The sequence below is a fragment of the Rhodococcus sp. JVH1 genome, assembly GCF_000280725.2.
GTDB classification, from domain to species: Bacteria; Actinomycetota; Actinomycetes; order Mycobacteriales; family Mycobacteriaceae; genus Rhodococcus_F; species Rhodococcus_F jostii_A.
This window is the reverse complement of record NZ_CP166290.1, coordinates 1-57,671: the sequence shown is the minus strand read 5'-3', so window position 1 is coordinate 57,671 and position 57,671 is coordinate 1. Positions and strand designations below refer to the sequence as shown.

The 57,671-nt window shown below is 64.9% G+C and carries 43 protein-coding genes and 6 pseudogenes; 27 read left to right on the top strand and 22 right to left on the bottom strand.

The genetic code is table 11. The annotated features are described in order from the left end of the window. Positions 1-13 precede the first annotated feature (13 nt). From JVH1_RS37875 to JVH1_RS37865, 3 genes are all read left to right on the top strand, one after another. The gene (locus JVH1_RS37875) at positions 14-652 is read left to right on the top strand and encodes an HD domain-containing protein (RefSeq protein ID WP_009473018.1); all 639 of its coding nucleotides are present in this window, start codon (positions 14-16) and stop codon (positions 650-652) included. 72 nt (positions 653-724) lie between these two features. Continuing rightward, the gene (locus tag JVH1_RS37870; RefSeq protein WP_009473017.1) at positions 725-1,405 is read left to right on the top strand and encodes a glycosyltransferase family 4 protein; all 681 of its coding nucleotides are present in this window, start codon (positions 725-727) and stop codon (positions 1,403-1,405) included. Continuing rightward, positions 1,392-2,345, top strand: coding sequence for an FHA domain-containing protein (locus JVH1_RS37865; RefSeq protein ID WP_009473016.1), 954 nt, complete (start codon positions 1,392-1,394; stop codon positions 2,343-2,345). Before JVH1_RS37870 ends, JVH1_RS37865 begins: the two co-directional genes overlap by 14 nt. Before the next feature lie 441 nt (positions 2,346-2,786). Here JVH1_RS37865 and JVH1_RS37860 read toward each other — a convergent pair whose 3' ends face one another. Continuing rightward, a complete protein-coding gene (locus JVH1_RS37860; protein ID WP_043777631.1) occupies positions 2,787-5,528 on the bottom strand; it encodes a helix-turn-helix transcriptional regulator in 2,742 nt (913 codons plus the stop codon). A 330-nt stretch (positions 5,529-5,858) separates the two neighbouring features. On the opposite strand from JVH1_RS37860, the gene JVH1_RS37855 reads away from it, so the two are divergent. Next, positions 5,859-6,032 carry a hypothetical protein gene (locus JVH1_RS37855; protein WP_157173917.1) on the top strand — a complete coding sequence of 58 codons (174 nt, stop codon included), beginning with the start codon at positions 5,859-5,861 and terminating at the stop codon, positions 6,030-6,032. 726 nt (positions 6,033-6,758) lie between these two features. Beyond that, entirely contained in the window at positions 6,759-7,298 is a 540-nt protein-coding gene (locus tag JVH1_RS37850; protein WP_043777661.1) for a TIGR00730 family Rossman fold protein, read from the top strand. Positions 7,299-7,475: 177 nt separating this feature from the next. Here JVH1_RS37850 and JVH1_RS37845 read toward each other — a convergent pair whose 3' ends face one another. After that, a complete protein-coding gene (locus JVH1_RS37845) occupies positions 7,476-8,915 on the bottom strand; it encodes a PLP-dependent aminotransferase family protein (protein WP_043777627.1) in 1,440 nt (479 codons plus the stop codon). A 47-nt stretch (positions 8,916-8,962) separates the two neighbouring features. Between JVH1_RS37845 and JVH1_RS37840 the strand changes: the two are divergent. The 4 genes and pseudogenes from JVH1_RS37840 (at position 8,963) to JVH1_RS37825 (ending at position 13,064) form a co-directional block, all read left to right on the top strand. Continuing rightward, positions 8,963-9,464 (top strand): annotated as a pseudogene (locus JVH1_RS37840) (carboxymuconolactone decarboxylase family protein). A 129-nt stretch (positions 9,465-9,593) separates the two neighbouring features. Beyond that, positions 9,594-10,355 (top strand): SDR family NAD(P)-dependent oxidoreductase, encoded by a 762-nt coding sequence (locus JVH1_RS37835; RefSeq protein WP_009473008.1) that lies wholly within the window; start codon positions 9,594-9,596, stop codon positions 10,353-10,355. 173 nt (positions 10,356-10,528) lie between these two features. Beyond that, positions 10,529-11,110, top strand: a complete 582-nt coding sequence (locus JVH1_RS37830) for an NAD(P)-dependent oxidoreductase (protein ID WP_043777624.1) — start codon at positions 10,529-10,531, stop codon at positions 11,108-11,110. A gap of 616 nt (positions 11,111-11,726) precedes the next feature. Continuing rightward, entirely contained in the window at positions 11,727-13,064 is a 1,338-nt protein-coding gene (locus tag JVH1_RS37825) for an MFS transporter (RefSeq protein ID WP_237735082.1), read from the top strand. A gap of 675 nt (positions 13,065-13,739) precedes the next feature. Here JVH1_RS37825 and JVH1_RS37820 read toward each other — a convergent pair. The 6 genes and pseudogenes from JVH1_RS37820 to JVH1_RS37795 all read right to left on the bottom strand — a co-directional run. Continuing rightward, positions 13,740-14,107, bottom strand: a pseudogene (locus tag JVH1_RS37820) (alpha/beta hydrolase); the annotation flags it as partial. Continuing rightward, positions 14,085-14,968 (bottom strand): annotated as a pseudogene (locus JVH1_RS37815) (AAA family ATPase); the annotation flags it as partial. The pseudogenes JVH1_RS37820 and JVH1_RS37815, both read right to left, overlap by 23 nt. 20 nt (positions 14,969-14,988) lie before the next feature. Continuing rightward, positions 14,989-15,477 (bottom strand): MFS transporter, encoded by a 489-nt coding sequence (locus tag JVH1_RS37810; protein WP_009473000.1) that lies wholly within the window; start codon positions 15,475-15,477, stop codon positions 14,989-14,991. Continuing rightward, positions 15,432-15,620 (bottom strand): hypothetical protein, encoded by a 189-nt coding sequence (locus JVH1_RS37805; protein ID WP_009472999.1) that lies wholly within the window; start codon positions 15,618-15,620, stop codon positions 15,432-15,434. The genes JVH1_RS37810 and JVH1_RS37805 overlap by 46 nt, the downstream gene beginning before the upstream one ends. A 193-nt stretch (positions 15,621-15,813) precedes the next feature. After that, positions 15,814-16,512, bottom strand: coding sequence for an MgtC/SapB family protein (locus JVH1_RS37800; protein WP_009472998.1), 699 nt, complete (start codon positions 16,510-16,512; stop codon positions 15,814-15,816). A gap of 241 nt (positions 16,513-16,753) precedes the next feature. Further along, positions 16,754-17,275 carry a hypothetical protein gene (locus JVH1_RS37795; protein WP_009472997.1) on the bottom strand — a complete coding sequence of 174 codons (522 nt, stop codon included), beginning with the start codon at positions 17,273-17,275 and terminating at the stop codon, positions 16,754-16,756. Between the two features lie 323 nt (positions 17,276-17,598). Here JVH1_RS37795 and JVH1_RS37790 point away from each other — a divergent pair. From JVH1_RS37790 to JVH1_RS37750, 9 genes and pseudogenes are all read left to right on the top strand, one after another. Then, positions 17,599-17,773 (top strand): annotated as a pseudogene (locus JVH1_RS37790) (winged helix-turn-helix domain-containing protein); the annotation flags it as partial. Positions 17,774-18,004: 231 nt separating this feature from the next. Next, positions 18,005-18,497, top strand: a pseudogene (locus JVH1_RS37785) (WS/DGAT domain-containing protein); the annotation flags it as partial. Between the two features lie 116 nt (positions 18,498-18,613). Further along, entirely contained in the window at positions 18,614-18,751 is a 138-nt protein-coding gene (locus JVH1_RS37780; protein ID WP_157173916.1) for a hypothetical protein, read from the top strand. Positions 18,752-19,046: 295 nt separating this feature from the next. Continuing rightward, positions 19,047-19,136, top strand: coding sequence for a potassium-transporting ATPase subunit F (locus JVH1_RS37775; protein WP_157173915.1), 90 nt, complete (start codon positions 19,047-19,049; stop codon positions 19,134-19,136). Then, positions 19,136-20,806, top strand: coding sequence for a potassium-transporting ATPase subunit KdpA (gene kdpA / locus JVH1_RS37770; protein ID WP_009472993.1), 1,671 nt, complete (start codon positions 19,136-19,138; stop codon positions 20,804-20,806). The genes JVH1_RS37775 and kdpA overlap by 1 nt, the downstream gene beginning before the upstream one ends. Continuing rightward, positions 20,806-22,956 carry a potassium-transporting ATPase subunit KdpB gene (kdpB, locus tag JVH1_RS37765; protein WP_009472992.1) on the top strand — a complete coding sequence of 717 codons (2,151 nt, stop codon included), beginning with the start codon at positions 20,806-20,808 and terminating at the stop codon, positions 22,954-22,956. The genes kdpA and kdpB overlap by 1 nt, the downstream gene beginning before the upstream one ends. Before the next feature lies 1 nt (position 22,957). Beyond that, on the top strand, positions 22,958-23,896 hold the full coding sequence (locus JVH1_RS37760; RefSeq protein ID WP_009472991.1) for a potassium-transporting ATPase subunit C: 939 nt from the start codon (positions 22,958-22,960) through the stop codon (positions 23,894-23,896). A gap of 35 nt (positions 23,897-23,931) precedes the next feature. Then, positions 23,932-26,463 carry a DUF4118 domain-containing protein gene (locus JVH1_RS37755; protein WP_009472990.1) on the top strand — a complete coding sequence of 844 codons (2,532 nt, stop codon included), beginning with the start codon at positions 23,932-23,934 and terminating at the stop codon, positions 26,461-26,463. A gap of 19 nt (positions 26,464-26,482) precedes the next feature. Next, entirely contained in the window at positions 26,483-27,160 is a 678-nt protein-coding gene (locus JVH1_RS37750) for a response regulator (RefSeq protein WP_009472989.1), read from the top strand. Positions 27,161-27,213: 53 nt separating this feature from the next. Here JVH1_RS37750 and JVH1_RS37745 read toward each other — a convergent pair whose 3' ends face one another. Then, positions 27,214-28,104, bottom strand: a complete 891-nt coding sequence (locus JVH1_RS37745) for a diaminopimelate decarboxylase (RefSeq protein ID WP_371113111.1) — start codon at positions 28,102-28,104, stop codon at positions 27,214-27,216. Positions 28,105-28,874: 770 nt separating this feature from the next. On the opposite strand from JVH1_RS37745, the gene JVH1_RS37740 reads away from it, so the two are divergent. Then, on the top strand, positions 28,875-31,211 hold the full coding sequence (locus tag JVH1_RS37740; RefSeq protein WP_051033635.1) for a LuxR C-terminal-related transcriptional regulator: 2,337 nt from the start codon (positions 28,875-28,877) through the stop codon (positions 31,209-31,211). A 49-nt stretch (positions 31,212-31,260) separates the two neighbouring features. On the opposite strand, the gene JVH1_RS37735 is transcribed toward JVH1_RS37740, so the two are convergent. The 4 genes from JVH1_RS37735 to JVH1_RS37720 form a co-directional block, all read right to left on the bottom strand. Then, positions 31,261-31,800 carry a hypothetical protein gene (locus JVH1_RS37735; protein ID WP_371113110.1) on the bottom strand — a complete coding sequence of 180 codons (540 nt, stop codon included), beginning with the start codon at positions 31,798-31,800 and terminating at the stop codon, positions 31,261-31,263. A 423-nt stretch (positions 31,801-32,223) separates the two neighbouring features. Next, complete coding sequence (locus JVH1_RS37730) at positions 32,224-32,733, bottom strand: DUF302 domain-containing protein (protein ID WP_009472985.1); 510 nt, start codon at positions 32,731-32,733, stop codon at positions 32,224-32,226. Continuing rightward, a complete protein-coding gene (locus JVH1_RS37725; protein WP_043777653.1) occupies positions 32,720-33,697 on the bottom strand; it encodes a nitrilase-related carbon-nitrogen hydrolase in 978 nt (325 codons plus the stop codon). Before JVH1_RS37725 ends, JVH1_RS37730 begins: the two co-directional genes overlap by 14 nt. A gap of 953 nt (positions 33,698-34,650) precedes the next feature. Then, positions 34,651-34,944 carry a DUF4193 domain-containing protein gene (locus JVH1_RS37720; RefSeq protein WP_009472982.1) on the bottom strand — a complete coding sequence of 98 codons (294 nt, stop codon included), beginning with the start codon at positions 34,942-34,944 and terminating at the stop codon, positions 34,651-34,653. Positions 34,945-36,221: 1,277 nt separating this feature from the next. Between JVH1_RS37720 and JVH1_RS37715 the strand changes: the two genes are divergently transcribed. The 3 genes from JVH1_RS37715 to JVH1_RS37705 all read left to right on the top strand — a co-directional run bounded on the left by JVH1_RS37715 (position 36,222) and on the right by JVH1_RS37705 (position 38,961). Continuing rightward, entirely contained in the window at positions 36,222-37,121 is a 900-nt protein-coding gene (locus JVH1_RS37715) for an alpha/beta fold hydrolase (RefSeq protein WP_043777616.1), read from the top strand. A gap of 416 nt (positions 37,122-37,537) precedes the next feature. Continuing rightward, positions 37,538-38,572, top strand: coding sequence for a helix-turn-helix domain-containing protein (locus JVH1_RS37710; protein ID WP_009472977.1), 1,035 nt, complete (start codon positions 37,538-37,540; stop codon positions 38,570-38,572). Positions 38,573-38,586: 14 nt separating this feature from the next. Then, the gene (locus JVH1_RS37705; protein ID WP_157173914.1) at positions 38,587-38,961 is read left to right on the top strand and encodes a hypothetical protein; all 375 of its coding nucleotides are present in this window, start codon (positions 38,587-38,589) and stop codon (positions 38,959-38,961) included. A gap of 855 nt (positions 38,962-39,816) precedes the next feature. On the opposite strand, the gene JVH1_RS37700 is transcribed toward JVH1_RS37705, so the two are convergent. Then, positions 39,817-40,625, bottom strand: a protein-coding gene (locus tag JVH1_RS37700; protein ID WP_237735080.1) for an IS5 family transposase whose coding sequence is annotated in 2 segments (ribosomal slippage) — positions 39,817-40,292 and positions 40,292-40,625 — 810 coding nt in all. Because the reading frame shifts where the segments join, the coding sequence is not laid out codon by codon here. A gap of 192 nt (positions 40,626-40,817) precedes the next feature. Here JVH1_RS37700 and JVH1_RS37695 point away from each other — a divergent pair. From JVH1_RS37695 to JVH1_RS37685, 3 genes are all read left to right on the top strand, one after another. Next, complete coding sequence (locus tag JVH1_RS37695) at positions 40,818-42,287, top strand: histone-like nucleoid-structuring protein Lsr2 (protein WP_051033634.1); 1,470 nt, start codon at positions 40,818-40,820, stop codon at positions 42,285-42,287. 365 nt (positions 42,288-42,652) lie between these two features. Then, the gene (locus tag JVH1_RS37690) at positions 42,653-42,892 is read left to right on the top strand and encodes a hypothetical protein (protein ID WP_157173913.1); all 240 of its coding nucleotides are present in this window, start codon (positions 42,653-42,655) and stop codon (positions 42,890-42,892) included. After that, entirely contained in the window at positions 42,873-43,349 is a 477-nt protein-coding gene (locus JVH1_RS37685) for a hypothetical protein (RefSeq protein WP_051033632.1), read from the top strand. Before JVH1_RS37690 ends, JVH1_RS37685 begins: the two co-directional genes overlap by 20 nt. A gap of 258 nt (positions 43,350-43,607) precedes the next feature. On the opposite strand, the gene JVH1_RS37680 is transcribed toward JVH1_RS37685, so the two are convergent. Both JVH1_RS37680 and JVH1_RS37675 read right to left on the bottom strand, forming a co-directional pair. Continuing rightward, positions 43,608-44,456, bottom strand: a complete 849-nt coding sequence (locus tag JVH1_RS37680; protein WP_009472970.1) for an IS5 family transposase — start codon at positions 44,454-44,456, stop codon at positions 43,608-43,610. Positions 44,457-45,093: 637 nt separating this feature from the next. Continuing rightward, positions 45,094-45,291: pseudogene (locus JVH1_RS37675) on the bottom strand (citrate synthase); the annotation flags it as partial. A gap of 262 nt (positions 45,292-45,553) precedes the next feature. Here JVH1_RS37675 and JVH1_RS37670 point away from each other — a divergent pair. Both JVH1_RS37670 and JVH1_RS37665 read left to right on the top strand, forming a co-directional pair. Next, on the top strand, positions 45,554-46,558 hold the full coding sequence (locus tag JVH1_RS37670) for an AAA family ATPase (protein WP_043777642.1): 1,005 nt from the start codon (positions 45,554-45,556) through the stop codon (positions 46,556-46,558). Next, positions 46,558-49,116, top strand: a complete 2,559-nt coding sequence (locus JVH1_RS37665; RefSeq protein ID WP_009472967.1) for a S8 family peptidase — start codon at positions 46,558-46,560, stop codon at positions 49,114-49,116. The genes JVH1_RS37670 and JVH1_RS37665 overlap by 1 nt, the downstream gene beginning before the upstream one ends. 1,105 nt (positions 49,117-50,221) lie before the next feature. Here the strand turns inward: JVH1_RS37665 and JVH1_RS37660 are convergent. The 6 genes from JVH1_RS37660 to JVH1_RS37635 all read right to left on the bottom strand — a co-directional run bounded on the left by JVH1_RS37660 (position 50,222) and on the right by JVH1_RS37635 (position 56,903). Further along, positions 50,222-51,511 carry an MFS transporter gene (locus tag JVH1_RS37660; protein ID WP_009472965.1) on the bottom strand — a complete coding sequence of 430 codons (1,290 nt, stop codon included), beginning with the start codon at positions 51,509-51,511 and terminating at the stop codon, positions 50,222-50,224. 169 nt (positions 51,512-51,680) lie between these two features. Beyond that, positions 51,681-52,742: an LLM class flavin-dependent oxidoreductase gene (locus tag JVH1_RS37655; RefSeq protein ID WP_009472964.1), complete on the bottom strand. Its 1,062-nt coding sequence runs from the start codon at positions 52,740-52,742 to the stop codon at positions 51,681-51,683. Continuing rightward, positions 52,739-53,851 (bottom strand): carbon-nitrogen hydrolase family protein, encoded by a 1,113-nt coding sequence (locus tag JVH1_RS37650; protein ID WP_009472963.1) that lies wholly within the window; start codon positions 53,849-53,851, stop codon positions 52,739-52,741. Before JVH1_RS37650 ends, JVH1_RS37655 begins: the two co-directional genes overlap by 4 nt. 59 nt (positions 53,852-53,910) lie before the next feature. Next, positions 53,911-54,558, bottom strand: coding sequence for an MmgE/PrpD family protein (locus JVH1_RS37645; protein ID WP_051033631.1), 648 nt, complete (start codon positions 54,556-54,558; stop codon positions 53,911-53,913). Continuing rightward, positions 54,551-55,912: an MmgE/PrpD family protein gene (locus JVH1_RS37640; protein WP_043777602.1), complete on the bottom strand. Its 1,362-nt coding sequence runs from the start codon at positions 55,910-55,912 to the stop codon at positions 54,551-54,553. The genes JVH1_RS37645 and JVH1_RS37640 overlap by 8 nt, the downstream gene beginning before the upstream one ends. 76 nt (positions 55,913-55,988) lie before the next feature. Beyond that, positions 55,989-56,903: a LysR family transcriptional regulator gene (locus JVH1_RS37635; RefSeq protein WP_009472960.1), complete on the bottom strand. Its 915-nt coding sequence runs from the start codon at positions 56,901-56,903 to the stop codon at positions 55,989-55,991. Positions 56,904-57,671: the final 768 nt, after the last annotated feature.

The window sequence follows — 57,671 nt, the reverse complement described above, 5'->3', positions numbered from 1 at the left end:
TTAGGAGGTCATCATGACCGAGGTGATAGCCGGTATCGCACTTCCCGATTCTTCCCTGGCGAACGATGCGACCGAACTCGTACGCGAAGCGGCGCCGCCGCTGCTGTTTCACCATTCGCGTCGCGTCTTCCTGTTCGGATCGCTCCATGGTCGGCGACTGGGGCGAACAGCCGATCCGGAACTGCTGTATGTCGGCGCGATGTTCCATGATCTCGGCCTGACGGAGACCTTCCGCGGCGACACCCAGCGATTCGAGCTCGATGGAGCTGACGAAGCGGAGCGGTTTCTCACGAGCCGCGGGATCCTCGCCGCCGACGTACGAACCGTCTGGGAGGCAATCGCGCTGCACACCACACCGGAAGTGCCGTACCGGCTGGCGCCGGAGATTGCACTGGTCACCGCCGGAGTGGAGACCGATGTCCTCGGGATAGGCCGAGGCGATCTTCCCGAAGCGCTCCTCGCGGAGATCACTCAGGCGCACCCGCGGCCCAACTTCAAGAAGGAGATTTTGCACGCCTTCACCGACGGCTTCAGACATCGCCCAGACAGCACCTTCGGCACCGTCAATGCGGACGTGCTCGAGCACTTCGTTCCCGGCTTCCACCACATCGATTTCGTCGACATCATCCAGAACTCCAGCTGGCCCGAATAGGTCGGTCACGACAAGACAAACGCATTGCCCACAGGTGCGAATTGTTCACCGTTCACGAAGAGGAAACTGAGAATGCCCGACACACAGTCCCATTCCAGAACCACCGACGCCGGTCCGCCGACGCACAACCAGCACCGCCCACGCGACTATCCGATGCTCGACCAGTTGCCGGCCGGACACGTGGGCCTCCCGACCATCGTGGCGGTAGGCCCGTTCGACGACCCCGAGCATGCCGAGCAACTGGCCGCGGCGTTCACCGTGGTGCGGCAGGTTCGGGAAGCGCAGCTCGTACTCGTCGGGACCGGTGCGCAGCGCGAGACCGTCGTGCGGCGGGCCGCCGCAAATAGTGTCGCGACCGACGTTCACCTGGTCGAGGATCCCTCCGGGCAGCAGTGGACCGACCTAATGGCCGCCGCAGACTTCGTGATGCCGAACAGCACCTCGGGCGCGACAACGCTCCTGGAGGTCTTAGCCGCCGGCCGGGCTGTGGTTGTCCCCGAACACCCCGCCACCGTGGGGCTGGTTCTACCCACCAGCGCGGGACTGGTCTACCGGCCCGGGGACGTGTACGGGATGGCCCAGGCGATGCTGCGGCTCCTCACCACACCCGAACTCCGGGACGGTATGGCCGCACGCGCCCGTGACGCCGCGACGCGATCACGGGGCGAAACAGAAACACGATATCGGCGAATGAGCGGCGCTCAGGATCGTCGGCGATTCAGGATTCCGAGGGATAGTCGTGAACCGAATTGAGAAATCCCGCCTGTCCTACACCGATGAACAGGGACGCAACCGAGACTGGATGCTGTCCGCGGCCGCCGGGCGGGTGACAGTGGGACGCTCTCACCGATCCGACATCGTATTGAGTTGGGACCCTATGGTGTCGCGGTTGCACGCGGTCATCGAATGGACGGGCACGCACTGGGCTGTCATAGATGACGGATTGTCCCGCAACGGCACCTTCGTCAACGGCAAACGGCTGACCGGCCTGAGACACCTTCGATCGGGTGACATCATCTCGATCGGTGTGACAGAGGTGATCTTCCACGGCCAAGACCACCCCGGCTGCGGGGAGACGCAGGAGCGGGTATTCATCGCGGCTCTCGCGGAGCACCGCATCATCTTCGACGTAGAGGCGGCACATGCATACCTTTTCGTCCTGGCCGGCGCCCCGCCCGAGCAGAACACCATGAGCGTGGTCGAGGGTCAGCGGTGGTGTACCGACGAGCGACTGAAGGAGGAGGCGCACGACCTTGCCGATCGCGTTCGCAGATCGATGCCCGGAGGCGCTGGGGAACGTGACTACTACGCGTTCACGCTGACCTCGACGGGTGATCTGCTCGAGAATCTGGCCCGGTCGATGATGATCATCCAGGAGGCCGACGCGGCCGGCGCCCTGCCCCCCTCCCTCCCATTCAGTCGCCTTGCGCACAAGTACACGAGCACCGTGCGGGAGCTGAGCAAGGCACCCACAGTCGAACCGCTATCGTCCGCGGAAGCGGGATCCAGCAGCGGGTACCTGATCATCGGCAGCGACGTGATCGACGACATATCAGCACTATTCGAGGCGGTCGGGTCCCTGCTGCTCGACCACAGCTATCGGCCGGAGCGCGCACTACGGGGTTCGGACCCCCTATTAGTGGCCACGAAAGCCATCGCCCGGGCCTCCGCTCTACGGTCGTCTCGACCCTAGACGGGCCCGGCTCGTGTTTGTCCGAGCTCGTTAACTTCGACAGCAATTCAACTCGGTGACCGTGACGGATCTAGTCGTAGCGGACCATCTCGTATCCGACCATTGCGAGCAGAACCGTGGTTCAGCACCCCGAGGGCGGCGAGACCGGGTTGTGCAACGGAGAGGAGCGATCAGCACGACCGCCGGCACGACACGCGGCACGGTGACCCCCCTTTCGGCGAAGGGCCGCCACTACAGCGTGGCCAACACATTGATCATTCAGTTCAGGAGGCCGACGCGACCGGCACTCTGCCCCGCCGCACTCCCCTTCAGCCGCCTCGCGCACAAATTCATCAGGCTACGTGTTGCTCATCGGAGGCGACGGGATCGACGACGTAGCAGCGTTCTTCGAGGCTACCGGGTCCCTACTCCTCTCCGGATCAGTAGAGGCGTCGGCCTTCGTTACGTCGGCAGCGTCGCGTTTCCGGTGCCGGCCAGCACGTTACCGAGCTGACTGCGGGACCCGATGCCCAGTTTCGTGTACACCTTGCGCAGGTGCCACTCGACAGTGCGGGAACTGATGAATAGTTGGCAGCCGATCTCCGGATTGGTATACCCCTCGCAAGCCAGTCGGGCGATTTGACCCTCCTGCGCCGTAAGCGTGGCGACGGTCTCGACCGTGCGCTTGCGTGCGGTCTCCCCGGTGGCCAGAAGCTCGCGACGCGCACGCTCGGCGAAGCCGCCCACCCCAATGTGGCTGAACATTTCGTGGGCGACACGAAGCTGTTCGCGCGAGGCCGAGCGATGGTTCTCACGACGTAACCACTCGCCGTACAGGAGGCGTGCGCGGAAGAGATGAACAACGATTCGGCTGCGGGTGAGCCGCTCGATCGCCTCGCGGTAGAGGGCATCGGCGGCGTCGGCGTCGCTCAGCAGGGCGCGCGAGCGTGCCTCTATTCCCAGTGCCCAGTCGGTGCCGCTGACCTGTGTCCGCTCCTCGAGCCTCTCCAACGCTGCAGCGGCGGCCTGCGGCCTGCCACTGCGGGCGGCCGCCTCGACCAGCTCGATCAACGCCCAGCCACACAGCCCTAGATCGTCATGTTCGCACGCTTTTTGTGCAGCCTCAAATGCGGCCTGGTATCGGCCGAGACCGTTGTATAACACTGCGGTCGCGTACTCAGCGAGCGTGATCGCCCTTCCCTCGCCTCTGCGGGTCGCATCGTCGAGGCTGGCCTGGGTCAGCTTCAGTACCTCGGGCTCCTGCCCACGCCAGGCAGCGAGCACCAGCGATGTATACCTGAGGGGCGCGTTGCCAGTTGCCTGTGTGATCGTCTCCGCTTCATCGATCAGAGTCGACGCGGCGACGAACTCGCCGGCGTGTACGCACACGCCGGCGCGGTAGGTGAGCGCGATGGGGAGAACATTGAGCGCGCCGGCACCACGAGCGAGCCGGACCTGAAGTGAGGCAAGCTCGTGCCAGCTCTCGTCGTCCCACAGATCCGTTGCGACTCGGCACGCTAGCCAAAGCCATCGGGCGTCGTCCTCGCCGGGGCCGCCGTCGCGACACAGCGCGCGCAGCGCTGCCTTGAGCGTGGGTACTGCCGCTGCGTAGCCCTCAGTGAACCTGGTCGCGAGACCGTCGAGCAGCAGGTCGATCGCCCGGGGCGGCTGCGGTCCTGGAGGCGCGGCCCGGGCCGCCTCGGCCGCTTCACGCAGCCCGCGGTCTCCGCCGAGCCGGCCGGCGAACATCGCCGCGCCGAGCATTTCCAGGTAGGTCTCACGGGCCAGCCCGGCATCGAGCAGGCTCAGCCGCCTGGCAGCGTCGAGCAGCAGCGCTGGAGCGTCGCTGCCGCGTTTGCGAGCGAACGTGATCTGGGCACGCAGCCGCTCCGCCCGCGCCCGCTGCATATCGTCAAGCGGACTCATCTCCGCGGTCGCGAGGAGCTCGGTCGCTCTGTCAGGCGCGCCAGCGTCGAACTTGGCCTGGGCTGCGGCCAGCGCCCGTGTTCCGAGCCGAGTCGGCTCTGGAGTCAGCTCGGCCGCGCGCTCCAGGAACGCCGCTGCCGCCGCGATGCCGCCGCGTCCCTGGGCCCGGTCGGCCGATTGCTCCAGTTCCCCGGCTACCGTCTCATCAGGCCCGGGTGCCGCACGGGCGCGATGCCAGGCCCGGCGATCGGGGTCGGCCTGTTGGTCGGTCGCCTCGGCCAGGGCACGATGTACCTCCCGGCGATCGCTCAAGGTCGCGGCCCGGTAGGCCGCTGAACGCACGAGCGGATGCCTGAACTGTACCCGGGCACCCAGCTCGAGTAACCCGGCGTCCTCGGCCGGCGCGGCAGCACTGGGGTCGATCCCGAGTAATCCAGCCGCGCGCCACAGCACGCTCGCGTCGCCGACCGGCTCAGCCGACGCCGTCAGCAGGAGCCGCTGCGTCTCGCGCGGCAGCGCCTCAAGGCGCATCCGGAAGCTCTGCTCAATGCGGCTCGCCAGCGGCCGGGTGGGAAGGCCGAAGCCGCCGGCCAACTCAGCAGGTGTGAGCCCCCTGGGCAACTCTAGGAGGGCTAGCGGGTTGCCGTGTGTTTCAGCCACAATTCGGTCCAGTACCTGCGCATCCAGCCGCCCCCGGACCGTGGAGGCCAGCAGCTCGCGCGCATCGCGATCGCCGATACCCTCAACCTCGAGGTCAGGAATGCCCAGCAGCTCCTGCTGCCTGATCTCACGGACCGCGAACACCAGGAGAACCGGCTCGGCCAGCAGCCGCCTGCCGGCGAACGCCAGCGCCTGGACGCTGGCCCGATCGAGCCATTGCACGTCATCGACCAGGCAGACGAGAGGCTGCTCCTCTGCGACCTCCGACAGCAGGCTCAGGACCGCCAGGCCGACCAGAAAGCGATCTGGCGAGTCTGCTGCGCGCAACCCGAACGCGATCCCTAGCGCATCTCGCTGCGGGGTTGGTAGGCGCTCGAGCTTGTGAAGCATCGGAGCACAAAGCTGATGCAAGCCAGCAAACGCCAGCTCCATCTCCGCCTCGACACCCCAAGCGCGCGCAACCTGGCAACCTGACGCTCGCTCCGCGAGGTAATCCAACAAGGCTGACTTACCGATCCCAGGGTCCCCACGCAACACCAACGTGCCGCTGCGCCCCGATCGCGTCTCGCAAAGCAGCCGGTCGAGGGTCCGGCACGCAGTCGCCCTGCCCAACAACATCAGTTCGCCGAATCCTCACCTCTCGAACGACGCTCGCCGCTGCACTCGACTGCTTCGGTCGTGTACCAGGTCGCTGCCGTACGCCCAGCTTCTCCACACTGTGTGGCTAAGGGCGACGTTCCCCTGCGCGACGGCAGGACGACATCGCCTGCCTCGCGAGCGGCCCGATGCAGTCACCAGGATCCGTTACGTAACCGCGCTCGCCACGGTTCAACACTAACCACAGGCGACCCGGACTGCCAGGGCAGAAGCACGACGATCTCCAATGCGGTCCTGGCTCTTCGGCACGAGGAACTCCTCGTTGATCCCGCAGTCCCTCCGGTCCCAGAAGTGGACGATTGTGCGCTGACCGCGGCGGCCACCGTCGAGGGTGTGGTGACACGACTGCCGAGGGGTAGGCACCAATCGGAGTACCACCGGGCGCCCATCGTGGCCACGAAAGTACTGGTGCAGCACCGCACCGAACGCACTTTGCTGGTGATCTGCCGTGCCGCCGCGGCCTGACCATTCGAGTATTGGTCGCAACACTTCTGACAGACGCGGACTGCGCTGATGGCCAGAAGAACAGGACGGAAGATAGGTTTGATGTCGAGTCTCAACATTGCGAGACGCGGCCTACTAATTTTGGCACTGTCGAGACTTACCAGCGACGCGTAGCCTCCTCAACCCTCCACTGCCGTTCCGGACCAAACCGCACGAAGAAGGCGCTCAAGGTCCTCGATGAGTACCCGCGAACGAGGCGAAATCGCTTGACAGTCAAGGGCAGGCTCTAAAGCCCTCGATGTCTGCATACCCTGGCGGCCGTGGAGCGTGCGATCATCGTGACGATGTCAGCTGGGTCACTCAACGCCGCAGGCACCGACGGTACGTGCGTTCTACACTTGAGGTTCCCCCGAGGATCGTCAGCACCTGATGGTTGAACTTCCGCCCCCTTTTGCATCAGGGTACTTAACCTCCAGGGGTCGCTGGTGGTGCACCTCATCACTCGCGGGTGCAAGAGCGATTGGACGGCGCGCAAGTCACCTGCGCCAAATGTGGGCGCCGCAAGCACCTCAGGCTCGGTCGTTTCCGTCAGGTCATTCGCCCCAACAGTTCTGCAGTGATGCGGTCGCGATCCTCACCCCAAACGATACCGCCAATTATTGCCTCGGTCGCGGCTCCGATCGTTTCCTCCGCTATTGCCGCGCTTACGACTTCGGCATCAAGCTCTTGTCTGAATATAGTTCGATCATGAACATTTGTGTTTTCCTTTCCTCCGCTGACCTCGACGAGCGCTACACCCGACCGGCTCGCGAGTTCGCAGAACTTATCGGCAAGGGCGGCCACACCCTGGTATGGGGAGGATCCGATACCGGGCTGATGAAGGTTGTCGCCGACGGAGTGCGCGCGACAGGAGGACGGCTCGTCGGGATCTCGGTCGACTTTCTCCGGCACTTTGCCCGGCAGGACGCCGACGAGATGGTGATCGCCATGGATCTCGCCGAACGCAAGGCGCTGCTGCTCGACAGAGCGGATGCGGTGGTGGTAATGGTCGGCGGCCTGGGCACGCTCGACGAGGCGACTGAGATCCTGGAGTTGAGGAAGCACGGACTGCTCGACAAACCGGTGGCGCTATTAAACACGGCGGGCTTCTACGACGGGTTGATACTCCAGCTTGAGCGGATGGAGGAAGAGGGGTTCTTGCCGGTGCCCCTAGTGGAACTGGTCTTCCTCGCCGACGACGGCGCCGACGCACTCGCCTTTCTGGAGGGCACCGTCGGAAGTCGCTGAGGGGATCATGGGGCCTGAACGCGATCGCAAGACGCTTCGACCCTCAGGTCGAGGGTGGACCGCTCCACGGAGGACACAGCGCCCAGGGGCGCCCCCCATGCTCAACTGCGTATCGGGACGTCGCCCGACGTGCGCAGAGCGACTTTACGCAGCATCCGGGCTACGACAGCGCCCTGTCTAGGGCATCACCCTGCACAGTGCGTCCAGCGCGCCCGCCCACGCACTGTCCGAGGGAGCTGCATAGTTGACCACCAACGCGTCCCGCTCGGGCAACTGCCACCCGGCGTCCGCCACTTCGTTACGGAACTGCGCGATCCCGCTGACCGCCAGTCCCTGCCGGGCCGCCGCCTCCACGACCGGGCGCTCGGTCCCGCGCGGGAGTTCGAGGACCGCTTGCAGCCCGGCGGCCATGCCGGTCACACGGACGTCGGGGGCCCTCTGCGCCAGGGCCGAGACCAGTTGGTCACGGCGGCGCCGGTAGCGCACCCGCATCGAACGCACATGACGGTCGTACGCGCCCGACGCGATGAACTCCGCGAGCGTCAGCTGCTCCAGCGCACTCGTCATATAGTCGCCGTGCGCCTTGGCCGTCACGATATCCGGGATGAGTTCCTCTGGTAGCACCATCCAGCCGAGCCGGAGCCCCGGCGCCAGCGACTTGCTCACCGAACCGAAATACACCACCCGCTCGCGGTCGAGGCCCTGCAGAGCACCCACCGGCTGACGGTCGTATCGGAACTCCCCGTCGTAGTCGTCCTCCAAGATCAGCCCGCCGGTGGCACGCGCCCAGTTGACAGCCGCCGTGCGCCGGTCCGGGCTCAGCGCGACCCCCGTCGGATACTGATGCGCCGGAGTCATCAGAACCGCACCTACTCCGCGCAATCGTGCCAACTCGTCTGTGCGGGCCCCATATTCGTCGACATAGAGGGGCGGGGTACGCAGGCCGGCGCCGGTCAGCAGGTCACGATAGAGGTCGAGGCCGTACGACTCGACGGCCACCGCCTGCACCCGCCGCGCCCTCAGTGCCTGCGCGATCAGCGTCAGACCATGGTGGAAACCGGAACAGATGACGACCCGCTCCGGCTCGACGTACACCCCACGGGCCCGCGCCAGATAGTCCGCTAGGGCGGTGCGCAGCTCGACCCGGCCGAGGGCATCGCCGTAACCGAAGGCGTCGTGCGGCGCCGCGGTCAGAGCGCGGCGGGCCGCGGTCAGCCACTGCACGCGCGGAAAGTCCGTGAGGTCCGGTGAACCCGGCAGCAGTCCGTACGTGGGACGGCGCTGAGTCGGCGTCGCGCGGGCAGCTGCGGGCGCGGCTGTGCGCGCCTCGGCCCGCCTCGCGACCCATGTCCCGGAACCCTGCTGCGCGCTGAGCCAGCCCTCGGCGACCAGTTCGGCGTAGGACTCGGTCACGGTATTTCGTGAGATACCAAGATCGGCGGCGAGCGAGCGGGACGCCGGCAGCCGCGTGCCAGGCGCCAGACGCCCCGTGCGCACGGCCTCTCGCAGTGCGTCCGTGAGGCCAGCGCGCAGCTTGGGTCCGTTCACTTCCAAATGCAGGTCAGCGCCGAACCCGACCTCCAGCGCGGACTCAGAATTGGTACGAGATTCGCACATGGAATTGGACAGTACTCTGGTACCACTTCGCGCGTAGCGTTATGAGCATGACAACGAACCAAACCCACGAAATCACCGAGCTTCTCCCGGAGCACGCACCACGTCTGGACTGGGCACAGTTCGCACCGGAGGCCTACAAGGGTCATGATCCGTCTCGACACGGCCGCTAGGCGGGGCGTGGAGCCGACGTTGCTCAACCTTGTCAAGATCCGCGCCTCCCAGATCAACCACTGCGCCTTCTGCCTGGACATGCACAGCAAGGACGCTGTGGCCGCCGGCGAATCGGCGACGCGGATCATCCAGCTCAACGCATGGACGGAGTCGAGGCACTTCTACACGGCGAAGGAGATCGCAGCGATCGAGCTGACAGAGTCGATCACCGTGCTCACGGACGGGTTCGTCCCGGACGAGGTGTACGCGAAGGCCGCGAACGAGTTCGACGACACCGAGCTGGCTCGACTCATCGTTGCGATCGCGACGATCAACACGTGGAACCGCTTCGGCGTGTCCACCCGCATGGTCCCCGATCACTACACGCCGAACGCCTAGCGCACTGACCGGACGAACAAAATCAGGATAGGCCATCACGCCTGAACTCCGTTCCTGCGCTTGAACTATCGAAAACTCATGGGCATTCAGACCGAGTCTGCCCAACGAACCAAACGAAATGAAGATGAGATGGGACAACTAGAAGGCAAGTCGGCGCTCGTAACGGGAGCCACGTCCGGAATTGGACGCGCCATTGCGACAAAGCTGGTTGCCGAAGGCGCGCATGTGTTCGCGACAGGGCGGCGCCAGACCGAACTTGATGAAATTGTTGGAGAACTCGGCGATGCGGTCACCGCGGTGCGCAGTGATATTTCCGACCTCGACGACCTTGACCGAGTGTTCAGCGCGGTGCAGGAACGTGGACAGGGACTCGATCTCGTCGTCGCCAACGCAGGGGTAGGCACTTTCGCTTCACTGGAACAACTGACCCCGGAAGGATTCGACTACACATTCAATGCGAATGTGCGGGGAACCGTCTTCACCGTGCAAAAGTCATTGCCATTCCTCGGCCCCGGGGCCTCCGTCGTAGTAACCGGTTCGACTTCGGCCAGCAGGGCCACTGCAACGTTCGGCGTCTACTCGGCGAGCAAAGCTGCACTTCGCCAGTTCACCCGCACGTGGGCAATCGAACTCGCCGCACGGGACATTCGAGTCAACATGATCGTCCCAGGGCCCACCGATACTCCAGGTCTCGCCGGATTGGCAGGCGATCCAGTTGCCGACCGCGAGAAGGTCCAGGCACTACTCGAGCAGGAGGCGAGCCACGTTCCCCTCGGCCGACTGGGCCGACCCTCCGAACTCGCCGATGCAGTCGTGTTTCTCGCCTCTGAACAGGCCGCGTTCATCACGGGTAGCGAGTTATTCGTCGACGGCGGCCAGTCGAAGATCTGAGCGAGGCGTATGCGCGCTTGTGTCACAGATCAGGCCTCTACTCGGTCTTAACTACAGGGTTGGCTCCACGCTCCCCGACGAATTGAATGATGATGAGCCTCAGACAGCAGGACCCGATCCGCCGAACAATCAAGTCTACGTAAAACTACCAGGTCAAATGGTCAGGTGTAATCATGAGAATTTTTCTTGCCGGCGCATCCGGCGTGATCGGGCAGCGTGTGATACCGCGACTGATTCAGGCCGGGCACATAGTCGGCGGCATGACACGCTCATCGAACAAAATGGAGTTGCTGGAGCAGTTTGGCGCCGAACCGATTCTGTGTGATGTCTTCGACCGGGACAAACTTTTCCAGGCCGTTCGGGACTTCGAACCGGACATCATGCTGAGCGAGCTGACCGATCTACCGGACGACGCGGCGCAGATCAGCGAACTCGTAGATCTGAACGCTCGCATCCGAACCGAGGGAACGCGAAATTTGATCGAGGCCGCACGGCGAAGCGGGTCGCCAAAAATCCTGGCTCAAAGCGTCGCTTGGCAACTACCCGACGGGCCCGATGCTCTAGCTGTCGCAGACCTCGAGCGGTCCGTCCTCGCCGAGGGCGGCGTTGTGTTGCGCTATGGACAGTTCTACGGGCCCGGCACCTATAACGAGCAACAACAACCCGCGGAACCTCGCGTGCACATCGACCGCGCTGCCGACCGAACAGTGGAGGCGCTGGGCGAACCCACAGGCATCGTCGTGATCACCGACTGAGTGCGACCACGCTTCGGACCCAGATCGGGCCGTAGAGAATTCGGGTAGCAAGGTGGCGCACTGGCGATCAGATGTGAATGTGCTCTGGCCGATCGTTCTACGTGGCTGAGAGAAGACTGCGCCACCGCCATGGCGACGGATGTTGTCGACACCGGCTGTTCGAGATCGACAAGACACCAGCGAGATTGGATGCTTTTGTCAGAAATGTCAAAGCCCCCGAGGTAGTCGTACCGGTACACCTCGCGCCGCTTACCGACATCGGGGTGTTCATCAAGAATCCAAATCGAGACCTGGCAAGTAGACGCGCGATGACTACCTCCTGACCGACGGGATCAGCGACCTGCATCCCACCGTATCCGCACTCATGCAAAGGGGCGACAAGCACTTACAGGCCGAGGAGGGCGCTCTACTGCACCTGACGGAACGAGGTGCCGCCGAGCCTGTGGACATCGAACAGCACATTGGGTCGGGGAGAAATCTCAACCTCAAACCCCGCGCTATCGCGACAAAGGGTTGACCAGCCGAACAGCTGACCTCTCATACGCCCGTTCATGCTAGCAATCACCACTCTTCGACCACCACGACTCCGCGGCTGGTCCGCTCCGGAAGGTCTTCTGTGTCACCATCCCAGGTATTCACCGAGGCGCCTTCGCATCGACCTCGTCGCATCTTACCCGCCGGCTTGGCGTTGACGGGGGGCGCGATCACGTTCACTAGTTTGTATCTAGCCGCGGGCGCGCTGACCCCGCTGCTGGTGCTCTACAAAGAGCAATGGGGCCTTCCCGCAGCGCTTCTGACGCTGGCGTTCGCTGTCTACGCGGTCGGCTTCCTCGCCGCCATCCTCACGCTGGGGTCCCTCTCGGACCATGTCGGCCGACGCCCAGTTCTGATCGGAGCCCTCATCCTTCAGCTCGCTTCGAACGTCATGTTCTTACTCGCCCCTGATATTGGATGGGTGATTACCAGCCGAATCGTCCAGGGCGTTGCGACCGGCGCGGCAACGACTGCTTTCACCGCGGCGCTCGTCGAACTCGCCCCTCCGAACCGGAAGCGACTGGGCACGATCCTCGGCAGCGTCGGCCTGACCGGCGGTCTCGGCATCGGCTCCTTGCTGGCTGGCCTCGCGATCCAGCTCACGACAGCGGCGAATTCGATCATCTTCATCGCCCTCGCCATCATCACGATCCTCGGGATCGTCGTCATCGCCCTGTCACCGCAGAGCGTGTCCCGCGCCCCCGGCGCGCTCCGCTCGCTGATCCCAAGCGTCGCGATCCCGTTCGCTGCTCGAAGGGAGTTCGCCGCGGCAGCGCCCGTGATCGCAGCAGTCTGGATGCTGGCAGGCCTTTCAGGCGGGCTCGCCCCGAGCATGGTTCGCAGCGTCTTCCATTTGGACAGCGGGCTGTTCAACGGCCTATCCGGGTTTATCTCGCCGGCAACATCGGCCGTCATAGGGCTGGTGTTCGCCAGACTCGACCCCCGGCACGCTATGACCCTCGGCATCTATGCGTCCCTCATCGGGGCCATCGGCATTATCAGTGGTGTACTCGCCGGAAGCCTGGCGATCATGATCAGCGGACAGGCCATCGCCGGTGTCGGCTTCGGTGCATCCTTCACCGCATCACTGCGCCTCATCCTCCCGCTTGCGCCCGAGCATCAGCGTGCGGGGGTCGTCGCCGGAATCTACGTCGTCTCCTACATCGCGTTCGGCGTGCCCATCGTCGTCGCCGGCGAACTCGCAGACGCACTCGGCCTGGTGCCCACGGTCGTCTGGTACAGCGCGGGAACCATACTCCTCGCGCTCATCAGCCTCGGAGCGCAGTTGCTCCTCGGGCGCAACACCCGAAGCGTCATTGGATCTGCTCACCCCTCGGATCTCCGAGCGGATAGCGCAAGTATGGCGGAGCAAGACGAAACACAACCCGTACCCACAACACCGACTACTCGGATCCCATGACGCATGGTTGCGCTGTCAATATTTACGAGGAGGTCAGACCAATTATGAACAAATACCCGGCCATTGAGCCCACGATTGCCCTTGTGGAAACCCCTAGCCCACGGCTCGTCGCCCTGGACATCGTCGGCACTAGCTCCACGAACCCCGGCCGATCAGCGACGCTGTGATCGATCAAGTGCGCCGACTCGACACCACCGGCCACCACGTCATATTTGCTACTGGGCGCCCCCCGCGCCGGCATCAGCGGCCGGCGCCGCGGACGTCACACGCATTCGCCGTCAGCGGATCGACCTTGAGCAACACGATCACAAACAGGCGAGATGCAATCCGGCGAGACGACACAGTCCGTGGTCGACGTACCCGATGGCTCCTACGTCGCACTCGCCTCCTGCTCCCGCACCCACACCGACCCCGCCATATGGGTGTCCAACTACCCAGGTCTCGAGGAGTACCTGGCGCATACCCGGGCGCCACGTTCACCGGGCAGCAGGCATCTACTGTCGTCACCGTCCCCGGCGAGGACCCCACACCCGCCGCCGACGACACCCCCCGACCTGAGCGATCTCGGCACCATCTTCGGCAGCTCACGCCGACCATCCCACCGAACACACACGGCCCCAACCGAAACCCGAGTGGGGGCGCAGCACACCGCGCACCAGACGCTGCATAGAAATTTCACGCCGGTGGGTGCGCGGAGGAGTTGATGGCAGCGACGAGTTCGTGCGTGAAGCTGCCGCCGCCGTGGCCGGCATCCTCGACGACGACGAGCCGGCTCCCTTCCCACAGGCGAGACAGTTCCCAGGCCGTGTCGAGAGGGCCGGACACGTCGTACCGGCCATGGACGAGCACGGTCGGAATTCCGGCCAGCACACTCATTCCGTCGCGGAGCTGGTTCTCCGCAAGGAAGTGGTCGTTGCCCCAGTAATGAGTGCTAGACGCGCGAACACCATCCGGAACGTGGGATCCCGATATCGGGGCAGCGGCGCCCAGCCCGGTACCAGGGAAACATGGGTGTCTTCCCACTCGCACCAGTGCAACGAGCTCGAAGCCACCGGCGAACACCGACAGCCGTGCCCACAGCTGCTGTTCCACCGGTTCGCACAAGTCGTAGCTCCAGTCGATGGACAGCTTCAGGGTCTGCTGGCGGGCCGGAGCACCGCGGCTGCCTGCGGTGAGCAGCCGATAGCGATCGGTCAGCCGATCCAGAATCTGTTGCGGGGACAGCACCCGCAGGTGGGCGCCGCCAACTCGATGGCCAGTGGCAGCCCATCCAGGCGCTGACAGATCAGGGTGACCGGAACCCGGTTGGCCTCCGAGAGCACAAATCCAGGTGCCGCAGCCTCGGCCCGCTGCACGAACAGCGTGACAGCATCGTACCCAGGCAGACCCTGCAACGCTGGTGGGCGATCCGGATCGGGGACTGTCAGGGGCGGCACCCGCATCACAGCTTCTCCGCCGAGGCCCAGCGGTTCGCGGCTCGTTGCCAGAATGCGCAGCCCAGGGCACCGGCGAAGCAACGTCTCGGCCAGCACCGCGACCGCCTCCACCAGGTGCTCGCAGTTGTCCAGCACGAGCAATACCCGCCGGTCGCCGAGATGCTCGGCCAGCAACTCCAGCGACGGGTTGGAGGACTGCTCCCGCAACCCCAATGCGACGACAACGGTGTCCGCCAACAGTTCCGGGTCATGGAGCTCCCCCAGCTCGATCAGCCACACACCGTCATCGAAGGCGCGGCGCACGTTCGCGGCCACACGCAATGCCAGTCGTGTCTTGCCGACACCACCGACGCCCGTCAGTGTCACCAGACGGGTGACCGACAGCAGCCCCTTCGTCTCCGTCAACTCGCGGCGACGACCCACGAAACTGGTCAATTCCACCGGCAAGTTTCCCACCTTGCCCCGGACGATAGGAAGCATCACATTTGTCACTCTCCGTTGGACAAAGTGGTGCCAGGACCGATGCGAGGTTGTACGCCAGCGACACCGCCGGGATACCGCACGCGCGTCGGGAAGAGCTCGGAGAAGAAGGCGCCGATGACGGCGCTACAGGCCGCGAAGATCAGAAGGCCGCCAGCGACCGCCAGCATGATGGCGGCGGAGCTATCGGTCTCGAGAAGCGCGAAGAACGCGAAGGCCCACCCGATCGTGGCCAGGGACGCACCGATGTAGATGGGGCGTCGGCCGATACGGTCGGCGAGGATCGCGAATGCGGGGATGGCCGCCAGCGCGACGACCATTCCGACCAGGACGGGGTTCGAGCCGACGCTGCGCGGCAGATCCCGCATCTGGGTGACGTAGGTGATTACGAACAGGGAGAAGATATAGAAGCCGGCGCTTTCCCCGAATCGGGTCACCGCGGCGAGAATGATCAGACGCCAATGGTCACGAACAGCCTCGCTGAGCGGTGCACGCACTGGTGCGTCATGTTGGCGTCCTTCGCCTGCTCGAACATCGGCGTCTCGGTGACGAACACCCGGAGAACGAGTCCGATGATCACCAGAAGCGCGGACAGCGCGGTTCGGAGGCTCGCGGAGACGATGGGGTGGTCGGTGTGCACTCAGGGGTTTGGGGTGCCTGAGGGCGGCCAGCCGTGCCAGCGCGCCTGTTCATCGCCACGTTCCACATCACAGCCGACACGGCCGAGTGCTTCGGCCTGCCGGGTGAGCGGACAGTGATCATGGGTTCTCGAATCGACGTGTACGGCGTGCGCATACGGCGCTTACGTGTTCGCCGGGTTGTGCGTGCCGGGGTCAATGCGCATATGTGGCATTGGATGCAGGACCGGTTCGTGCCGCGACGACCCCGGGAATCTGCGCGAGATTCGTGGCTATCTCAGTCATCTTCGTTGGGCCGCGCACTTCGAGTACCACGCAGACGGTGTCGGCAGCGTCGCTGGTCGGTAGGACGCTCAGGGCTTCCACGGTGCATCCGATGCGGGTCAGCTCGGTCATGGCCTGACGCAGCACTCCGGTGCCTTGCCGATAGGTCAATGCCAGTTCTCCCACGACGTCTTGGTTGCGTCTGAGCCGCTCGGTCACCGGCGTGTACGCCAGGGTGATTATCAGCTCGCCGATGGTGCCCGCGACGGCAAGGGTGTAGAGGCCGGCCCCGGCGGCCATGCCGACGGCTGCCACCACCCAGATGCTTGCGGCCGTGATGATGCCTCGTGCGCTTCCGTGGCGCACGAAAATGATCCCACCGCCCAGGAATCCGATTCCGGTGACGATCTGCCCCGACAGCTGGGACGGGTTGAGTATCACTCGGCCAGGATCCAGGATGTCGTCGAAGCCGTATTTGCTGATCAGCATGAACATCGCCGCACCCATGCCGACGAGCGCGTGGGTGCGCAACCCGGCGACCTTGTGGCGCATTTCCCGTTCAATACCGATCATCGAGGACAGCACGAACGCCACCACCAATGGAACGAGCTCAACGCTGACGCCGGTCACTGCTGCTCCTGTTTTCGGGGACGCCTCGCTACTCGTCGACTTAGGCGAGGTACCTTGACATGCTCGGGGTTGGTTGAGCTCAACAGGGTGAGCAGCACAGTCCGATCGGCGGTCCTTGTCGCGATCCGCCAACCGCTCGGCCCCACCCCCTTCCTTCTGCTCCGAAGCAGCTGTCCTGGAACAGGACTCAACGCGGCCTTTCCGCTGACTCCGGTGCAGACGGCACGGCACTCACCACCGGTTACGCCAGGGCCGGATCCAGGTGTGCCGGGTCGACGTGGAACACCAGCTGGCACACGTTCGCATTGCTGTGCTTGCGCAGCGCGTGCGTAACCCCGTCGGCACGGTGGGTGGGCAGGAGCCGGTGCCAGGCGGTGGCGGGTTCGATGGTGGCCAGCACCACGAAGGTGTGCCGGTGGGGGAAATGGGTGCGGACATACCGGGCCAGCGAGAGCCCGACAGAGTCGTCGGTGTCCTCGATCAGTATCAGCCGGGTATGCGGGTATCGGCTCTGCCACTGCCGAGTGAACTCCGTGGTGGATTCGTGTGGGTGACAGACGCGGATCGCGACCGGCTGAGATGTCATGGTGACCGCAGCAGAGAGCGCCATCCGGCTCACCTCGTCCACTCCGGACACCGGAACCAACACCGTGGGTCGCTCTCCGATGGTATGAGGGATCGTGACGTCCGGGACGGTGGTGTGTGGGTCACCGACGTGCTCGTGGGCTTCGCGTGCGTGGGCGAACGGGTGATAAACGGTCATCGCAAACTCCTCGACCCCTCAAGTGTCCACAGTGGATCACACGGGAGAACGACCTTCACACCTACACCGCCAACAGGACGTCAGATCTGGTCCTGACGTTTCCATGACGCCGACAGCACCGATTCTGACGCCACTTTTGCAGCACTGCGCTGTGCCCGTCCTGCATGATCGTCTGGGCCGTCGGCCGTCACCCTGCCGATCCTGAACTTTTCGGCGATGAGCGGTGTTCGTCGACGAGACCAAGGGAACACGGGTATCTGCTCTGCGCGGCGGTCGCAACATCACGGCGGCTCAGCGAGAGCAAGAAAGCGATGGGGAACGGTGAACTCCTCGCCCGCACACCCGGGAAACTCGTCGGCCAGAAAAGGCATCCTGCACGCGGTATGGGGAACGGCGTACGCCACCGAAACCCACCAACTATGGATCTTTCTCGCGCAGCTGCGGCGCAAACTCGAACCGGATCCGGCCCACACCCGGCATCTGGTGACCGAGACCGGGCCGGCCCGTGATACCGCCTCGAACTCTGACACCCTGCGGCGGCAACGAACGTCGTCGCCGAGTCAAGGACCCGGCACCGGACGCAAAGAAGTCGTCAAGCCACTCTGCCGGATGAGGTCGATCGGTGCATTCTCGAAATGGCGGGGCTGCAGTCGGTTTCGCGCCCGACTGCGGCCCGGCCGTATGACTTCCCCGAACCACCGAGGATCCTTTCATTGAAGCAGCGTCGAGAGCGGCGGCAACGACGCCGGGGTGCTGATGTGCAATCTCGGAACCGACCTCCCCGAGCCTGCGGATCGGCTGGACACCGTGCGCACCTGCATGCAAGGCAAACAGGCGATGGCTGCGATGAGCGGTGCACAGATCTTGGCGATGAGCGCACTCGGCGCGGGTCCTGCCGGGGCGAGCATGCTGTTCGGGCACAACCTGCGGCCCGAGCGCCGACAGGGAGTACGCCCGCTGCTGCGTCCACCGTTTAACCTGATCATCTCCAACGTGCTTGGTCCTCGCCACCCCCTGTACTGGAACGGGGCGCGCCTCGACGCGTTGTACCCGCTCTCGATCCCGGTCGACGGGCAAGGACTCAACATCACCTGTACCAGCAACGACGACACCGTCTCCTTCGGGATCACCGGTAGCCGCCGTGCCGCGCCGGCAGCTGCACACGCTGACGACCCACCTGGGCGACGCCTCACGTGCACTCGAACACGCTGCTGGAATCTGACGTCGCGGAGCACCGCAGTCGGATTCGCCAGATACGAAGACAAGGAACAGTTATTCATGGAAACCACGGGCACACCCGCCGCCCCGCGTCGCGGCCGCGGGGCCAGTAGGAGTTCGATGAGCACCGAGGAGATCAAGGCCCGTATCGAAGCGATGTTCGCGCCCGTGGAGGTACCTGCCGCGGTCGAGACCGGTAATCTCGGCGTGGAGGACGTGCGGACTGGCCGAAGACGACGACAGCGTAGAGAGGGCTGAGGGGTTCCGGGGCCGGAGGCACACGGCCGCCCCTGCCCAGCGCGTAAAGGAAACGTCAATATTGCGCTTTTCGGCGCTAAGGATCCGTCAACGAACTCGATTCTGGCCGGACAACGAGTTAACTTGCTGGTGCACGTGCGGTGGCGACAGCGACATTCAACCACCCGCCGACCGGCGGGCACCCTCGCAGAGTGTGCCGCGAAGGAAGATGACAGATGTCTGTTCTCGTGTTCATCGTGCTGACCGTGGTGATCTTCGCCGTGCTCGGCGTGATCCAGAGGGCGGTGGAACGGTTGTGAACCTCGACAACGCCGTCGGTCTGGTCCTGGCCGTGCTTGTCGCCGTGTTCCTGGTCGGGGCTCTGCTGTTTCCCGAGAGGTTCTAGTGAGTACCGCGACGGCGGGGATCCTGTTCGCTGGGACCCTTGTGCTCGCGTTGGTCCTAGTGCACAAACCGCTGGGCGACTACATGTATCGGGTGTACAGCGGCACCAAGCACTCCCGCGTGGAGCGGGTGATCTACCGGTTGATCGGAGCCGATCCGGCGTCCGAGCAGGCGTGGCCAGCCTATGCACGCAGCGTGCTCGCGTTCTCGGCGGTGAGCATCCTGTTCCTGTTCGGATTTGGGCTGCTGCAACAGCATCTGCCGCTGCACCTGCCGGACCCCGCCACCGAGATGACCGCGCCGCTGGCGTGGAACACCGCGGTCAGTTTCGTGACGAACACCAACTGGCAGGCGTACTCCGGTGAATCGACCATGGGTCATCTGGTGCAGATGGCCGGCCTCGGGGTGCAGAACTTCGTCTCGGCCGCCGTGGGTATGGCCGTCGCCATGGCCCTGGTCCGCGGATTCGTCCGCAGACGCACCGGCGATCTGGGGAACTTCTGGGTTGATCTGCTCCGCGGAACCCTCCGCATCCTGCTGCCGATCGCGTTCGTCGGCGCGATCGTGCTGGTCGCCGGTGGGGTGATCCAAAACTTCCATCTCCACACCCAGATTGCCGACACCGTCGCCGGGACCACACAGACCATAACCGGTGGCCCGGTGGCCAGCCAGGAGGCGATCAAGGAACTCGGCACCAACGGCGGCGGGTTCTACAACGTCAACTCGGCGCACCCGTTCGAGAACCCCACGACCTGGACGAACTGGGTGGAAATCTTCCTGCTGCTGGTGATCAGCTTCTCGCTGCCACGGACGTTCGGCCGGATGGTGGGCAGCAAGAAACAGGGTTACGCGATCGCCGCCGTCATGGCGACCCTCGCCATCGTGAGCGTGACGATCATGAGCATCGTCCAGTTACAGCATCACGGCACGGTGCCGACCGCGATCGGGTCGTCGATGGAGGGTGTGGAGCAACGATTCGGTGTCGCCAACTCGGCGACGTTCGCCGCATCGACCACACTGACCTCGACCGGAGCCGTCAATTCCTTCCACGATTCCTACACCAGCCTCGGCGGGCTGATGACGATGTTCAACATGCAGCTCGGCGAGGTCGCCCCCGGCGGTACCGGCTCGGGCCTGTCCGGGATGCTCATCTTGGCGGTCATCACGGTGTTCGTTGCCGGGCTGATGGTCGGCCGCACCCCGGAGTATTTGGGCAAGAAGATCACGCCACGCGAAATCAAGCTCGCTGCATCGTATTTCCTCGTCACCCCACTGATCGTTCTGGTCGGCACGGCCGCCGCCATGGCGCTTCCGGGGCAGCGGGCCGGGATGCTCAACACCGGACCGCACGGACTGTCCGAGGTCCTCTACGCCTTCACCTCGGCCGCCAACAACAACGGCTCCGCCTTCGCCGGCCTGACCGTGAACACCGAGTGGTACAACACGGCGCTCGGGCTGGCGATGGTCTTCGGCCGGTTCGTGCCCATGATCTTCGTGCTGGCCCTGGCCGGTTCGCTCGCCAGGCAGGGCACCACCCCGGAGTCGATCGGCACCCTACCGACCCACCGACCCCAATTCGTCGGCATGGTCGCCGGGGTGACCCTGATCCTGGTCGCACTCACCTTCCTCCCCGCGCTCGCGCTCGGACCCTTGGCAGAAGGAATCCACTGATGTCCACCACGACCATCGCGGCGTCCGCCGGACCGTCACAGCCGCCGACCACGGCCGGTCGGGTGCGGGGCGGGCTCCTGGACCCGAAGATGCTCCTGCGGTCGTTGCCGGACGCGGTCCGCAAACTCGACCCGCGCACCCTGTGGCGCAACCCGGTGATGTTCATCGTCGAGGTCGGTGCGGTCTGGGCCACCGTCCTGGCCATCATCGATCCCTCCTGGTTCGCGTGGGCGATCGTGTTCTGGCTCTGGCTGACGGTGATCTTCGCCAACCTCGCCGAGGCGGTCGCCGAGGGCCGCGGCAAGGCCCAGGCCGACACCCTCCGCAAGGCCAAGACCGAGATGCTCGCGCGCCGGGTCACCGGCTGGCAACCCGGTGCCGTCGTCACCGAGGAGCAGGTGCCGGCGCCGGCGCTCCAGCAGGGCGACTTCGTCGTCGTCGAGGCCGGCCAGACCATCCCCGGCGACGGTGACGTCGTCGAAGGCATTGCCTCGGTGGACGAATCGGCGATCACCGGCGAATCCGCGCCGGTCATCCGCGAGTCCGGCGGTGACCGGTCCGCGGTCACCGGCGGCACCCAGGTGCTGTCGGACCGGATCGTCGTCAAGATCACCCAGAAACCGGGGGAGAGCTTCATCGACCGGATGATCGCGCTCGTCGAGGGCGCCAACCGGCAGAAGACCCCCAACGAGATCGCCCTCAACATCCTGCTGGCCGCGCTGACGATCATCTTCGTGTTCGCGGTCGCGACGCTGCAGCCGCTGGCCATCTATTCCAAGGCGAACAACCCCGGAGTCCCCGACACCTCCGCGTTGGATCAGCACGGTGTCACCGGCATCGTCATGGTCTCGCTCCTGGTCTGCCTGATCCCGACCACGATCGGGGCGTTGCTCTCGGCCATCGGGATCGCCGGGATGGACCGCCTCGTGCAGCGCAACGTGCTGGCGATGTCCGGGCGCGCGGTCGAGGCGGCCGGCGACGTGAACACCCTGCTGCTGGACAAGACCGGCACCATCACCCTCGGCAACCGGCAGGCATCACAGTTCCTCCCGGTGGCGGGGGTGTCCGAGGACCGGCTCGCCGACGCCGCGCAGCTCTCCAGCCTCGCCGACGAGACCCCCGAGGGCCGCTCGATCGTCGTGTACGCCAAGGCGGCGTACGGGCTGCGCGAACGCACGCCGGGTGAACTCCTGCACGCGAGCTGGGTGGAGTTCACCGCGCAGACAAGGATGTCCGGCGTCGACCTCGACGGCGGTCACCAACTGCGTAAGGGCGCCGCCACCGCGGTCGCGGATTGGGTCCGCCACCAAGGCGGCGAGGTTCCCACGCAGCTCGGGCAGCTCGTCGACGGCATCTCCGCGTCCGGCGGCACCCCCCTGGTGGTCGGCGAGGTTACCGACGGCCGGGCCGCGGTCCTGGGCGTCATTCACCTCAAAGACGTCGTCAAACAGGGCATGCGGGAACGTTTCGACGAGATGCGCCGGATGGGGATCCGCACGGTCATGATCACCGGTGACAATCCGCTCACCGCCAAGGCGATCGCCGACGAGGCCGGCGTGGACGACTTCCTGGCCGAGGCAACACCGGAGGACAAGCTCGCGCTGATCAAGCAGGAGCAGGAGGGCGGCAAGCTCGTCGCGATGACCGGTGACGGCACCAACGACGCGCCCGCCCTCGCGCAGGCCGACGTCGGAGTCGCCATGAACACCGGGACGTCGGCGGCGAAAGAGGCCGGCAACATGGTCGACCTCGACTCCGACCCGACCAAACTCATCGAGATCGTCGAGATCGGCAAACAACTGCTCATCACCCGCGGCGCCCTGACGACCTTCTCGATCGCCAACGACATCGCCAAATACTTCGCGATCATCCCCGCAATGTTCGTCGCGGTCTTCCCCGGCCTCGACCTGCTCAACGTGATGCGCCTGCACAGCCCGCAATCGGCGATCCTGTCCGCGGTCATCTTCAACGCGATCATCATCGTCGCCCTGATCCCGCTGTCACTACGCGGGGTGAAATACCGACCGAGCAGCGCCTCGAAGCTGCTCAGCCGCAACCTCTACGTCTACGGCCTCGGCGGCATCATCGCCCCGTTCGCCGGGATCAAGCTCATCGACCTGATCGTCCAATTCCTCCCCGGGATGTCCTGACATGCGTACTTCAAGTTGGATCCGGCAGCACCTGGCCGCGCTGCGGGCCCTGCTCGTGCTCACCGTCATCACCGGCATCGCCTACCCACTCGCGGTCTGGGCGGTTTCCTTGGGCCCGAGCCTGCACGAGAACGCCGAGGGGTCGATCGTCGAGGTGAACGGGCAGGCCGTCGGCAGCACACTGATCGGGCAACTGTTCACCGACGCCGACGGCAACCCGCTCGCCCAGTATTTTCAGAGCCGGCCGTCCGCGGCAGGCGACGGCTACGACCCGACGTCGACGAGCGCGAGCAATCTCGGGCCGGAGAGTGTTCAGGACACCCCGGCCGACCCCGCGTTGCTCGCGCGGCCGGGCACGACCCAGGATGACGCCGGTTTCAAGGCGAGCCTGCTCACCATGGTGTGCTCGCGAAGCCAGTCCGTCGGGCAGCTCGAGGGGGTGGACGGCTCCCGCCCGTTCTGCACCCCCGGCGGTGTCGGCGCGGTGCTGTCGGTGATCGGCCCACGGGACCCCCGCGGAAACGTGGTGAACCCGACCCGGGTGATCAGTGTTAACGAGCCGTGCTCGAGCGACCCGGCTACCCCCGTCACCCCGTTCCTCGGGGCTTACGAGGGCGTGCAGGTCGAGTGCGCCGAATTCGGTGAGGACTACGCGATCGGCCAGATCGTCCCGATCCGCGGAGACGCCCCGGCGAACCCGGCCGTCCCGGCGGACGCCGTCACCGCCAGCGGCAGTGGCCTGGACCCGCACATCTCGCCGTCCTACGCGGACATGCAGGCCGCCCGCGTGGCCGATGCCCGAGGAATCCCCGTCGACCAGGTTCGCGCGCTGATCGAGGACAACCAGGACGGACGTACGCTCGGCTTCCTCGGGGAACCGAAGGTCAATGTGCTCGAACTCAACGTCGCGCTCGACACCAGGTACCCGGTGACGAGCTAGCGGACGCCAGGAGTCGGCCACGGGCAGGAGTCTCTATGCGGGGCACATTGCGCATCTACCTCGGTGCCGCCCCCGGGGTCGGCAAGACCTACGCCATGCTCGGCGAGGGGCGCCGCCGTCGTGACCGCGGCACCGATGTCGTCGTCGGTTACGTCGACGGTCATGGCAGGCCGCGCACCCTGGAGATGCTCGACGGCCTCGAGGTCGTCCCCAGCAAGACTATGACCTACCGGGACGCGACATTCACCGAGATGGACACCGACGCGGTCCTCGCACGCGCACCCCGAGTGGCTATCGTCGACGAGCTCGCTCACACCAACATTCCGGGTTCACAGCACGAAAAACGTTGGGAAGACGTGGAAGATCTCCTCGATGCCGGCATCGACGTCATCTCCACCGTCAACATCCAACACCTCGAGTCGCTCAACGACGTCGTCGAACAGATCACCGGTGTTCCTCAGCGTGAGACGGTCCCCGACGAGGTCGTCCGTCGCGCCGACCAGGTCGAGCTGGTCGACATGGCCCCCGAAGCCTTGCGGCGCAGGATGGCCCACGGCAACATCTATCCCCCGGAGAAGGTCGGCGCCGCACTCGGCAACTACTTCCGCGTCGGAAACCTCACCGCCCTGCGAGAATTGGCGATGCTCTGGCTGGCCGACAAGGTCGACGACCAACTCGACCGCTACCGGGCCGACCACCACATCACCGGCACCTGGGAAGCGCGCGAACGCGTCGTCGTCGGACTGACCGGCGGCCCCGAAGGGGAAACGCTCATCCGCCGTGCTGCGCGGATCGCGGATCGGTCCAAGGGCGCCGACCTGTTCGCCGTCCATATCACCCGCAGTGACGGGCTGGCCGGCGCCAGCCCCGCCCACCTGGCCCGGCAGCGGGCCCTGGTGGAGAGTCTGGGCGGCACGTTTCATCACGTCGTCGGTGACGACGTCCCGAACGCGCTGCTCGAGTTTGCCCGCGGCGTCAACGCAACCCAGCTCGTGCTCGGCGCCTCCCGGAGGGGGCGGATCGCGCAGATCTTCTCGCGCGGCGTCGGAGTGGACGTGACAGCGGTGTCGGGCAGCATCGACGTGCACATGGTCACCCATGAAGCAACCAACCAGGGTCGGTACGCGCGCTTGTCCGCCCTGTCCCGGCGGCGACGGGCCGCGGGGTTCGTGATCGCCCTCGTCGGAATGCCTCTCCTGTCGATCGTGCTCGCGAATCTGCGGGGACAACTGTCGTTGCCGAGCGACATCCTGATCTTCCTGTTCGGGGTCGTCGGCGTCGCGCTGGCGGGAGGGCTGTGGCCTGCGTTGGTGGCCGCGCTGCTCGGCTCGGCGCTACTGAACTTCTACTTCACCCCGCCGGAGTACACCTTCACCATCGCCGAATCCCAGAACGTCCTCGCCCTGCTCGTCTTCGTCCTCATCGCGATCGCCGTCAGCACCGTGGTCGACCTCGCTGCCCGCCGCACCCGTGAAGCGGCGCAGGCCAGTGCGAACGCCGCCGTACTGGCAAACCTGTCGAGCAGCGTGCTCCGTGGCGAAAAGGCGCTCGCCGCGATTCTCGAACGACTGCGCGAAACCTACGCGCTCGACACCGTCACCCTGCTCGAGCGCCCGCCCGACACCCCCCTGACCCCCGGACGTCAAAGGGACCCGCAACGCTGGCGAGTAGCCGCCGCGGTCGGCGGCGAGCCGTGCGGGAGCCCCGACGACGGTGACATTGCGGTCGCCATCGACGACGACCTGACGCTGGTCCTGTGCGGGCGGACACTCCCAGCCGCAGACCGGCAGGTCCTCGAAGCCTTCGCCGCCCAGGCCGCCGTGGCGCTGCGCCAGCAACGACTCGAGGACGAGGCGGGGCAAGCCCGGCCCCTCGCCGAGGCCGACCGGATACGCAGTGCGTTGCTCGGCGCCGTCGGCCAGGACCTGCGGATCCCGGTCGCGACCGCCGACGCAGCGATCGAGCGCCTCCGAAGCGCCGGCGCGAACAACTCCGAGGAGAAGCGGGCCGAGCTCCTCGACATTGCGGCCGTGTCGCTGAAACGACTCGACCATCTCGCCACCACCCTGCTCGAGATCAATCGACCAGGGGCCGGAGCACTCGGTAGTTCGGTTGAGGCGGTCGCACTCGACGATCTCGTTCCGCGCGCGTTCGACGCCCTCGGTGTGGGCGCCGACGGCATTCGGGTGGACATTCCCGACGATCTGCCCGCCGTTCTGGCCGACCCCGGCCTGCTCGAACACGTGCTCGTCGATCTGATCACTCACGCGCTGCGGCGAACACCTCCGGGGCACGACGTCCTGGTCACGGCACTCGCCTCCGGCGACACTGTCGAACTGCGAGTCGCCGACCGAGGGCAGAAGCTATCCCGAAGCGACGAGGGGGATCACCTCACCTTCGGAGCCCTCGAGCAGTCCCACAGCAACGACCGCCGGAGCGATCTCGGGCTCGCCTTTTCGGCGAGTCTCGTCGACGCGATGGGCGGCTCCATCACGTCCGAGGACACACCAGACGGCGTCACGATGATCATTGCCCTGCCCTCCGCCGAGACCGCCCCCCATCAATGAATCACCCGAAAGTTGCTGTATGAGACGCATTCTGGTCGTGGACGACGAACCACAACTCCTCCGGGCCCTCAGCCTCACCCTCCAGGCCCAGCACTACGACGTGCGTACCGCACCCGACGCCGCACAGGCCCTCACGCAGGTCGCGGCGTGGTACCCCGACCTGGTGATCCTCGACCTCGATCTCCCCGACCTCGACGGCATCGACGTCATCGAGGGACTGCGCGGCTGGAACCGGGTGCCGATCATCGCCTTGTCCGAGCGAACGGACCGACGCGACGAGGTGAACGCTCTCGATGCCGGCGCCGACGACTACATCACCAAGCCGTTCGGCATCGACGAACTGCTCGCCCACATCCGCGCCGTCATCCGGCGCGCCCCCGCCGGCGGCAGCACCCTCGTCGTCCAGGTCGGCGACTGCCGGGTCGACTTCGCTCGCAAGACCGTTACCGGCCCGCGGAACGAGAAGGTTCACCTCACCCCGATCGAGTGGGAAATATTGGAACCGCTCCTCCGCAACCCCGGCACCCTTATCCGCGGGCAACAACTCATGACCGAGGTTTGGGGGCCCAGCCACTCCGCCGACACCCACTACCTGCGGATATACCTGTCCTCATTACGTCACAAGCTCGAACCGAACCCGGCCCGGCCACGCCACCTCATCACCGAGCCCGGCATGGGTTACCGCTTCGAACCATGATCAACCGCGACCGCCGACGAACCTCGGCGCATCTACGGAAAACGGCTGCAACCCTATCCGCCCTGGATCTGGTGTGCGCGGCCGTGTGCCACGGAGACCACGCTCGCCGAGCCCACGAGGTCGCTGCCGTCAGGGCTCACCAACGCGACCACGTCCCCCGCTCGAATATCCTGCGAAAGAACAACTCCGGAAAGAAGTGGAACCCCGGACACGCTGCGATGGTCGACGATCGAAATCGTCTCGGTCGGGCCCAGCGGGTGCCGGTTCGCGATGGCCGCGGAAACCGGCGCACCCTGGGCACCGGCAGTCCCCGACCGGGTACCGGACTCCACCACGACGACTGGCGGCCGAGTGGGGTGGGTCCTATCGACACCGCGAACCCGGCACACCGTCACCGCCGCTCGCGCCGTGAGTGATTCGCCGACTTCCACAGCGAGAGACGGCCGGGGAAAGCGGTTTCGGATGCACGCCTCGTCGAGGGCGTCGTCGAGAGCCTCCCCGAGATCAGGCGCACCGTCGATGTCGGTGCGACCGGTGGCGATGCCGACATGCAATTGCGTCATCAACACACGGTGCTCGCGGTACGCGTCACACATCACCGCGACCGCGGTCAGCACCTGATCGCGGATCCCGTCCGGGGTCGGCGCCGTATCGCACCGTACTCCGACCAGATCGAGTGCCGCAGCGGCGACGACTCGCCCCACCGCGGCCTCCGCACACCTGGGAGTGTGGACGCGGACGATGGTCTGCTGCGGCGCCGGCCCAGAAGTTCGGATGGCTTCGATCGGAGCATCGGCGTCGACAACGATGCGGCCGACCCGCCCCGCCGCGAGCATCATCACTGAGCACGAACCCGATTCGGCCGAACCGATCAGTTGAATAATTCTGTCCGGGTCGACGCCGCTGCGCCGCGCGAGCACCCCCTCGTGGTGTGAATGCACCACCAGCGCATGACGCTGCCCTGCGACCGATCGCGCAACGCCTCCCGTGAGCAGAGAGCACGTACTGCACAGGATTTCGGCATTCCGGAACCTTCGCGACACGGCCTCACTGGCGTTGTTCACACTCACTTCGTCGAGTACATACGTCGGCGAGCCGAACCGATCGGCTACCTCGTCTAGGTCTACGCCGCCGACCGTGATCCGCCCGTGGTGGTAATGGGTGGTCACAGGCCACACCGTCGGATCCAACCGGGAAGTGGTCGTCCCACGAAGAGATGGAAGGATGTCGAGAAGCGTCACTCCGAACTCCTACGCACTGTGCAGTGAACCCTGTCGGTCGCCTGCTGTATCGCCAGTGTCATACGCCGAGACGGGATCAACGATCTCCTAACGCTTCGTTGACTGACTGGTGAGAACCTTTTACCCGAACCTGACGCTCGACAACATCACCCGGACGCACAGCCGTAGGCGGACGTCCCGATACTGACGGCCGAACACCTACCGCTTTCCAGCTCGGCTACGGCAGAACCGTTCACAAAGGCAGTTTCCTCGACCTGTGGGCGAAAATGCGGGTAAGCGACCTCCTGATTCGCGGGTTGGAATCCGTCCTGACCGGGACCCGAGTGCACACGGCACATGCGCCGCCGAGGCAATGTCGCCGGGCCACCACCGCCGACCCACCTCTGTCTTGCTCCGAGTTGCGCAACGCCTCTGCCTGATGGGGGCGGCTCGGAGTAGTTTGGCGGTTGGAGGTTGTTGAGAGTGACCGTGTGATGCCGCCACCCGCCCGGCGCAAGGTCGGGAACCTGCCCCTCGAACTCACGAGTTTCGTGGGCCGTCGTTGGGAGCTGGCGGAGGCGAAACGGCTGTTGTCGGTCTCGCGTCTGGTGACGATGACCGGTGTCGGCGGGGTCGGGAAGACTCGCTTGGCTCTGCGGGCGGCTGCGAACACGCGGGCCTTCGAGGACGGTGTGTGGCTGATAGAACTGGGAGAGTTGCACGACGCATCACTTCTGCCGGAAACCATCGATGCCGCGATGGGGTTGCGGGAGCACAGGCGCGATTCGGCGCTCGAGGTATTGGCTGAACACCTCGCTGACCGTCACGCGTTGCTGATACTGGACAATTGCGAACACATGGTGGGGGCGGTTGCAGCGCTGGCCGAGACACTTCTTCGGCGCTGCCCGCATCTGCACATCCTGACGACAAGCCGTGAATCCTTGAACATCGGCGGGGAAGCTGTGCTGCGGGTGCCCCCACTGACGCTTCCTGATTCCAGCGGACCTGCCCCGTTGCGCGCCCTCCCGGGATATGACGCCGTCACGCTCTTCACACAACGGGCCGAGGCCGCGGTACCTGGGTTCGTGCTCTCCGAGGAGAACCGGGTCACGGTCACGCGAATCTGCCAGCTGCTTTACGGGATGCCCCTGGCCATCGAGTTGGCGGCTGCCCGGCTGCGGGTCCTCTCCCCACAGCAGATCCTCGACCGACTCGCCGACCGGCTTCGGCTGCTCACCGCGGGAAACCGCGGTGCGCCGTCCCGCCAGCAGTCGCTGCGGTTGTCCATCGAGTGGAGTTACGACCTGTGCACCCCGGCGGAACGACAGCTGTGGGCTCTGTTGTCGGTATTCTCCGGTGGCTTCGAACTCGATGCTGCAGAGTATGTTTGCGCCGGATACTTGGAGCAGGAGGACGTCCTCGATGTGCTGGCCGGGCTGGTCGACAAGTCGGTCCTGATCCGCGAAGAGACGGGCGCGGCGGCACGGTACCGACTGCTCGAAGGGTTACGCGATTACGGAAGGCAGAAACTGGACGTGAGCGGCGAGGAGGCCACATTGCGCCGTCGGCACCACAATTGGTACCGACAGTTGGTGCTTCGTGCCGAGTCGGAGTGGATCGGGCCCCACCAACTCGAGTGGATTGCGCGACTGAAGCGAGAACAGCCGAATATGCGTGAGGCCCTGCATTTTTTCCTGTCCGAGCCGGGTGACGACGAGGCCGAGGCTGGTCTCCAAGTCGTGGCCGCCCTGCATACACTCTGGCTCACTCACGGACTGCTCAGTGAGGGCCGTTGTTGGCTCGACCGGATGCTGGCCCACCACGCGGGCCCACCGAGCATTGAACGAATCAAAGCCCTCTCCGCAGACAGCGTCCTCACCGCAATCCAAGGAGACCTGCAGAAGAGCGAGACCCTCGTCGAGGAAGCACACACCCTTGCCGACCAACTGGGAGGGGAATTGGCGCACGCCATCGTCTCACACACTGATGGCCTCCAGGCGCTCTTCGGCGGGGATTTGCGCCGCGCGATCGACTGTTTCGACGACGCCCTCGCAGCGTTCCGCGCCGAGGGTGACCTCCTGCACTTGATCGAGGGGCTGGTCGGACTGGAATTGGCGAGTGGTCTGCTCGGCGACATACCACGAGCCATCGCGTGCAGGGAAGAGGTACTGGCGATCACGAAGCTGCACGGCGAGTCGGTACAACGAGCCTATTCCCTCTCCGCGCAGGGGCTCGCCCTGTGGCAGACCGATCACGAGCTGGCAACCACACTGCTCGAGCAAAGCCTGCGACTCACCCGGCTGATGGAGTACCCGCTCACCTCCGCTTGGAATCTGGAGGCGCTCGCGTGGATTGCCACCGCCGAGGACGACAACCAGCGCGCCGCCGTGCTGCTGGGTGCCGCTGCTTCGCTGGCACAGGCTGCGGGCAGCTCCGCCATCCCTCTCCCGAACCTGCTTGTCTACCACGATGAAAGCGAGCGTAGGGCCCGCCGCGCCCTGGGCGCCGCAGCGTTCGACACGCAGGTACACCATGGCGAAAGCCTCCCCGTCGAAGAGGCCGTTGCCTACGCGCTCCACGAGGGCCGGAAGGCACCGCACATCCCCGGCGTCCACCGCGCAACCAGTCTGACCAAGCGGGAGTGGCAGGTCGCCGGGTTAGTGTCCGAGGGGCTCACAAACAAAGCGATAGCCGAGAAATTGGTGATCTCACAGCGCACCGCTCAGGGACATGTGGAGCACGTCCTCACCAAACTCGGATTCACCTCGCGCGCACAGATCGCCGCTTGGGTCGTTGAACAGTCCACGAGCCAACGCCCTCCGACCGGTTAGACAATCGTCGAGCGAGTGCCGGATCCGCCTCGCACGCCGCCGAGCAGGTTCAGCGAGACCTACGCCGACATCCTCGCCAGGAACTCCCTCGAAGAATTGACTGCGGACGGAGCAAGCGTCCCGCCAGCACAACATGATCTCGGCATGGCCCTGACGGGTGCTTTCGGCGCCAAATTCGTTGAGGTCCAGGTCGACACCGATCTGGGACGGCCGGTCGAGTTCCCGGCACTGCCGAGGCGGTCCAGTACCCGATGGTGGTGTCCCTCGAAGGGCCCGGAGTCGACGTAGGCGGTGAACTGGCGATGCGCCGTCGGGGCGATGCGCAGAAACGGTTGACTGTGATCGCCGGGGCGGAGTCCGGGAAACCCGCAGCGAGGGCGGACCAGCGTGCGATGTCGCCCATTCCCTCACGGGCGGGGTTCACGCAGCCGGCGACGATGTCCTCGATCAGGTCGAGCGGGACACCCGTCCGCTCGCACGCCGCGGCCATTGTTCGGCCGAGCAGATCATCGGTGCGCAGGTGCGAGAGCGAGCCACCGTACCGCCCGACCGGTGTCCGAACGCCACCCAGAACAAACGCATCAGTCATCTCGACTCCTCACCCGCGGAAGGGCGTGCGCGTTACCCGATCGGTGGACCGGTCAGCCACCTGCAACCCATTCCGAGCGCGCTGTCCATTACAGACTCTAGCGGCCGAAGGTTGTCCAGAGGCTAGGAAAACTGTCATCGATCCGATCTGGGCATCGTGCGCGTCGTTGCCGGCAAGATCGATCTTCATTCTTCGATCGCCACGAACACTGAGTCGACGCGGTTCCCTCGAGGTTGCGTTGTCCTGTGCGAGGCCCGTATTCGTGCAGGGGCCGGCGTTCGCTGGCCGCTTCTTTTGCACGGCGTCGGGCGAATGACCCAAGGCCACATCGCGCCATACTGCCCCTTCGCTGCGCCCGCGTATTAGCAACTGAACGAGCTACGAAGGGTCTGTGCGGGAAGTCCCGACGTCGAGCCACCGTCCTCAATCGGCCGCCGTCACCCTCGCAGCCAGCGTCGCCAGTTTGGCGTCCAACCCCAGGGCGGCCGTCCGAAGCGGGCGATTCGGTTCGATAACCATGAGTGATGACGGGCGAACATAGGTTAGGGCGCTTCGGCCGTGCTGTTCTTCGGTGAGCAGAAGTTCAACCGGAGCGAAGAGGCCCGCCGTCACGTCGTGGCGCAGCATGGTGATCGCGATCAGCGGGTTGCCGATCACAATCCGTAGCACTTTTCTTCCGAGACCTGCCTTCTTTATCCAACCACCATGGTTCCACTGCGCGAACAGCATGAAGCCGCTCGGGCCGACGTGTGATCGCACCTCGTGTTCATACGATTCCCAGCTCTCGAATCGTGCCGCGATGTCGTCGATCGGTACTGGCTTGCCGCCGACGTCGGCAAGCAACGCATCGGCGAGATCTTCGAAACTCTTTGTGCTGTCGAATCGTAAACGGACTCCAACAAACGGGATTTCGCGGGGATCAGCGGCGGACATGATCGGCGTCCGCGGCCGCGTCGGGATCTTGGCGTTCAACTCGCTCGTGCACATGAGCGGTCGCTGTGTGATCAACCAGCAGGCTGAGCAGTTCGGGGCGGCTGTAGTGCCCCCTGGCATCCATCTTCGCCTTTCGCCGGTCGATCAACGAGAAGTCGAGATCAGCGATCACCTCTCCCTCCCCGGAACGCACCGGCTCACCGAGTAATTCGCCCAGTGGTGACACGATCGCGGTGAAACAGCCACCGGAAATCGGGCCGATCGGGGACCCGGTGTCCGCAATGATCTGCGCCTGCTGACCGGGATCGAGCCAGGCGGTGGCATTGACGAAGAAGCTGGCCGATTCGAGTGCATGATTGCGCACGCTGACCTCGGTCTGCTCGGCGAAAAGATGGCCACCGAATGAACCCGGGAACATTCCCGAGTGAATCTGCTCCCTGTCGGCAATGAGGGCGTAGCGGGCCAGCGGGTTGTAATGCTCCCAACACGCCAACTGGCCGATGCGCCCGACCGCGCTGTCGACGGCCCGCAGTCCGGAACCGTCACCCTGTCCCCAGATCATCCGTTCGTGGTAGGTAGGTGCTATCTTGCGCCGACGCTGAATCAGGGCGCCGTCGGCGTCGAACAGCAGTTGTGCGTTGAACAGGGTGCCACCGTCCCGCTCATTAACCCCGATGGACACCACCATTCCCGCTTCCCTCGCCGCGTCAGCGATGACGTGTGTCACGGCCGACGGTATGGTCACCGCCTGATCGAGCAACCTGAGTTGCTCGACACCAATTTCGAACGGTCGCTGTACGAACGAGAAGTACGGGTAGTACGGGACCACCGACTCCGGGAAGGTGGCAAATTGGACGCCACGGCGCCCTAGGTCGGCGATTTTGCCCACCACCTTCTCCACGGTTCCGTCGCGGCTGTAGAGTACCGGACTGATTTGTACTGCAGCTGCTCTCACGACGGTCATTTCGACCACCCGATATGTGTGGTGTTCATGCTCTCGTTTCCTCTGCTCTTGGTTGCAGTGCCATCTGGCGATGCCACTGCAACCACCGTCGCGCGTCGGGCCTGTCCGTCGCGCCCTTGAAGTCCGTGGTCGGTCCCCTGGTATGTGGTTGCGGCCGCACCCGGATGGTGATGGACAGGACCGTGCCCATGGAGGTCGGAATCGGCGGATCGCAGCCGATACCCAGGTCACGTCCATCGGCACGACGAATGCTGGTCGTGCGACCAACGTTGTCCTCGTCGATGAACCGCAGGGGTTCAGCAGCCGTGCCACTCGCGCGTCCGCGCATTGAGGTGCGCGGGGGAGAAGGGACCTGCATCCAGAAAACACGACTTCGCACCCGGGAGCGCATCGAGGAGTAAGGGTCAGTGGGGAGCGGTGCAGGTTCCGCGCGCGGAGGTGATTGGTGCGGGTGTCCGCGGTCGACGAGCCGGTCTGGCTCCCGCCCAGGTGCACTGTGCTGGGGGTGAATGGGTGGCATGGGGTCGTCCGTGGTTGAGCAGCTATGGCAGAGGCTATCGGATTCCGGGTTGGCGTTGGTGTGCGTCCGAGGACCGCACTGCCGGCGGGCGGATCTGATGTCGCTCGTGGAGGAGTCGGTGGGGTGCTGATCTGGTTTGCGCGGGAGGCTGAGGAGATCGCCGAGCAATGCCGTTGCGCCAACGCCGATAGCGGCACGCCGGTGTGTCACGGCCTGGGAGCTGACCGGGGCGGAGCCGGACGGTCTTTACCTGTGGTGTGCGCCGTCTACGGCCCGTTGAAGAACGTGCTCAGGCTCGTGCCCTCGAGGGGTGTTCGGGTGCCCGATGCGCCTTCACATGGCGGTGATGACTCCGGTCAGGTAGGTGACCTCAGGAGGGCGCCCCCTGTTTCAGGGGGTCCGTAGGATGCGTCCCTCGGATGTTTCGGTGTTCTCAGGTGCAGTCCCTGCAAGTCAGCTGCCGATCGTCGGCGAGACGGCTGCGGTGATGGACCAGGAAGCAACTGGTGCAGGTGAATTCGTCCGACTGCTTCGGGATGACGCGGACGGTGAATTCTTCGCCGGACAGGTCGGCGCCGGGCAGCTCGAAGGTCTCGGCGGTGTCGGTGTCCTCGACGTCCACGACGGGGGACTGGGTGTCGTTCCTGCGGGCGGTCAGCTGTTCGAGCGAGGTGTCGGTCGACTCGTCGGATTCGGTGACTCTCGGTGCGTCGTAGTCGGTGGCCATGACTGTTTACCTCATGCTCTGGGTGTTTGGGCCCGCCAGCGTAGAGGGTCCGGTGCCGCGACCTACGCTCGGGGTCATGGGGTGCTGTGGCCGCTCGACTACACCGGTGCGACTCCCCACCCGACACAGGTGCAGGTCCCCCCAAAAAATCGGTGCGATGGCGGGATCCCGCCATCCGGGTTCGCGAGCCGCGGCCGGGCTAGCGGCGGCTCGTCCTCGTGTGGACGCGGCCGACAACGAACTTGTCACCGTGTCCGAGGCCGGCGCGCTCATTTCGTGAATCCCCCTCGGGGACCGTCTGTTCAGTTGATCGGCGCACAAGTTTCTGTGCTGCCCTCGGGTACCCGCGTGCTGAAATCCTGCGGCACTATTTCCCGCTGTGAGTTGGCGTTTCGTTCCATGCGCGGAGGAGTTCGTTGCAGAGGGTGGTCTTGAGGATGCGTAGGCGATCCAGGTCTGAGGGTCTGGGGGTCATCGCGGCTTGGAGGAGATATAGGAACCGGTTCCGTTGTACACCGAATTTGGTGAACAGTCCCCGGCGTCGGCGCCGCCGTAAGGGGCCCACTCGATGGCGAAAGCAACGAGCGCGCGGTCCGGGGGGGCTGATGGATTGCACGCTGGCGAGTAGATCGCAGACACTCAGGGACTGCCGTAACCAGTCGAGCCCAGGAGAGCCTGTGGGAACGCCAGGCCGGGCACGCCGCCGACGGGCCGCACGGTTGCCGATTCGACTGCGATCGGGGGTGAGCCCGACACGGGATGCTGGGTTTCGGCCGCGGGTGCGGTAAGGGTTGCCGGTGACGTCCGCGGCGGTGGGGCAGGGTTTTCGAGCATGGATGCCTCTAGCGTGTGAAGAGTTGATCGGGCCCTTCCATGGTTCGCGATTTCGCACGGATCCGGACCGGCCATCCGGCGGGGTGGTGTGCCCGTTTGAGTGCCCGCCCGAAGCTCGGTGTGGGAATGGCCGGGTCGGTAGGTGCCCAACTCGGGCCTCTGGGACCGCCGCGGGCCTGTGCGGGCCCGGGGATCGGAGCGTCGCTGTCGTAGCACTGAGCGTGGTCCGGGGATCCCGGTCGCTGCCCGAAGTCGTCATGACGCCAAATTGGATCCAACAAGTCGGGTGGCACGCCGAGCTACGCCCACGGCATGCCCGCTGCGGACGTATGGGGCCGAGGACACCGCCGGGGTGAGGTGCAACGGGTACGGGGTGAATCGTTGTTCACCGCGTGGTGCAACATGGGAGAAGGCTCAACGCGACGATGTTGGTGAGGAACTCCATGGATCCGGTAGTCAGACAGTCCGAATTCCGCGGTGACGGTGTCACGCTTGCCGCCGACCGGTGGGATCCACCGTCTCCGGGTGCCGGTAAATCGGGCGTCGACAGAAAGGGCTTGGTTCTGTTGCTGCACGGGGGCGGGCAGACCCGGCATTCCTGGGGTAACACCGGACGTAGCCTCGCGGCGGACGGTTGGTCCGCCATCGCTGTGGACGCGCGTGGGCATGGAGGCAGTCGGTGGGCACCGGACGGGGGCTATGGCATCGATGCGTTGGTCGCCGACTTGACCTCGATCGTCGCCGAGCTGGGGGAGAAGCCGGTGCTCGTTGGTGCCTCGATGGGCGGTATGACGTCGTTGATCGGGCAGGGGGAGAACCCTGATCTCGCTCGCGGTCTGGTTTTGGTCGATATCGCACCGAAGGTCGAGACGAGCGGTACCGCGGAGATCATGGCGTTCATGCGCAGTGGCCTTGAGGGTTTCGAGAGTCTCGACGAGGCTGCGGCGGCGATCGCGGCATATACCCCGAACCGGGTTCGCAAGCCCAACCCGGATGGGTTGCGCAAGAACCTCCGTCTGCGTGATGGACGCTGGTTCTGGCATTGGGATCCGGCGTTCCTTCGCCAGGGCGACGAACCTACTCGCCAAGCGGATTCGATCGTGCGCTACGAACGTGCTCGTGCCGCCGCGGCCGCGGTCACCGTTCCTACGATGCTCGTGCGTGGCCAGCAATCCCATGTGGTCAGCGAGGAAGGCGCCAAGGAACTGCTCGAGCTGATCCCGACCGCCAAGCTGATCGACGTCATCGGGGCCGGCCATATGGTCGCCGGCGACGACAACGATGTCTTCGGTGGCGGGTTGAAGGGATTTCTCGACGAAGACGTTGTCGCAGTGCGTCACTGACGCCATCGAGACTCTCGAACGCCGGCCATGACTCCTCGTTTCGGATCTGAATTCGTGGCGGTTGCCTCGGTGGTGGGATTCGCCCCGACACCGGTCGCCGTCGGAGTGGTCGCTCGATGCGGCCACCGAACTGCAGTCCACCGATCGCCTGTCGGTCAGCAGCAGCTGCCGGAAACGATCGCGGCGCTGGTCACCCGCGTTGACTGTCCTGTGGGGGCATGGGAGCGGCCCTCCTTCCTCTTGTCTGGGGCGCCGACCCGGCACGGCCGGAGGGCGTCCGGGTATGTAGGCGCCGTGCCGCCAGAGTGGGCCGAAAAACGATCCATCCTCTGAACAATCTAAAGTACGAAAGAGTAGTTTAGTTTGTACCACCAGCTAGCTGTGGTGATGATGATGGTGGTCGAGGAGGTGGCGAGGTGGATCCTGCGGATCGACTCTTGTCGAGTGCGCTGCTGTTGCTGCGTCGGGCGGGAATTCGAATCGTCTCCGGCGGACCCGCTGACCTGGTCCTGGTTCTCCCCGACGGGGGCACCGTGGAGGTCGAGGTGAAGGTCTACAAGAAGCCGCCCACCCCCAGCATCATCGAGGACCTCCGCCGCGGGCGGACGGACAACCGGTTTCTGTTCGTCACCACCCATGCAACGCCGCACTTGCAGAAACTGGGGGCACAGGCGGTGGTGGATCTCATCGCGATCGACGAGGGGCGTGTCATCATCTCCGGGACCGACCACACGTCCGCGGCGCCGTCCGACGACCGGTCGGAGGACCGGCATGCCCGTCGTGGGCGCCGGCCATGGACCCGGTGGGCGGTCGAACGGATACTCCTGCTGGCCGGTAGGCCGATGACACAGATCGACCTGGCGGCCACCTTGCAGGTCACGCAGCAATCGGTCTCCCACGCCCTGCGCCGCCATCCGTTCGCGGAGCGCACCGACCACGGATGGTCCATCGTCCAGCGCGGCGAAGCACTCGAGCGGTGGCTGTCCGAGTACCCGGGTCCGGGCGGCGTCTCCACCTACTGGTACGGGCTCGATCCAGTGGTGCGGCAAGCAGATTCAGTGGCCGCATGGAGCACCGCGGCGGGGGTGGCCTGTCTGCGGACCGGTGATGTGGCCGCGGATGAGTACGCACCCTGGCGGCTGCCGGCGATCGCCCGACTCTACAGCCGGGAACTGCTGGACCTCACCGCCGCCGGCTTCACCCCCGCCACCGATACGGAATACACGATGGTGGTGACGGTGCCGGAGGACCCCACCCTGTGGGGCACCGCAGCGGCAGCGGCAGCGGCACGCCCGCCGGGAGCAATGGCTGTCGTGCCGGCGGAGGCGCCGGTGGTGCGCGTCGATCCGATCATCGCGTTGCACGACGTGCTCGCCGGCCCGGGCCCGGACGCAGCCGAAGCGGCCGAGCATCTGCGCAGAGCCATCCTGGACGGGGCATGGCGTGGATGAGGGCGTCCGCATCGATGCCGCCTCCAACGTGGCGGACCTCGGCTTACGCGCGCTCGCGGATCTCGCTGCCGCCACCCGGGCACAACTACCGCATCATCGGCGGCCGCAGGGTGCAGATTCTGCGCCACGCGTATCCCACCGAGGGCACAGTGGCCCGCGTGACCGCCGATGCCGATGCGGGTATGGACGCCGTCGTCGCCGGCGGTGCGGACCTGCATGCGAACCTTCTCGCCCGAGGGTATGCGCGGGTGAGGGGCAACCACTACGAAGCACTGTCGGGGCAGGACACACCGCTGGCAGTGGATCTGCTCGTGCCGCTGACGACCGGTCGGCGAATGGACACCGTGTACGTCGGAGATCGCGGGTTTCGACGCCATCCCGGGGGTTGAGTCTCGCACTGTCCGCGCCGCCACTCGAGGTGTCAGTTCACGCGCACCTGCACAGCGGAGACACCCTGAGATATTCGATGCGCTCGTCCCAGGCCTCAAGGCCGCTGTCGTTCTCAAAGCGCTTGCCTGGCTAAACCGTTCGGCGGCCAAGGATGTCGGCGATCTGTGCTCGCTGCTGGCGATCGTTCATGAGCACCGGATGCGGCTGACACGGTGGAAGCTCGGTACCCGCAGACCGGAACGCGCCGGGACGCCGCGCGAGCGTTGTACGTCCTGGTCGCGATGGTCGATCGGCAGCAACGGATCGAGGGTTGACCATGCCGCCCGCGCGACTGGGTGCGCTGATTCGAGCCCACGTACTCGAGCCCTGAAACGGTTGCCCACCTCAGTTGCGTTGGATTCGGATGCTGCGGCGATCGCTGCGTGGACCCAGTACTCCGGCCTCCCAGGTCTGGGGAGGGCGCCTACTTCGGCGCATTTCGACGCATCGGGACCGGGTGTGTGCCAGGGCGAACGAAGCGGTGGTCTTGGCGCCCGATTCGCCAGGCGTATCGGCGCCGCACTGGGCGTTCGGGCCTGCAACGTCGGCTCGGAGCCACTGCCACCGGAGTTCGGGAGACGCTGCACCGCACGAACTTTGCGACACCACTCTCGGGTGGAGTAGGCGCGGGACCGCCAGGCGCACGCCCTGCTCGTCACACTGAACACCGAATGCGTCAAGGCCGACGTTGATGCCGCAGCCGCCGACACATTTCGGGATGCAGCGGGGGAATCGTCCCGCCAGGATCAGTCGCGCTCGTCCTACCTGAAGTGGTGCAACTGAGTGTGGAGCCGCGAGACGGTTAAGAGCGTGTCTCATGTGGGGAGTTTCTTGAAGCAGGTGAGTGCGGCGGCGAGGTGAAGGAAGCCGGCGAAGTGTTCGCCGCGGCGTTCGTAGCGGATGGTCATACGTCGGTAGCCGGTGAGCCAGGCAATGGTGCGTTCGATCTTCCACCGGTACCGGCCGAGGCGGTCGTTTCGCTCGATGCCGCGGCGGGCGATCCTCGGGACGATGCCTCGTTCGCGCAGCCACCGTCGGTGCATGTCGTAGTCGTAGCCCTTGTCGGCGCGAAGCTTTCCCGGCTTGCGTCGGCGTGGTCCGCGCCTGGACTTCGTTGCCGGAAGCGCGGCTACCATTGGTTGCAGCATCGTTCTGTCGTGAGTGTTCGCCCCGGTCACGCCCACGACCAGTGGGATTCCGTTTGTTTCGGACAGGACGTGGATCTTCGATCCCTTCTTGCCGCGGTCGACGGGACTGGGGCCGGTCAGCGAACCCCCCTTTTTGCCCGGACGCTTGCCGCGTCCAGGATTGCTGCCGTCCAGTCGAGTTCGCCCGCACTACCGAGTTGGTCGAGCACCTTACGATGCAGTTTTTCGAACACCCCGGCTGCCACCCACGCGGTAAACCTTCGGTGCGCAGTAGGAACCGTGACCCCGAACGAGGGCGGCAGGTGCCGCCACGCACATCCGCTGGTGAGCACGTACACGATCGCGGTGAACACCGCCCGGTCATCGGCCGGCGCACTGCCGCCTCCCTGTGGCCGGGCGACAAAAGGCGGTATCAACGGTTCGACTATCTCCCACAACGCATCCGGAACCAACCTCAGCGACAGCTCATCTACCACGCGTCACATTATGTCCCACACATCACTTCATCCACATGAGACACACTCTAAGAGGATCGTGTGGGCCTGTCCAGATGGGCAATGGGCTGGGGACGGTGAAATGTCAGCTCGGGTGAGCTTCCTGATTACCGGGGAAAGCCGCCTGCCGTTACTGTGTGCGTTCGACGTAGGCCCGGCGAAGAAGGAGACAACATGGCGGTATCCACCAAGGGTTCCGAAGGTTCGGCGAAGAAGACAACCAAGGAGATTCGCGAGTGGGCGATCAGGGAGGGCCGCGAAGTGTCCTCCCGCGGAAGGATTCCGGCCGAGATCGAGCAAGCCTTCCATGACGCTCAGGCGAAGAAGGTTCAGGTGAAACCGGCGCCGGTAAAGAAGACGGCCGCAAAGAAGACAATCGCGAAGAAGGCGGCTGCGGAGAAGACGCCCGTGAAAAAGGAAATCGAGGAGAAGGCTCCGCCGCAGCGGGCAGTGGTGAGTGAGGCTCCGGCGAAGAAAACGTCCAGGGAGATTCGTGAGTGGGCGATCGGGGCGGGGCGCGAAGTGTCCTCCCGCGGAAGGATTCCGGCCGAGATCGAGCAAGCCTTCGACGACGCGCAGGCGAAGAAGGTTCAGACAACACCGGCGCCGGTAAAGGAGACTGTCGCGAAGACAGCTGCGAGGAACACGGCCGCGGCGACGGCTTCGGTGAAGAGGGTGGCGGCGAGCACGGCTTCGGCGACGAAGACAGCCGCGACGAAGACGGTTGCGAAGAAGACGGCCGTGAAGAAGCCGGCCGCTACGAAGGCGCCGGTGAAGAGGGCAGTGGTGAGTGAGGCTCCGGCGAAAAAGACGTCCAGCGAGATTCGCGAGTGGGCGATCGGGGCGGGCCACGAGGTGTCCTCCCGCGGAAAGATTCCGGCCGAGATTCAGCAAGCCTTCCATGACGCGCAGGCGAAGAAGGTTCAGACAACACCGGCGCCGGTAAGGAAGACGCCCGCGAAGACAGCTGCGAGGAACGCGGCCCCGGCGACGGCTCCGGTGAAGACAGCCGCGAAGAAGGTAGTCGCGACCAAGGCGGCTGCGGAGAAACCGGCCGTCAAGAAGCCGGTCGCGGAGAAGCCGGCCGCAGCCAAGTTGCCGGTGAAGAGGGAAGTGGCGAGCAAGGCTCCGGCGAAGAAGACGAACAAGGCGATTCGTGAGTGGGCGATCGGGGCGGGCCACGAGGTGTCCTCCCGCGGAAGGATTCCGGCCGAGATCGAGCAAGCCTTCCATGACGCTCAGGTGAAGAAAGTGCAGGCAAAACCGGCGCCGGTAAAGAAGACGGCCGCGAAAACGACAGCTGCCAAGAAGACGGCTGCAGCGGCTCCGGTCAAGAGGGTAGCGGCGAGCAAGGCTCCGGCGGAGAAGAAGGTAGTCGCGGCGAGGGCGGCCGCGACGAAGACGGCCATGAGGAAAGTAGTCGCGACGAAGGTGGCTGCGCAGAAGACGGTCGTGAAGAAGTCGGTCGCGGCGAAGGCTCCGGTGAAGAGGGAAGTGGTGAGAAGGGCTCCGGCGAAGAAGTCGCCGAAGGAGATTCGTGAGTGGGCGATCGGGGCGGGTCATGAGGTGTCCTCCCGCGGCCGGATTCCGGTCGAGATCGAGCGAGCCTTCCATGATGCTCAGGCCGAGATGCCGGTCGCGTGAGTTTGCGACATTGCCCTGGTGCACAGCGTGGCCATCCTGCCGCGAAGGCTATGAGCCTGTGGCGATCATGATCTTCGGTGGGCGGTTGTCCGCGCAGCGGTGCCGGGGATGGGTGCGAGGTATCCCGGCGCACCTGACGTGACGATTCCCGCGCGGAGTGGATTGGGTGTAGGGAGTTCTGGTCAAGGGGCAGACCTGTGCGTGGCGCTTCGGGTGCGGCGGGAGACTTTGATGCCGCGGTGGGGCGAGTGGCGCTACAGGTCGACAACGGCTGGTGGACCTGCGGGGTCGCATATGCGTTGGGGAACCGCCGGTATCCGCCGAGTGCCGCCGTCCCGAGCGCCTTTCGGTGACACGATGTGCGGGTGGGGAGACAGAGCGGGATCGTCGGGGTTGTGGGTTTGGTCGTCGGGCTGGTGGCGACGGTGGTGTTCGCCGCGTTCACGTCGCGGCCGTACATGGTGGCCACGTCGTTCCAGCCGGGTGTGACTGTTCCATCGATTGTTGCGGTGGTCGTCCTCGGCGGTGCCACGGTGGCCGGGGCCGGTTGCGGGGTGGTGCTGTGGCTGTCCGGGTGGGCGGGGGGTGCGGGACGCGGCGAGTGAGGACGAACGCCGCCGTCGGCGCACCTTCCTGCTCGGCCGGACCGTCGCCGCGGCCCTGGGCGGTGTCACCGTGGGGTTGTCGCCGATGCTGGTGTTGCTGTATGCCGTGTTCACGGCCACCGTGAGTATCGCCGTGGAGTGGGCTGTGGTGCTGGTGCTCTACGTCGGCAGCGCGGTGCTGGCGTACGGGTGTGCACTGCTGGGTGTGTGGTGGGTGTTGGCCGCGGCGGGCGATGATCGACGCGCGGCGACCCCGCGGAGGCTCGCGGTGTTGCTCCCGGTCGGTGCGCTGACGGCCACTGCCGCCGGTGTGGGCGCCGCTGGGTTGTTCGGGTATTCCACCGTCCCTGCGACGTTCGTGTGCGTTATCGCGGTGGTGGCCGGGGTGCTGACGGCAACGGTGGTGCTGGTCTGGGTGCTGGCCCGGGCCCCGGGTGAGGGTGTCGGCGCCCGGTGACCTCACGGGTCGGGTGTCACCGGTACTGGTCTGGGCATGCGCCCCGCGGCTACCGTGTGCGACCGAGCGCACGGTGCATTGCGCGTCACGCGAGGAGCGGCCCGCGTTGGGGGCGCCAAGCCCCCGCCGGTGACCTACGACGACGCCTCCCGTTCCGGTCTTCTCGTTGCCGCCCACCCGGGTTCGAGGCCGGGCGGGCGGCGGGAGTGGTGCAACGAAGGTGTGCGACGAGACGAGTGAGAAAGTGTTCTGAAAGTGTCACGCCGCGCGGGTCGACTGCCAGGGGCGTCGTCCGCGTGCGGGGGCGAGTCGTCGGGTCATCAATCCGATCATTGCCCATTTGATCATCGCCTCCGAGTGCGCCGGGAGACGTTCGTAGTCGTGGTCAAGTCGACGGCAACGCACGATCCACGCCAGGGTCCGTTCGATTAGCCAACGGTGTGGCAGCACAGTGAATCCGAGCTGCCCCTTGGGTTTCCGCACGATATCGAGCGTCATCCGGCAATGCTCCGCGACCCACGCGACGAGACGTCCGGCGTAGCCGCCGTCTACCCACACCAACACCATCGACGGCATCACTGTCTTCGCCCGGGACAACGCCAGGCGCCCGCCGTCGCGGTCTTGCACGCTCGCCGCGGTCACCAGCACGACCACCAACAGGCCCAGCGAGTCCGTGACCACGTGTCGCTTCCTGCCGTTGACCCGTTTCCCGCCGTCCCATCCGCGGGTGTCCGTGCCGACCGTGTCGGCACCCTTGACCGCCTGCGCGTCGACCATCCCCGCCGACGCCATCGGATCCCGGCCGCTACGGTCACGGAGCTTCGCCCGCAGCGCGTCGTGGATGCGGTCGGTCACCCCGGACTCGTTCCATCGCTGGAAGTACCCGAAAACGGTCTGCCAGGGCGGGAAGTCGTGCGGGAGCTGCCGCCACGAGCAACCGGTGCGGTTGACGTAGAGGATCGCCTCCACGATCCGCCGTCGATCGTGGATCGCCGGGCGACCGCCCGGCAGCGCCGTGGGCACCATCGGTGCGATCAACTCCCAATGGGCATCGGTCAGATCGGACGGATACGGCGTCGGCTTGCGACGATTCCTGCGAGCAACCACGGACCCAATCATGCCGCCACCGGCCGGTCCGCCGCGCCCGAATCGAACACTTTCAAAACACTCTCTCAGGTACGTCCTTCTGACGTCCGCCGAACACAGTAACCGCCAACGCCGCTCAGTAGGGATACCTTTCGATCGTAGGGGTGCGTTTGACGCAGCGCAGATACCCGCCCATTTCTGGGCGGGTATCGCCCGATTGCCGGTAGCGGGTGGTTGTCCGGAGCGGGGGGCATACCTTCGGTAGAAGGCCGACGCGCTGGGCCTGAGTACTGGTGAGCGCTCACCTGAGACAGCGACGGGCGATCTGGCGTGACCGTGTGTTCGTGGCTGCTGTCTTGGATAGCTGCTGGTGCTGCGGTTACTCAGATGCGGCGGGCCCCCGATGGGATGGAACCCCGCCCAATCGCGCTGCGGGCAGGTGGGTTCCTCATCGGCGATCCCGAGTCGGGTAAGGCGGACCGCCGGACTGACCAGCACCACCAACCACAGGACAGGTCCACCGCGCTCGAAGCCGCGCACCCAATCACTCGTTGCCTCCAGGCCTCCACGGGTACTCCGTTCGCGTATCTGGTCAGGCCGGACTTCCTGCAAACTGTTCGCGCTCGTCTGGGTTTCCTCGGACGAGGATGTCGAATGGTCAGCGCGTGTGGGGGATTGTGTCCCAGCCCTCGACGGACTCGGGGGTGCGGGGGCGTGGTGCGGGTCCGGTGTAGATGGCGGCGGCGCGGACGAGCTTGCCGAGACGTTGTTGTTCGAGGATGTTGGACGCACCAGCCGGCGGGCGGCCGCAGGTGAACATCGCGGGCATCATGTGCGCGGGGACCTCGGCGAAGTCGGTGGTCCACCGTCGTCGATGGGACGAGCAATGAGGGCTGCAGGCGAGGCTCCGGACGCCGCATTTTCCGTCGTCGGCGATTGTGCCGTGGCATGTGCAAAATGCCACCCTCTGACAGGTTTGCTTAGCATCAGCCTGTGGAAATCAGCAGGGGAGGGTGTCGATCTGGGCGCGCCCGACCAGGTGAAGTGCGTCCAAGGATATGATCCCCATGTTCTGCGTGGGCAGAACCTTCGCACACGACGAGCTCCGAGGAGGGCCGATGGCAACAAACGACCAGCTAAAGGCCCTTGTCAAGAGTCACGCAGACCGCGACGATCCACAGTTCTATTCCGTGGCGATGCAGGTCGCGGCAAAGGCTGCGCGATCCGGGCAGGAGCGGTTTTCTCAGGAACTTCGCGACATGGTCGACGAGCTGCGCAGGAAGTCGGTCCAGTCCACTCGCATCGCGACCGTGGTGCCGGTCTCGCAGCCCCGCGGTGAACTTGCCTCCCTGCTGTCGGTGACGTACCCCGACGCTCGCTTGTCCGACCTAGCACTCGCTGACGACGTCTCCGATCGGCTGCGGCACCTCCTCCTCGAGCAGCGCCGACGCGGCGACCTTGCTCGTCACGGGTTGAGCCCAGTGCGGCGAATGTTGCTAGTGGGGCCGCCGGGGACAGGTAAGACCTCCACAGCCAAAGTGATCGCAGGAGAGCTGAGATTGCCGTTGTTCGCAATCCGGTTAGACACCATCATCACGAAGTTCATGGGTGAGACTGCCGCCAAATTGCGTCTGATCTTCGATGCTCTAGCCGAGACCCAGGGCGTGTATCTCTTCGACGAGGTCGATGCCCTTGCGGGCGACCGAACAGCAGGCAACGATGTCGGGGAGATTCGGCGCGTGTTGAATTCCTTCCTCCAGTTTCTCGAGGAAGAGACATCCGAGAGCGTCATTGTTGCTGCGACCAATCACCCGGAATTGTTGGACAAGGCAATGTTTCGTCGATTCGAATCGGTTGTCTCGTTCCCCCTTCCGGACGAAGATGCCGTTCGGGCGGTAATCAAGAACCGCCTCGCGAACTTCCGCCTCAGCAACCTCGGGTGGAAACGGATCATCAGCTCAGCCCGGGGTCTCAGCCACGCAGAGATCACCGTAGCTGCCGAGAATGCGGCGAAGCGCACCGTTCTCGCCGGTGACGCGCAGATACGCACTGACGATCTTGTGTCGGCGCTGGAGGACCGTCGTCGGACAACCTTCCACGGAGATGAGACTCGTAAACCGTAATGGCAGAAAGAAACAAACCGCATCTCGTCATTCCCACACCTCCACAGGCGGAGCCCTTCAAGTCCGTGAACTCCGGACGAAACGGAGAGAAGACCGCACCATTCACCGGCGATCGTGCAGCCCACGGCCGCCGTCTCGAGCGGGAGCTTCGCGCGGCGCTCGCACCCGAGAGCGAAGATGAGGAGGTCACCGGCACGCTCGTCACGTTCGTGTCGTTCGCGGGCCTCGATCTCGCGCTGAATAGTCTCGATCCGTTGGGAAGCGGCGAACAGCCCGAGCTCGTCGCCGTTAAAGAGGAAGTCACGGACGAGGGCCCGGTCCAGATGGCCACGGTCTACATTCCGGACGGTCAGAAGCAGTACTTCCTCAGCCGACTGACTGGTTACGTTGCGTCATTGGCGAAGGAGACCGTCAAGAATGCCACCCTCGTCGAGGGCATCGCCTCGATCCGCCGTGCCACAATCCGCGAGCTGTGGACCGACGCCGGCCGACTATTCCCGCTCGATGACGGCAAACGTCATTGGTGGGAAATCTGGCTCCGCCGACGAGATGGGGACGAGCTTCGTCGCCTCACCGACCAGGCACGCCAGATAGAATTGGCTACGAGCGCGCACTATCTCGGTTTCAGTGACCGAACGGTGCTTCTGCTGCAAGCGACGATCGACGAACTCTCCCAGATATTCGAGTCCATCGATGATATTGCCGAGTTGCGTTGGCCCAGCGATGTAGCCAGCGTGCTGACCGAGATGTCGGCCTCCGAACAGGCCGATTGGGTTGGCGATCTCCTCGTGCGCGTGCGCGCGGCGAGCGAGGATGCTCCGGTAGTGTGCGTGGTCGATACCGGGATCCAGGACGGCCATCCACTCCTACAGCACTCTCTGCACACTTCGGACCGCCACGTCGCGGAGACCGATTGGAAGAAAGATCCGACACACGGACACGGCACCGAGATGGCAGGGCTTGCACTCTACGGAGATCTCCACGCGGCCGTGCTCAACTCCCATGACGTCCACCTGCGACACCGCCTCGAGTCAGTAAAGTTCCTGCCGGACAACGGTGAAAACAAGCGGGACCTCTATGGTGCCATCACCGCCAAATCTGTCGACCGACCGGAGATCGAAGCTCCGCGCCGCAGCCGAACATTCATGCTCGCAGTCACCGCTCCTCGCCCCGCACGCGAAGAACGCACCACGGCCGACGACGCCACTGATCCCGGCAAGCCCACATCCTGGTCCGCAGCAATAGACGCATTGGCATACGGACGGGCAATCGACGACACCGCCAGCAAGCTGACCTACATCGACCGCTCCGACCGCCTCCACACGCGGCTGTTCATCATCTCGGCCGGAAACATTCGCGATATCTACCCAACAGATGACCACCTGGTCCGGTCCGACGGCGAGCCGGTGGAAGACCCTGCCCAAGCATGGAACGCGCTAACTGTCGGCGCATACACCGACAAAGGCGACATGGGAGGCGCGGATCCGGTATTCGCCGACTATGTTCCACTGGCCCCCCGCGGAGAATTGGCCCCGGTCAGCCGAACATCGCGAGAATTCGACGCCAAGTGGCCATTCAAGCCCGATGTGGTAGCCGAAGGCGGAAATGTTGCCGTCGCACCGGATCGGTCATCCGCCCAGACACCGGAAAGTTTGGCAGTCCTGACCACCAAACTCCAGAGCCCTCTGGAACAACGAGCCTTCACCACGACCCGAGACACCTCCGCAGCCACCGCTCAAGTAGCGGCACTCGCTGGCCAGATCATGGCCGAGTATCCCGATCTACGACCGGAAACAGTCCGAGGATTGATCGTCCATTCCGCGCAATGGACAAAAGCGATGCGTCGCCGCATCCAATCGGCACCGAACAAGGCCGAGAAGGTCAAACTTCTCCGGCGTTACGGCATGGGTGTGCCGAGTCTGTCCCGGGCTTTGCACAGCGCGTCGGACGCGCTGACACTTATCGCAGAATCACGCATCCACCCCTTCGAGAGGGAGAACGGAACGGCCACGATCGGACGAGCGCGCGAAATGAATCTCCACGCGCTTCCGTGGCCCAAGGAGCAACTCGAAGCGCTCGGTGGAGTGGATGTTCTTCTCCGCGTGACCTTGTCCTACTTTGTTGAACCGAACCCATCGAATCGCGGTTGGAACGGTCGATATGCCTACCCCTCGCACATGCTGCGGTTCGCAGTCCGCCGACCGGAGGACGCCATCGATGCGTTCCGGATGCGCGTCAACGCCCGCGCCCGCGAAGACGGGGAGAAGCCGATCTCGCTGACGACCGAGAAAGGGTGGCTGTTCGGATCGAACCAGCAACAGGCCAACGGGTCCCTCCACACGGATATCTGGGAAGGTCCTGCAGTCGATCTGGCCAGCAAGGAAGCAATTGCGGTATATCCAGTGGCCGGATGGTGGAAAGACAAACGTGCCTACGACCAAAGCGACAATGGCGTGCACTACTCCCTGATCGTGAGTATCGAATCGCCCAACGTGGAGGTAGATCTGTGGACTCCTATCGCCCAGCAGATCGCACCCGAGATCGTCATCGAGACGTAAGGTCCCGAGAAGGCGTACCAACGACCGCGGCAACATCTCTCCTGCGCGGTCACCCCCTCACGCAGTGCTGCCGCAGGCGGCGCATCTGTCCGCGGCCAACCCTGCAACTGCGCCCCGTCTGGACTTCGATCGGCCGACGATGAGATCTTGACCGCCGAGGAGATCGCCCGGTTCGTGGCCCGGGTTACGTATCCCACAAGTCCGGTGGTGCTGGTGGATGAGGAACTGGCGCTGGCAGGCCCCGGCGCGCGCCTACGGTGGTTGGCTCGATGCGTTGGGCCTGCCGGACTTGGGGGAAGGCGCGCACGCTTCTGCCGGAGACCGCCGTGCCGCAGGTCCATCCACCGGGGCGCTGCCGCATCCCTGCGGGCGGGCGGCGAAGCGCGGGGACGATCTCCCACAAGGCATCAGGTACCAACCGCAGAGACATCTCATCTACCACGCGTCACCTAATGCGCCACAAGTCACTTCATCCACATGAGACACGCTCATAAGTGGCTGCAGAGGAAGCTGCTGTAACGAAATCTTTGACAACACTGAGATGCTCAGGCTTCATGACACAGCATCTCAGGACGGTGGTGTGCTCACTATCATTTTGGACCTGAGGGTGCAGGCGCTGGAACCACTCGCTATCGAGTCGCAATAGTGCAGCATGCCAACCTCTTTCACTGAGAGCGGCGAATGCCTGTTCGGAGTGCTTCGAGATTTCCGAAGTCGTAGCGCCTTTGGGGAAGAAGCAAACCATATCGAGCTGGGAGGATGTCCCGAGTTCCGTGGAACTTCGGTGGCGGCCCGGGCGGGCGGATCACGCCCGGTGAGAGGTTCCGCCCCGGTCAGATCCCACTTGCTGCGACACCGACGCTACGTCAGTGATCATTCGCGAAACGAATGGGTTCGCGTTAGAGGCTGTCGGATGCCGCCCGTAGACTCCACCGCGTAGCCGTCCCGGCCGTGGTCCTGGACGTATACGGAAAAGTAGGACGTGCGAGAACCGGGAACCTTGCTGATAGGGCCGCAGCGTAGCGGGCGCAGTCGAGACCGCATCAAGCCAGCCCTCCGGAACACCTCCTGCCCGGCGTCGACGGGCAGGAAGGACTCCCCACAGTCATCGAGACTTGGGCTCCAGCACCGAGTTGTCCCGGGTGTCCGGGATGAAGTAGACGGCGATACCCGTGAGGGCAATGCAGCCGGTGACATACCAGAAGTAGGCCGACTCCATGCCCGCCTGCTTGAGCGCGAGCGCGACGGTCTCCGCAGTTCCGCCGAAGGTTGCGGTGACCAAAGCGTGGGGGAGTCCTACCCCCAGTGCCCGGACCTTCGTCGGGAACATCTCGGCCTTCACGATCGCCGCGAGAGCGGTGTAACCACTGAGGAAAACCATTGCCACGCAGACGATCAGGAATGCGAGGATAATGTTGGTCGTCTGGCCTAGCAGGGTCAGTAGAGGAACTGTCAGCAGCACCCCACCACCAGCGAAAACAGCCATGACCTTGCGGCGTCCGACACGGTCGGACAGGTGGCCAACGAGTGGCTGCAGGACCATCAGGAGCACCAGCGCGCCGAACATGACCAGAGACGCCTCGGACTTCGAGAGTCCAGCGGTGTTGACCATGTATCGCTGCGAGTAGCTCGTGAACGTGTAGAAGGCGACTGTGCCTCCGATCGCGAGTGCGAACACGGCCGCGAACTCGCCGGGGTACTCGGTGAAGAGCGAGCGCAGACCCTTTTTCACGACCCGGCCCTCCTCCTTAGCGAGGCGCTCGGCGGCCTGTTCTTCCTTGAATTGCTCGGACTCGTCCATGTGACGACGCAGGTAGAGGACAACCAAGGAAGCGGCAGCACCGATGAAGAAGGGAATCCGCCACCCCCATTCATACATCTGCTCCTCGGTTAGCAATGCCTGCCCGAGGAGCAGGACGGCCAGCGCGATCAGTTGGCCCAACACAATGGACACGTACTGGAAGCTGGAGTAGAAGCCACGGCGGCCTGGGGTGGCGACCTCGGAGAGATAGGTTGCGCTCGATCCGAACTCGCCGCCCACAGACAAACCCTGCAACAGACGAGCGACGATGAGGAGGATCGGGGCGGCGATCCCTATGGCGGCGTAGGAGGGAGTCGCTCCGATAAGCAACGAGCCGATGCCCATCAAGATCACCGACAGGCTCAGCGCGGCCCGCCGGCCGAAGCGGTCGGCGTAGATCCCGAGCAACCACCCACCCAGCGGGCGCATCAGGAACCCGACCGCGAAGACGGCTGCTGTAGACAGCAGCTGTGCCGTCAGATCGCCCTTGGGGAAGAAGACCGTCGCGAAGTAGATGCTGAAAATTGCGTACGTATGCCAGTCGTACCATTCGACGAGGTTTCCTAGTGAGCCTCTCGCGACATTCGCGATCACTGACGGAGTTCGCTGATGGGTAGTAGTTGCGGACACGACAAGCTCCCTTGCTTGAATCCTGGAAAATCGATCCACTCACCGAGGAATGGAATGGAATGGTCCTGCTCGGGCGGCCCAGATATAGCGCGCCACGATTCCGGGGGAATTTGGCCCTGCCGAAGCCCCGTGTTTAGTGGAGCCGACGAATCATCGGCGGCCCGGTTTCGGTAGCCGGGCGCACCGACCGCTCACGCCGAGCCCGTGGAACGACGTGCGGCATCACCTCGGTGGCGATTCGCTCTAACTGCTCGATCGGATTCGTCACCGTGGTGCATAGAACCAGCCGGGCGCCCGCGTCGACGATTCTTTGGACACCGTGGACGCAGTCAGCCGGACTACCGGCCACTGCAACGTCGACGTTCACCCCACGATCGCCGTAGTACTCGCGGAGAACCCGCGCCACTTGACGGCGGGCCCGGTCGCCGTTGTCGTCCACAACGATGTAGACACGCTTCGCGATCGGGAAGGTTGCCCCACCGAGGGCGCGGACTATCCGTGCCTGTTCCGCGAAGGTTTCGGTTGTCACCGAACCGGCGCCAAAGAAGCCGTCTCCGAGGCGCGTTGCCCGTTTGAGTGCGTTCGGATGGCTGCCGCCGATCCACACCGGCGGTCCGGGCCGCTGGAACGGTCTCGGCTCGATCGAGGCATCCAAAAGCTGCCAGAACCGGCCGTCAAAGTCGACGCAGGGGTCGCTCCAGAGAGCACGCATTAGTTTCATCGCTTCGGTGAACCGCGCGACCAGGTCGCTGCCGTCGTGCCCGAACGCGCCGAACGGCCGGTTGCGCCCGCCGATGCCGAAGCCCGTCTCGATCCGTCCCCGGCTGAGCTGGTCCAGTGAGGCTAAGCTCTTGGCCAGCAGCACCGGGTTGTGCAGCCCGGCAACGAACACCGCGCATCCCAGGCGCAGAGTCTGCGTGCACGCCGCGGCGTAGGCCATTGTCTCGAGTGGGCCAAGCACGGGCGAGCGGCCGAAAACCTGCTCCTGGGTCCAGCCACTGTGGAAGCCGAGCTCCTCGGCGCGACAGACGTAGGCGCGGAACGCTACCGGGTCGAACTCGCCGTCGGCGGCGAACTGCGGGAGGGAGACGGCAAAGTCGACACCCGGGGCACCGGTTCCGCCCCACCGCTGAGGAGGGCCCGGGCGAGCCGGCGTTCCGCTGGCTCGCTCCGATGCACCCGGGGTGCTTGTCATGGTGCTGAAACCCCGTTCCCAGTCGCTGGCGCCCCGAGAGCCGGGTCGGCGTACGTCAGCGTCGGGTCCGGGTGGGACAGCGATAGCGTGTCGGCCCCGACTCCGTAACCCACCGGGTCCGCCTGCCCGCCGTCCCCTGTCAGGTCGATCGGCACCTGCGGGGACCGATTAACCGAGACCGAGAAGATGTCGAAACGGTTGTAGTACCCGACGACGTCATGAATCCGTTTCAGCGGGACCGCGCGACTCAGGTCGATTTCGGCCACGCAGATTCCCTCGTTATCGGACAGTACTTCGCTGACCGGACGCCCAGTGGGATCAATGATCATAGAAACCGCCTGCGATCCGTTCTCGAAGAGCGCGAGAGTCCGCTCGCCGAGTTCCCCGAGGAACGATCGTGCCGATTCGTCGAAGGGCGTCGAGGCGACGATGTTGTACACCTTCGCTTCGAAGGAGTGAGCCGCTGCGCGAATCCGGATCGCGTCCTGGATGTCGTATCCACCGGTGCCGTCGGGGTTTCGGGCAGGGGCCACGGACGGGTAGCTGGAGATGTGCACCTGTTCGCCTTGTGCCATGAGCGTGTAGCGGGCGAGTGGGTTCGCGTTCTCCCCGCAGATCAGCATGCCTACACGTCCGATGTCGGTGGCAGATACCTTCAGGCCGGAGCCGTCACCGTTCGCATAGGCCAGCTTCTCGACATAGGTGGGAACCAGCTTGCGATGGTGGTTGAGGATCGCTCCATCGCTGCCAATGAGGACGTTCGAGTTCCAGAGGCAGCCGACGCTCACGTCGGTCCCCTCGGTGAACCCCATCGACACGACGATCTCGTGCCGGGCCGCTACGGCGCGAACCCGCGCCAGCTCGGGGCCGTCGACGCGGATCGCGCGGGCGGCGAGCATCTGGAAGAACTCGTCGGTTTCGATCGGGGCCACCACTCGACCCCAGTGCGGGTAGCCCGCGATGAACACCTCGGGGAACGCGATCAGGCGCACGCCCTGGCGGGCCGCTTCGGCGATGACGTCGCATGCTTTGTCGACTGTCTTCTCGACGTCGAGGTAGACGGGTGCGACGTGGGCCGCCGCGGCCTTGTAGCGGGGATATTCGATCATTTTCGGGTTCCAATCATTTGTTGTCTGCGGTGGTAGCCCTCGGTACCCTGGCCACGCGGCTAAACCTGCAGGGCCTCGGCAGGCCGGTCCGTCATTAGGGCGAGTAAGCCACGTCGACCCTCCAGCGGTGCTGCGGAGGAGGTGAACCCGCACTCGGCCAGTAGAGCAGCCTCCACGGCATTGGCCGCGGCCTTGCCTACTTGGATCGCCTCGGCGTCGGTTCCCGCGGCGGCCAGAAGCCCGGCCGCCTGTGTTGCGGCGAGCCCAATCGCATTCCGGAGTTGGTCACTGTCGAGACCGCACAGTCGGCCTGTGGCAGCCACCGCACCGACCGTTCCGGCAGTAGCGCGCATGTCCCAGCCCTCGGCCGCATGTTTATCGCCGAGTGCGGCGGCGACGAGCTCGGCGACCCCGCGGCCGAGCGCGATTGCCGTGACCGCGCGCTCGTCGTCACAGAGGGCCGTCGCGGCCGCGGTGACGGCCACCCAGGTCAAGTTGGAGTCGTGCGCCGCTGCCGCACCGGACACCCATGCCGTCCACAGAGGATCGTCCGTGGAATGGGTGGTCAGAGCTTCCGGGGCACGACCTCCCGCGCGCACGAACGAATCCCGCTGGGATTCTGCAACGTGCAGGGCAGCCCGGTCCGGCTCAGTCTCCAGGACGTAGCGGACGACTCGGTCCGTAGTGATGCTGGTCTTGTCAGTCATGTGTTGATTCCTCATTCGGGTGGATGGCAGCGAGCAACTCGTTCGGGCCAGGGGTGGTGGCGAGCTGGTCGACGGCGTCCGCGACCCGCTGTGCAGCGCCGATTCCCAGCACCGGTTCGACCAGGCGGTCGACCTTCGTGAACAGTTCCTGGTCGGTTAGCGGGCGGGCGAGGCTCCCCCGCGCGTGCTCGACCCAGACGATTACCGGCTGCGCATTGGCTTGCTCGACCCGGACAGTGGCTTCGTCACGGGCTCGCTCTCCGCTGGGTTGCAGCGTGATCAGATCGCGTAGGCGCGTCGTGTCCACTGCTCGAACCCGCGCGTCGGTGAACTGGGGTAGACCGACCTCGCCGTCCAGCAGGCCGGCTGCTGCCGCGTGGTAAGCGCTGAACCTTGCCTGCAGGCCGTCGGTGGGCTGCCGGCGCCCCATCAGCTCGGGCACCAGTGGATGGCAGGAGATTGACACCGCGGTGATTTGGGTCGGATCAGGAACCTGGCGGGCGGCTTCGACGGCCGCGTCGATCACCGGGTGGGCGACGATCCCGCACGGATACGGCTTGAAGGTGTTCTTCGTCAACTCCCACTCGGAGCCGCCGAGCTCGAGACGGTCCACGGCGGTGGCGAGCACTTCAAGAGCCCCTCCGTCCCCGAGAGGATCGGGGACGGAGGTCGCTCCGCTGGCGGCAAGTCGGGCTGCGTGAACACCGTTGGCGGCGGCCTTACCTGGGTGGAATGGCTTAGTCATTGAGCCGAATCCCTCGCGGTGCCCCAGCGTCATGGTCGCGGCCAGCCCTAGTGCCCGCTCAGTCGTCTCAACGTCGAGTCCGAGCAGGAGCGCGGCGGCGACCGTCGAACCGAACACTCCGCACGTACCGGTGATGTGCCAGCCGCGTTCGTAGTGACTCGGCGAGATGGCGTTGCCGATCCGCAGCTGCGCCTCGCATCCGAGGGCGAAGGCGATGAGAAACCGCTCCCCTGAGGTTTCCGCATCCGCTTGTAGTGAGAGGACCGTGGCCAAGGCAGAGGCGCCGGGGTGGATGACCGTGGCGAGATGAGTGTCGTCGTAGTCATCGTGGTGCGCCGCGGTGCCGGTGATTAGGGCGCTCCAATAGGAATTCGTGCTCTCCGGGCGTCCCGGCACAACGGCCGCGCCAACAGCCCCGCGGCGGCGGGCTGCGGCAAAGAGCGAATCGACTGCCGGAGTACGCGCGGCGCCGATCGCGGTCCCGAGCACGTTAAACAGGGTCCGGCGAGACGCACGGGCTGCCTCAGGCGGGAGCGGTGAGGCGGCCGCCGCCAGCAGTTGCGCGCTGAACTCTGCGGTGGCCGTTCCGGTCGTTGTTCCAGATGTCATGGATCACACACTAAGTAGCGCGATATCGGTGAACAACGCCACTTGCGCGGCCTGATCGTTGCATTATCTGCAACGATCAACTGCGCGCCCGCCCCATTCCCCGGGCGATCCTCGCCAGGGCATGTGTGCTGTCGTGACTGGCTGCGCCCGCCGGGTACGCGACGAAAATGGTGCGGGTCGGCGGGTTTGTTCCGCCGATCGGCAGTCTGGCGACCCTGGGATGATGATGGTCGCTCATGCCCTCAGGCACCACCGAGACCCCGAGCCCGGCACCGACCATGGACTCGACCAGGAAGAGATCGTTGACCTCGACGGCGATCCGGGGAACGAATCCAGCTCGGGCACAAGCGTTGACTAGGTGGGTACGGCTGCTCGACCCGGGTTCCATGGTCACGAAGGGCCGGTCACGGACCTCGGCTAGATCGACTGACGGGCGGCCGACGAGCGGGTCCTCTGTAGGCACTACAAGCATCAGCGACTCCGTGAACAGCGGCTGGACCACCATCCTTGGTTCTGTCGGCGCGAGCGAGGTGAAGGCAATATCGGCTTCACCTCGCAACAGAGAGGACAGCACCGACGTTGCGGAACCCTGCCAGCAACGGAATCTCAGGCCCTGCTGCTCGCTGAGCAGCGTAGAAAGTGCCACCGGCACGAACCGCAGACCGAGCGAGTAGGTATGCGCCACTCGAAGCAGGCGGCGTGGCCCTCCTGCCTCGACCAGTGTCGCGTCGATCGCATCCGACCGTGCCCGCAGAACCCCGTGTGCCTCGCGGGCGAGGACGTGACCACTCGGCAGCAGCCTCACCTGGCGGCCCGCCTGCTCGACGAGCGCGACACCGAGCTTACGTTCCAGAGCCCGGACGCTGCGTTGGACGGTGGCGACGCTGACGTTCAGCTCGGCCGCGGTGCGTCCGAAGTGCTCGGTCCGTGCGAACTCCAGAAACACTTCCAGGTCTTCGAAGCTCACCCGCTGCGATCGTGTGTCCGCCATGCCCTTCGACCCTTCTGATCGATTTCTACCGCCAGAGGTCAACACGTTCGTCACCCGGGGTGAAATGAATGTGATTCACCTTAGGTAACCGACCGCAGTCAACAGCAGGCCAGGCTGTGACCTCCGACTGGAGTGCTGGTCGACGGACCGTAGATGACCGAGCAGAGTACCGCACTCTGCGAATATGTCCATCAAAAAGGGGGACTGTCTGAATTCGAATTGTCGTCAACATTCCAGTCGCTACTCCTCGTGCGGTTAGTGAACCCGCGGCGGAGTTATTGGGCGCTATCCTTTGATGGACGGCAAACGGAGGTTTCACCCCACGGGGTGTAATTTTGCTCGGGCAAAAGGGATGCATTAGGGGAGGTTAGTCAAAATCGATTTGGGCGGACGCAAGCCAGGGCCGAAGTCGTCAACAGTGCATGCACTTAATCCGATTATGGTGTTGACCTCGACATATGGGGCGAAAATTTACGCAGATTGAAGGTTTCTAATTCACTCGAAGAATGGCGTCGATAATTTGACAAGTGACTGAATGTCGTGGGATTATTGTTGAATAGGTAATCGAAGTTCGAGTTGAGCCAAGGTGGGACCTGTGGAAAATTAGGAAAGGAGAAACAATGCGAGATGGAAGTGATTTTACTCATTTTAACAATTCTGGGAGCCGCTGGGTTCCCGTTCACAGTTTTGGCATTCTTCGGGATTGGTCCGGAGGAGATTAAGAGACTGTTCAATTGGAGATAGATTCAAAAGCAGGTAGCGGAGCCT

Excerpts from the sequence above, each read along its gene's own strand:
- JVH1_RS37655 (WP_009472964.1), bottom strand. The coding sequence starts at position 52,742 with ATGACAAGCACCCCGGGTGCATCGGAGCGAGCCAGCGGAACGCCGGCT.
- JVH1_RS37750 (WP_009472989.1), top strand. The coding sequence starts at position 26,483 with ATGAGACGCATTCTGGTCGTGGACGACGAACCACAACTCCTCCGGGCC.
- JVH1_RS37850 (WP_043777661.1), top strand. The coding sequence starts at position 6,759 with ATGAACATTTGTGTTTTCCTTTCCTCCGCTGACCTCGACGAGCGCTAC.
- JVH1_RS37705 (WP_157173914.1), top strand. The coding sequence starts at position 38,587 with ATGCCGCCTCCAACGTGGCGGACCTCGGCTTACGCGCGCTCGCGGATC.
- JVH1_RS37780 (WP_157173916.1), top strand. The coding sequence starts at position 18,614 with ATGAGCACCGAGGAGATCAAGGCCCGTATCGAAGCGATGTTCGCGCCC.
- JVH1_RS37795 (WP_009472997.1), bottom strand. The coding sequence starts at position 17,275 with ATGACCGTTTATCACCCGTTCGCCCACGCACGCGAAGCCCACGAGCAC.
- kdpB (WP_009472992.1), top strand. The coding sequence starts at position 20,806 with ATGTCCACCACGACCATCGCGGCGTCCGCCGGACCGTCACAGCCGCCG.
- JVH1_RS37870 (WP_009473017.1), top strand. The coding sequence starts at position 725 with ATGCCCGACACACAGTCCCATTCCAGAACCACCGACGCCGGTCCGCCG.
- JVH1_RS37730 (WP_009472985.1), bottom strand. The coding sequence starts at position 32,733 with ATGTCCGCCGCTGATCCCCGCGAAATCCCGTTTGTTGGAGTCCGTTTA.
- JVH1_RS37635 (WP_009472960.1), bottom strand. The coding sequence starts at position 56,903 with ATGGCGGACACACGATCGCAGCGGGTGAGCTTCGAAGACCTGGAAGTG.
- JVH1_RS37755 (WP_009472990.1), top strand. The coding sequence starts at position 23,932 with ATGCGGGGCACATTGCGCATCTACCTCGGTGCCGCCCCCGGGGTCGGC.
- JVH1_RS37665 (WP_009472967.1), top strand. The coding sequence starts at position 46,558 with ATGGCAGAAAGAAACAAACCGCATCTCGTCATTCCCACACCTCCACAG.
- JVH1_RS37830 (WP_043777624.1), top strand. The coding sequence starts at position 10,529 with ATGAGAATTTTTCTTGCCGGCGCATCCGGCGTGATCGGGCAGCGTGTG.
- JVH1_RS37645 (WP_051033631.1), bottom strand. The coding sequence starts at position 54,558 with ATGACTGACAAGACCAGCATCACTACGGACCGAGTCGTCCGCTACGTC.
- JVH1_RS37715 (WP_043777616.1), top strand. The coding sequence starts at position 36,222 with ATGGATCCGGTAGTCAGACAGTCCGAATTCCGCGGTGACGGTGTCACG.
- JVH1_RS37860 (WP_043777631.1), bottom strand. The coding sequence starts at position 5,528 with ATGTTGTTGGGCAGGGCGACTGCGTGCCGGACCCTCGACCGGCTGCTT.
- JVH1_RS37725 (WP_043777653.1), bottom strand. The coding sequence starts at position 33,697 with ATGACCGTCGTGAGAGCAGCTGCAGTACAAATCAGTCCGGTACTCTAC.
- JVH1_RS37760 (WP_009472991.1), top strand. The coding sequence starts at position 22,958 with ATGCGTACTTCAAGTTGGATCCGGCAGCACCTGGCCGCGCTGCGGGCC.
- JVH1_RS37845 (WP_043777627.1), bottom strand. The coding sequence starts at position 8,915 with ATGTGCGAATCTCGTACCAATTCTGAGTCCGCGCTGGAGGTCGGGTTC.
- JVH1_RS37735 (WP_371113110.1), bottom strand. The coding sequence starts at position 31,800 with ATGACTGATGCGTTTGTTCTGGGTGGCGTTCGGACACCGGTCGGGCGG.
- JVH1_RS37670 (WP_043777642.1), top strand. The coding sequence starts at position 45,554 with ATGGCAACAAACGACCAGCTAAAGGCCCTTGTCAAGAGTCACGCAGAC.
- JVH1_RS37835 (WP_009473008.1), top strand. The coding sequence starts at position 9,594 with ATGGGACAACTAGAAGGCAAGTCGGCGCTCGTAACGGGAGCCACGTCC.
- JVH1_RS37875 (WP_009473018.1), top strand. The coding sequence starts at position 14 with ATGACCGAGGTGATAGCCGGTATCGCACTTCCCGATTCTTCCCTGGCG.
- JVH1_RS37740 (WP_051033635.1), top strand. The coding sequence starts at position 28,875 with ATGCCGCCACCCGCCCGGCGCAAGGTCGGGAACCTGCCCCTCGAACTC.
- JVH1_RS37640 (WP_043777602.1), bottom strand. The coding sequence starts at position 55,912 with ATGACATCTGGAACAACGACCGGAACGGCCACCGCAGAGTTCAGCGCG.
- JVH1_RS37720 (WP_009472982.1), bottom strand. The coding sequence starts at position 34,944 with ATGGCCACCGACTACGACGCACCGAGAGTCACCGAATCCGACGAGTCG.
- JVH1_RS37695 (WP_051033634.1), top strand. The coding sequence starts at position 40,818 with ATGGCGGTATCCACCAAGGGTTCCGAAGGTTCGGCGAAGAAGACAACC.
- JVH1_RS37650 (WP_009472963.1), bottom strand. The coding sequence starts at position 53,851 with ATGATCGAATATCCCCGCTACAAGGCCGCGGCGGCCCACGTCGCACCC.